The organism is Streptomyces sp. NPDC048479 (assembly GCF_040651435.1).
Taxonomy (GTDB): Bacteria; Actinomycetota; Actinomycetes; order Streptomycetales; family Streptomycetaceae; genus Streptomyces.
The window spans coordinates 1-57,671 of sequence record NZ_JBEZKA010000035.1; the positions used below are offsets into that span (position 1 = coordinate 1).

At 69.0% G+C, this 57,671-nt stretch carries 46 protein-coding genes and 2 pseudogenes (1 of these 48 running past the window's edge); 19 read left to right on the top strand and 29 right to left on the bottom strand.

Features of this window, described 5'->3' with window-relative positions; all coding sequences use genetic code 11:
- The 4 genes and pseudogenes from AB0D12_RS35045 to AB0D12_RS35060 all read left to right on the top strand — a co-directional run.
- Positions 1–162: pseudogene (locus AB0D12_RS35045) on the top strand (ectoine/hydroxyectoine ABC transporter ATP-binding protein EhuA); the annotation flags it as partial.
- A 274-nt stretch (positions 163–436) separates the two neighbouring features.
- On the top strand, positions 437–1,627 hold the full coding sequence (locus AB0D12_RS35050) for a beta-N-acetylglucosaminidase domain-containing protein (RefSeq protein ID WP_362692233.1): 1,191 nt from the start codon (positions 437–439) through the stop codon (positions 1,625–1,627).
- A gap of 197 nt (positions 1,628–1,824) precedes the next feature.
- A complete protein-coding gene (locus AB0D12_RS35055; RefSeq protein ID WP_362692236.1) occupies positions 1,825–5,127 on the top strand; it encodes a GH92 family glycosyl hydrolase in 3,303 nt (1,100 codons plus the stop codon).
- A gap of 120 nt (positions 5,128–5,247) precedes the next feature.
- Positions 5,248–6,441: a lactonase family protein gene (locus tag AB0D12_RS35060; protein WP_362692239.1), complete on the top strand. Its 1,194-nt coding sequence runs from the start codon at positions 5,248–5,250 to the stop codon at positions 6,439–6,441.
- Positions 6,442–6,458: 17 nt separating this feature from the next.
- Here the strand turns inward: AB0D12_RS35060 and AB0D12_RS35065 are convergent, their stop codons facing one another.
- From AB0D12_RS35065 to AB0D12_RS35090, 6 genes are all read right to left on the bottom strand, one after another.
- Entirely contained in the window at positions 6,459–9,488 is a 3,030-nt protein-coding gene (locus AB0D12_RS35065; RefSeq protein WP_362692242.1) for a glycoside hydrolase family 38 C-terminal domain-containing protein, read from the bottom strand.
- 30 nt (positions 9,489–9,518) lie between these two features.
- Entirely contained in the window at positions 9,519–11,540 is a 2,022-nt protein-coding gene (locus AB0D12_RS35070; protein WP_362692245.1) for an endo-beta-N-acetylglucosaminidase, read from the bottom strand.
- A 124-nt stretch (positions 11,541–11,664) separates the two neighbouring features.
- On the bottom strand, positions 11,665–12,921 hold the full coding sequence (locus AB0D12_RS35075) for a glycosyl hydrolase (protein ID WP_362692248.1): 1,257 nt from the start codon (positions 12,919–12,921) through the stop codon (positions 11,665–11,667).
- A gap of 54 nt (positions 12,922–12,975) precedes the next feature.
- Complete coding sequence (locus AB0D12_RS35080; protein WP_362692251.1) at positions 12,976–13,836, bottom strand: carbohydrate ABC transporter permease; 861 nt, start codon at positions 13,834–13,836, stop codon at positions 12,976–12,978.
- Entirely contained in the window at positions 13,833–14,804 is a 972-nt protein-coding gene (locus tag AB0D12_RS35085) for a sugar ABC transporter permease (RefSeq protein WP_362692254.1), read from the bottom strand. Before AB0D12_RS35085 ends, AB0D12_RS35080 begins: the two co-directional genes overlap by 4 nt.
- A 12-nt stretch (positions 14,805–14,816) precedes the next feature.
- A complete protein-coding gene (locus AB0D12_RS35090; RefSeq protein WP_362692257.1) occupies positions 14,817–16,103 on the bottom strand; it encodes an extracellular solute-binding protein in 1,287 nt (428 codons plus the stop codon).
- A 205-nt stretch (positions 16,104–16,308) separates the two neighbouring features.
- Between AB0D12_RS35090 and AB0D12_RS35095 the strand changes: the two genes are divergently transcribed.
- Positions 16,309–17,403, top strand: coding sequence for a LacI family DNA-binding transcriptional regulator (locus AB0D12_RS35095; protein ID WP_362692260.1), 1,095 nt, complete (start codon positions 16,309–16,311; stop codon positions 17,401–17,403).
- On the opposite strand, the gene AB0D12_RS35100 is transcribed toward AB0D12_RS35095, so the two are convergent.
- The 4 genes from AB0D12_RS35100 to AB0D12_RS35115 form a co-directional block, all read right to left on the bottom strand.
- On the bottom strand, positions 17,400–19,865 hold the full coding sequence (locus AB0D12_RS35100) for a SpoIIE family protein phosphatase (RefSeq protein ID WP_362692263.1): 2,466 nt from the start codon (positions 19,863–19,865) through the stop codon (positions 17,400–17,402). The genes AB0D12_RS35095 and AB0D12_RS35100 overlap by 4 nt on opposite strands.
- Complete coding sequence (locus AB0D12_RS35105; RefSeq protein ID WP_362692266.1) at positions 19,862–22,423, bottom strand: SpoIIE family protein phosphatase; 2,562 nt, start codon at positions 22,421–22,423, stop codon at positions 19,862–19,864. Before AB0D12_RS35105 ends, AB0D12_RS35100 begins: the two co-directional genes overlap by 4 nt.
- A gap of 78 nt (positions 22,424–22,501) precedes the next feature.
- Complete coding sequence (locus tag AB0D12_RS35110) at positions 22,502–22,999, bottom strand: SPW repeat protein (protein ID WP_362692269.1); 498 nt, start codon at positions 22,997–22,999, stop codon at positions 22,502–22,504.
- A 122-nt stretch (positions 23,000–23,121) separates the two neighbouring features.
- The gene (locus AB0D12_RS35115) at positions 23,122–24,501 is read right to left on the bottom strand and encodes an FAD-binding oxidoreductase (protein WP_362692272.1); all 1,380 of its coding nucleotides are present in this window, start codon (positions 24,499–24,501) and stop codon (positions 23,122–23,124) included.
- A gap of 394 nt (positions 24,502–24,895) precedes the next feature.
- Here AB0D12_RS35115 and AB0D12_RS35120 point away from each other — a divergent pair, with 394 nt between their 5' ends.
- Positions 24,896–26,014 carry a sulfite oxidase gene (locus AB0D12_RS35120; RefSeq protein WP_362692275.1) on the top strand — a complete coding sequence of 373 codons (1,119 nt, stop codon included), beginning with the start codon at positions 24,896–24,898 and terminating at the stop codon, positions 26,012–26,014.
- A 120-nt stretch (positions 26,015–26,134) separates the two neighbouring features.
- Here AB0D12_RS35120 and AB0D12_RS35125 read toward each other — a convergent pair whose 3' ends face one another.
- Genes AB0D12_RS35125 through AB0D12_RS35135 form a run of 3 tightly spaced genes read right to left on the bottom strand, consistent with a single transcriptional unit; the run spans position 26,135 to position 29,753 of the window.
- Positions 26,135–28,444 (bottom strand): FtsX-like permease family protein, encoded by a 2,310-nt coding sequence (locus AB0D12_RS35125; protein WP_362692278.1) that lies wholly within the window; start codon positions 28,442–28,444, stop codon positions 26,135–26,137.
- A gap of 2 nt (positions 28,445–28,446) precedes the next feature.
- Positions 28,447–29,250: an ABC transporter ATP-binding protein gene (locus AB0D12_RS35130; protein WP_362692281.1), complete on the bottom strand. Its 804-nt coding sequence runs from the start codon at positions 29,248–29,250 to the stop codon at positions 28,447–28,449.
- Positions 29,247–29,753, bottom strand: a complete 507-nt coding sequence (locus AB0D12_RS35135; protein WP_327321768.1) for a PadR family transcriptional regulator — start codon at positions 29,751–29,753, stop codon at positions 29,247–29,249. The genes AB0D12_RS35130 and AB0D12_RS35135 overlap by 4 nt, the downstream gene beginning before the upstream one ends.
- A 167-nt stretch (positions 29,754–29,920) precedes the next feature.
- On the opposite strand from AB0D12_RS35135, the gene AB0D12_RS35140 reads away from it, so the two are divergent.
- The 9 genes from AB0D12_RS35140 to AB0D12_RS35180 all read left to right on the top strand — a co-directional run bounded on the left by AB0D12_RS35140 (position 29,921) and on the right by AB0D12_RS35180 (position 41,738).
- Complete coding sequence (locus AB0D12_RS35140) at positions 29,921–31,192, top strand: ABC transporter substrate-binding protein (protein ID WP_362692284.1); 1,272 nt, start codon at positions 29,921–29,923, stop codon at positions 31,190–31,192.
- A 200-nt stretch (positions 31,193–31,392) separates the two neighbouring features.
- Positions 31,393–33,072: a glycoside hydrolase family 13 protein gene (locus AB0D12_RS35145; protein WP_362692288.1), complete on the top strand. Its 1,680-nt coding sequence runs from the start codon at positions 31,393–31,395 to the stop codon at positions 33,070–33,072.
- Positions 33,073–33,107: 35 nt separating this feature from the next.
- The gene (locus tag AB0D12_RS35150) at positions 33,108–34,436 is read left to right on the top strand and encodes an ABC transporter substrate-binding protein (RefSeq protein ID WP_362692291.1); all 1,329 of its coding nucleotides are present in this window, start codon (positions 33,108–33,110) and stop codon (positions 34,434–34,436) included.
- An 11-nt stretch (positions 34,437–34,447) separates the two neighbouring features.
- Positions 34,448–35,791, top strand: a complete 1,344-nt coding sequence (locus tag AB0D12_RS35155; RefSeq protein ID WP_362692294.1) for a sugar ABC transporter permease — start codon at positions 34,448–34,450, stop codon at positions 35,789–35,791.
- 95 nt (positions 35,792–35,886) lie between these two features.
- The gene (locus AB0D12_RS35160; protein WP_362692374.1) at positions 35,887–36,726 is read left to right on the top strand and encodes a carbohydrate ABC transporter permease; all 840 of its coding nucleotides are present in this window, start codon (positions 35,887–35,889) and stop codon (positions 36,724–36,726) included.
- 161 nt (positions 36,727–36,887) lie between these two features.
- Complete coding sequence (locus tag AB0D12_RS35165; protein ID WP_362692297.1) at positions 36,888–37,613, top strand: YoaK family protein; 726 nt, start codon at positions 36,888–36,890, stop codon at positions 37,611–37,613.
- Positions 37,614–37,775: 162 nt separating this feature from the next.
- Complete coding sequence (locus AB0D12_RS35170; RefSeq protein ID WP_362692300.1) at positions 37,776–38,699, top strand: MurR/RpiR family transcriptional regulator; 924 nt, start codon at positions 37,776–37,778, stop codon at positions 38,697–38,699.
- Positions 38,700–39,359: 660 nt separating this feature from the next.
- Positions 39,360–39,752 (top strand): hypothetical protein, encoded by a 393-nt coding sequence (locus AB0D12_RS35175; RefSeq protein WP_362692303.1) that lies wholly within the window; start codon positions 39,360–39,362, stop codon positions 39,750–39,752.
- A gap of 150 nt (positions 39,753–39,902) precedes the next feature.
- Positions 39,903–41,738 carry a glycoside hydrolase family 15 protein gene (locus AB0D12_RS35180; protein ID WP_362692306.1) on the top strand — a complete coding sequence of 612 codons (1,836 nt, stop codon included), beginning with the start codon at positions 39,903–39,905 and terminating at the stop codon, positions 41,736–41,738.
- 80 nt (positions 41,739–41,818) lie between these two features.
- Here AB0D12_RS35180 and AB0D12_RS35185 read toward each other — a convergent pair whose 3' ends face one another.
- The 12 genes from AB0D12_RS35185 to AB0D12_RS35240 form a co-directional block, all read right to left on the bottom strand.
- Positions 41,819–42,316: a hypothetical protein gene (locus AB0D12_RS35185; protein ID WP_362692308.1), complete on the bottom strand. Its 498-nt coding sequence runs from the start codon at positions 42,314–42,316 to the stop codon at positions 41,819–41,821.
- A complete protein-coding gene (locus AB0D12_RS35190) occupies positions 42,270–42,449 on the bottom strand; it encodes a hypothetical protein (protein WP_362692311.1) in 180 nt (59 codons plus the stop codon). The genes AB0D12_RS35185 and AB0D12_RS35190 overlap by 47 nt, the downstream gene beginning before the upstream one ends.
- 58 nt (positions 42,450–42,507) lie before the next feature.
- Complete coding sequence (locus AB0D12_RS35195) at positions 42,508–43,317, bottom strand: hypothetical protein (RefSeq protein WP_362692314.1); 810 nt, start codon at positions 43,315–43,317, stop codon at positions 42,508–42,510.
- Between the two features lie 253 nt (positions 43,318–43,570).
- A complete protein-coding gene (gene tgmB, locus AB0D12_RS35200; protein ID WP_362692317.1) occupies positions 43,571–44,500 on the bottom strand; it encodes an ATP-grasp ribosomal peptide maturase in 930 nt (309 codons plus the stop codon).
- A 16-nt stretch (positions 44,501–44,516) separates the two neighbouring features.
- Positions 44,517–44,708: a putative ATP-grasp-modified RiPP gene (gene tgmA / locus AB0D12_RS35205; protein WP_362692320.1), complete on the bottom strand. Its 192-nt coding sequence runs from the start codon at positions 44,706–44,708 to the stop codon at positions 44,517–44,519.
- 139 nt (positions 44,709–44,847) lie between these two features.
- A complete protein-coding gene (locus AB0D12_RS35210; RefSeq protein ID WP_362692323.1) occupies positions 44,848–45,474 on the bottom strand; it encodes a hypothetical protein in 627 nt (208 codons plus the stop codon).
- Positions 45,475–45,540: 66 nt separating this feature from the next.
- A complete protein-coding gene (locus AB0D12_RS35215; protein ID WP_362692326.1) occupies positions 45,541–46,638 on the bottom strand; it encodes a chemotaxis protein in 1,098 nt (365 codons plus the stop codon).
- 160 nt (positions 46,639–46,798) lie between these two features.
- Complete coding sequence (locus tag AB0D12_RS35220; RefSeq protein WP_362692329.1) at positions 46,799–47,722, bottom strand: winged helix-turn-helix domain-containing protein; 924 nt, start codon at positions 47,720–47,722, stop codon at positions 46,799–46,801.
- Positions 47,723–48,097: 375 nt separating this feature from the next.
- Positions 48,098–49,045 (bottom strand): amino acid ABC transporter permease, encoded by a 948-nt coding sequence (locus tag AB0D12_RS35225; protein WP_362692332.1) that lies wholly within the window; start codon positions 49,043–49,045, stop codon positions 48,098–48,100.
- Positions 49,042–49,707 (bottom strand): amino acid ABC transporter permease, encoded by a 666-nt coding sequence (locus AB0D12_RS35230; protein WP_362692335.1) that lies wholly within the window; start codon positions 49,705–49,707, stop codon positions 49,042–49,044. The genes AB0D12_RS35225 and AB0D12_RS35230 overlap by 4 nt, the downstream gene beginning before the upstream one ends.
- 94 nt (positions 49,708–49,801) lie before the next feature.
- Positions 49,802–50,641, bottom strand: a complete 840-nt coding sequence (locus tag AB0D12_RS35235) for a glutamate ABC transporter substrate-binding protein (RefSeq protein ID WP_362692338.1) — start codon at positions 50,639–50,641, stop codon at positions 49,802–49,804.
- A 48-nt stretch (positions 50,642–50,689) separates the two neighbouring features.
- Positions 50,690–51,481, bottom strand: a complete 792-nt coding sequence (locus AB0D12_RS35240; protein WP_362692341.1) for an amino acid ABC transporter ATP-binding protein — start codon at positions 51,479–51,481, stop codon at positions 50,690–50,692.
- A gap of 32 nt (positions 51,482–51,513) precedes the next feature.
- On the opposite strand from AB0D12_RS35240, the gene AB0D12_RS35245 reads away from it, so the two are divergent.
- The 4 genes from AB0D12_RS35245 to AB0D12_RS35260 all read left to right on the top strand — a co-directional run bounded on the left by AB0D12_RS35245 (position 51,514) and on the right by AB0D12_RS35260 (position 55,250).
- Positions 51,514–51,867 (top strand): hypothetical protein, encoded by a 354-nt coding sequence (locus tag AB0D12_RS35245; RefSeq protein ID WP_362692344.1) that lies wholly within the window; start codon positions 51,514–51,516, stop codon positions 51,865–51,867.
- A 28-nt stretch (positions 51,868–51,895) separates the two neighbouring features.
- On the top strand, positions 51,896–52,051 hold the full coding sequence (locus AB0D12_RS35250) for an endonuclease (RefSeq protein WP_362692347.1): 156 nt from the start codon (positions 51,896–51,898) through the stop codon (positions 52,049–52,051).
- A gap of 198 nt (positions 52,052–52,249) precedes the next feature.
- Positions 52,250–54,361 (top strand): SpoIIE family protein phosphatase, encoded by a 2,112-nt coding sequence (locus AB0D12_RS35255; RefSeq protein ID WP_362692350.1) that lies wholly within the window; start codon positions 52,250–52,252, stop codon positions 54,359–54,361.
- Positions 54,362–54,488: 127 nt separating this feature from the next.
- The gene (locus AB0D12_RS35260; RefSeq protein ID WP_362692377.1) at positions 54,489–55,250 is read left to right on the top strand and encodes a DeoR/GlpR family DNA-binding transcription regulator; all 762 of its coding nucleotides are present in this window, start codon (positions 54,489–54,491) and stop codon (positions 55,248–55,250) included.
- Between the two features lie 36 nt (positions 55,251–55,286).
- On the opposite strand, the pseudogene AB0D12_RS35265 reads toward AB0D12_RS35260, so the two are convergent.
- The 4 genes and pseudogenes from AB0D12_RS35265 to AB0D12_RS35280 form a co-directional block, all read right to left on the bottom strand.
- Positions 55,287–55,430, bottom strand: a pseudogene (locus tag AB0D12_RS35265) (hypothetical protein); the annotation flags it as partial.
- A gap of 14 nt (positions 55,431–55,444) precedes the next feature.
- Positions 55,445–56,569 carry an ABC transporter ATP-binding protein gene (locus AB0D12_RS35270; protein WP_362692353.1) on the bottom strand — a complete coding sequence of 375 codons (1,125 nt, stop codon included), beginning with the start codon at positions 56,567–56,569 and terminating at the stop codon, positions 55,445–55,447.
- Positions 56,570–56,574: 5 nt separating this feature from the next.
- Positions 56,575–57,411 carry an ABC transporter permease gene (locus AB0D12_RS35275; protein WP_326648051.1) on the bottom strand — a complete coding sequence of 279 codons (837 nt, stop codon included), beginning with the start codon at positions 57,409–57,411 and terminating at the stop codon, positions 56,575–56,577.
- On the bottom strand, positions 57,398–57,671 hold the 3' portion of the coding sequence (locus AB0D12_RS35280; RefSeq protein WP_362692356.1) for an ABC transporter permease. 620 nt of this gene lie beyond the right edge of the window; only the last 274 of its 894 coding nucleotides appear in the window; the start codon falls outside the window, past its right edge; the stop codon is at positions 57,398–57,400. The genes AB0D12_RS35275 and AB0D12_RS35280 overlap by 14 nt, the downstream gene beginning before the upstream one ends.

Genomic DNA, 57,671 nt, shown 5'->3' on the forward strand with positions numbered 1-57,671 from the left:
ACCATGATCGTCGTCACCCACGAGATGGGCTTCGCCCGCGAGGTCGGCGACGCCCTGGTCTTCATGGACGACGGCGTCGTGGTCGAATCCGGCCACCCCCGCGACGTACTGACCAACCCCCAGCACGACCGCACCAAGTCCTTCCTGTCCAAGGTGCTGTGACCGATCCAAGGCGCTGCGAGCGAGCGGTGCCACGTCCCTGAACAGGGCCGCCCGGCAATTGTTCTGCCGGGCGGCCGTTCGCGTTGTCGGTCCGGCCACCGCGAACCCGGTACGCAGTCACCAGGTATCTCTTGCGGACAACCTGCGCATCACACGGTCCGGCCCCCTCGAAGCACATGCATGCACAGCACCGTTGTCGGCCAATCTTGACAACGATGTCAGTCAGTGGTCCAGTCCTGCCTTACCGGGATATCGACGAGGAGGCGGCTCTGCGATGGCTATCGGATCAACACCCACGGCGCTCCGGCCCAGTTGGCGTACCCGCGGCGCTCATGTCGTCGCGCTGATGCTGAGCCTGCTGGCCCCGACCGACGTCCCCGCCGCGGACGCCGGAGAAGCCTCCGCCGCCAAGGCGAACGGCCCCCTGCTCGTGTACCCGAAGCCCCGGTCGGCGAAGAGCCGACCGGAAGAGGTGCGCATTCCACCGGCCGTGACACTCGTGAAAGGCCCGTCGACCGACGCCTCCGCACTCGCCGTGGTCCGGGAGGTGCTGCGCGACGCCGGAGTGCGCACCATCCATCAGGTCGACGACCACACTCCTGTACGCGGCGCCCGGCTCACCGTCCATGTGGGCGGGCACAAGGAGAACGCCGCCACCGCCGGCGCGCTGCGCGCACTGGGTGTGCAGGGCGCCGAGACCATGGCCGCCGAGGGGTACGTGCTCGCGGTCGGCGAGGGCAGGGACGGCCGCGACCGGATCGTGCTGAGCGGCGCGGACGGCGCCGGTACGTACTACGCCGCCCAGACGCTGCGTCAGCTGTTGTTCGGCTTACGACTGCAGGGCGTGGTGATCCGTGACTGGCCCTCGCTGCGGTGGCGCGGGGTGATGGAGGGTTTCTACGGACCGTCATCCTCGCATCAGCAACGCCTCGCCGATCTCGACTGGTTCGGCCGGCACAAGCTGAACTCCTATGTCTACGCGCCGAAGGACGACCCCTATCGGCGGACAGAATGGCGCAAGCCGTACCCGGTGGAGGAACTCGCCCGGATCGGTGAGCTGGTGCGGCGGGCCCGGGAGAACCATGTCTCGTTCGGCTACGTCCTCTCCCCCGGCCTGTCGGTCCGCTACTCGCAGCCGTCCGAGGCCGCGGCGCTGACCGCGAAGTTCGAGTCGCTGTGGGAGCTGGGCGTACGCAGCTTCGTCGTGGCCTTCGACGACATCGACGACCAGCGGTGGAACTGCGCCGAGGACCGGGCGGCTTTCGGCACAGGACCGGCGGCCGCCGCCGGCGCCCAGGCGCACCTGGCCAACGCCGTGCAGAAGGCGTTCATCGCGGTGCACCCCGGAGCCGAGCCGCTGCAGATGATGCCGACCCAGTACTGGGGAACGTCCAGGACCGACTACACGCGGCGCATCGCGCAGGATCTCGATCCCGGGATCGTCGTCCAGTGGACAGCAAGGTGACGCTGCGGCGGCCTGCGGCGCATGCCGCCGCGTACGCAGGGGCCGGGACGGGCGTGCTCTTTCGGCTGTTGGCGCTACGAATTCGAGGCCTGCAAGGTCGCCGAAAACAGCTCGTGACCGAGCCGTTGACAGGCTTTGCACGACCATGACATCTTTCCCGGGCCGATCAGACAACGTTGTCAAGAAGGGATACGCCCATGCGACGGTCAGCCGGCTGGATGCATACGAGAGCGGTCCGGATGGTGGTCGCCATCCTGCTGGCCGGCGGTCTGAGCGGACCGGCCACCGCGACCGCCGTCGCCGCGCCGACGCCCTCTCCAGCACCCGCGGCCGACCCGGCCGGCCTGGTCAACCCCTTCGTCGGCACACAGAACTTCGGCAACACCTTCCCCGGTGCGAGCGCCCCCTTCGGCATGGTCCAGGTGAGCCCGGACACCGGCGGCCAGGGCGGCTACGACTATCAGCAGGACAAGATCCACGGCTTCAGCCAGACGCATCTCTCCGGCGTCGGCTGCGGCGTCGCGGGCGAGCTGCCGATCATGCCGACCACCGGCGCGGTCGACCGGGTCAACCCCGACGACTACCGCTCGGTGTACTCGCACGACGACGAGAAGGCCGAGCCCGGCTACTACCGGGTCAACCTGAAGTCGTACGGCATCAATGCCGAGCTCACCGCGACGCGGCGCACCGGCTGGCAGCGCTACACCTTCCCGTCCACCGGCGCCGCCAACGTCCTGTTCAACACCGGCAAGGCCAACCAGAAGGTGTACGACTCCGAAGTGCACGTCGTCGGCGACCGCACGGTCGAGGGCCGGGTGCACGCGGGCAACTTCTGCGCAGGCAAGGACGATCACACCGTCTACTTCACCGCCAGCTTCGACCGGTCCTTCAAGGCCCAGGGCACCTGGCGCGGTTCGACCCCGGAACCGGGCAGCCGGGACGCCGCCGGCGAGGGCAGCAACGGCGCCTGGGTGACCTTCGACGCGAGCGCCGACAACGACGTCGTAATCAAGGTCGGCCTGTCCTACACCGGAGTCGAAGGCGCCCGGAAGAACCTGGCGGCGGAGACGAAGGACTCGTACGACTTCGACGCCACCCGTTCCGCCCTGCACCGCACTTGGGAGGAGCAGCTCGGCGCCATCGGCATCGGCGGCGGTTCGCGCGACCGGCAGAGCGCCTTCTACACCGCGCTCTACCACGCACAGCTGCACCCGAACCTGGCCGGCGATGTGGACGGCCGCTACAGCGGCTTCGACCGGAAGACCCATACGGCCGACGGCTTCACGCCGTACCAGAATCTCTCGTTGTGGGACACCTACCGGCCGCAGAACCAACTCCTGGAACTCCTGGAGCCCGGGGTCGCCCGCGATGTCGCGCTGTCCGTCGTCGCGATCGGCAAGGACGGCGGCTGGCTGCCGCGCTGGGCGCTGGCCAACAGCGAGACCAACATCATGACCGGTGACCCGGCGACTCCGTTCCTCGTCGAGGCCTGGTCGAAGGGCCTGCTGGCCGGCCACGAGGAAGAGGCGTACGCGCTGCTGAGGAAGAACGCCACCAGCACTCCGCCCGCCGATTCCCCGTACAACGGCCGCTCGGGCGTGGACTTCTACCGCGAGCGCGGCTATATCCCCTCGGGTCTAGGCCTCGGCAAGGACTGCGCCGACAAGGGCGGCGACAACGACTGCAACCACCCCGCATCGGCCACTCTCGAGTACGCGGCCGCGGATGCCTCGCTCGCCCTGATGGCCGGCGGGCTGGGTCACCGGGCCGATGCCGGGATGTTCGCGGCGCGCGGCCGGTGGTACCGCAACCTGTGGGACTCCTCCATCGGCCAGTTCCGTCCGCGTACGACACAGGGCACCTGGATGACGCCGTACGACCCGGTCGAGGCGGGCCACCAGTTCCACGAGGGCGGCGCCTACCAGTACCAGTGGCTGGTTCCCCAGGACCCGGCCGGTCTGGTGGAGTTGATGGGCGGCAGGAAGGCCGCAGAGAAGCGGCTCGACGCATTCTTCGTCCACGACAAGCTGCTCACCGACCCCGCGGGCACCGCACGCAAGGACTGGATCTCCCAGCCCTACGACTACTACGGCAAGCCCACCTACAACCCCAACAACGAGCCCGATCTGCACGCCCCGTACATGTATCTGTGGGCGGGCGCGCCCGCGAAGACCGCGACCGTCACACGGGCGGCGATGACGCTCTTCACCAACGGCCCGGACGGCATGACCGGCAACGACGATCTGGGCACGATGTCGGCCTGGTACGTCTTCTCGTCGCTCGGTCTGTACCCGACGATGAGCGGCGCCGACTTCCTGGCGCTCTCCAGCCCGCAGTTCGAGTCGGCGACCATCAGGATCGGACAGTACGGCCGCAAGCAGGGCGGCACTCTGACGCTCACGGCGCCCGGCGCGAGCGACGACCGGAGGTACGTCCAGAAGGTGGCCCTGAACGGCAAGGACATCCTCACCACCTGGCTGGGCTGGGACGCGATCGCGCACGGCGGGCGGCTGACCCACCGGCTGGGCACCGAACCGTCCGCGTGGGGCACGGGCCGGAACGCCCAACCCCCGTCGGTCGGCGGAGCGGCTGCGGCCGACGGGCGCCGGCACCTCGACGCTTCGCTGCGGCCCGCCTCGGACGCCGTACCGACGAGCGACACGGGGCAGACCGCGCATCTCTCGGTGGACGTACTGGCCCAGTCGCCGGGCGATGTACGCGTGTCCGTGGCGGCGAAGGCTCCCTCCGGCTGGGCGGTGAAGGCGCCCGCACAGGTGACGGTGAAGTCCCGCGGTCTGCCGGTGCAGACGACGGTCCCGCTCGCGATCACGGTGCCGGCCGCAACCGCGGTCGGCTCGTACCCGGTCCGGATCACGGTCGCCGCCAAGGGCATCCCGGCGGTCGCCCGTACGGCCATCGTGGATGTGCGGTCCGCGGTGAGCTGCGCGAGCGCCGGGAATGAGCAGTGTGCCGTGGACTTGACCGGCGCCATGAACCACGACGGGACGGCGACGAAGGACCGGTCGGGCGAGGGCAACTTCGACGGTCTCGGCTGGAGTTACGACGCCGGCCTGCTGCCCAAGGCCGGCCAGGTCAGCTGGAACGGGCTGCCGTACCAGGCCCCCGACCCGGCCGGGACCGCGCCGAACTTCGTCGAAGCCCGCGGCCAGGCTCTGCTGCTCCCCGCCGGCACGCGCTCCGCACTGCACCTGGTCGCCGCATCCCACAACGGTCCTGTGGCCACCACACTGACCGTTCGCTACACGGACGGCAGCACTGCGGACGTGCCGGTCACCATCGGCGACTGGGCCGGACCGACCCCGTCCGGCAGCACTGTCGTCCTCGACATGCCGCACCGCATCAAGGGCGGTCAGGGCGTCGACGGCCCGTCGGTACGGCTGTTCGGCGACACGGCACCGCTGGACAGCGCGAAGACACTGCGCTCGGTGACGCTGCCGGACGACTCACGGGTCGAGGTGTACGCGATCACGCTGACCTGACTGACCCCAACTCGCGTTGCATGTACTGCAATTGGAGTTGCACCTCTTGCGTGTGAGGACGATAGGCGCCACTGTGTCTGCCACATCCGAAGCCGCCGACCCCCACATGAGGTGCATCGCATGAGCAGCACGGCAGGACGGACCGGGACAGAGGCGGCCGGCGGCTCCAGTCGCCGCCGGTTCATCGGCGCCGTCGCGGCCGCAGCGGTGAGCGTCGCTGTGGGCCCTGCGGCCGGCCCTGCGCTGTCCGCGGCGGCGGACACGCGCCCCTGCCGTGGACCGCGACCCCTGTTCCTGGGCACCTACACCTCGGTCGCGGGCGGCGGCAGCGGTATCGGTCTCGCCGCGTACGACGACGAGACGGGTGGGATCACCGCCGCCGGAACCCTCTCCGGCGTCAGTGATCCCTCCTTCCTCGCCGTTCACCCCTCCGGTCGCACCCTGTACACCGTGAACGAGCAGCAGGAGGGCGGCGTGACCGCCGTCAGGCTGTCCCCCGACGGTCACCACCGTGTGCTGGGCACCCGCGGAACCGGTGGCGCGGGACCCTGCCATCTCTCCGTGCACCCGAGCGGGCGCTGGCTGCTCAGCGCCAACTACCTCTCCGGCAGCGTGGCCGTGCACCCGATCGACGCCTCCGGCGCGCTGGGCGCACGTACAGCCCTCGTCACTCACTCCACACCGCCGCCCGGCCCCGGCCAGGAAGGACCGCACGCCCACCAGATCGTCACCAGCCCGGACGGCGGTCACGTGCTCGCTGTCGACCTGGGCAACGACACGGTCTACAGCTACCGGCTGGACACCTCGCGAGGAGAGCTCGCCCGGGTCTCGTACGCGAGCCTGAGGCCGGGTGCGGGACCCCGGCATCTCGCCTTCCACCCCGCCGGCCGGTTCGCCTATCTGGCCAACGAGGTGGACAACACCGTCGTCGTCTGTGCCTACGACCCCGCCACCGGAAGGCTCACGCCGGGCAGGCCTCAGCCCACCGGCACGGGACCGGGCACGAGCTATCCGGCGCAGCTGGTCGTGACCGGCGAGGGGCGGTACGCCTTTCTCGCCAACCGCGGCCACAACAGCCTGACCCGCTACGCGATCGAGGCCGACGGGTCCCGGCTGCGGCTGCTGGGGACGGTACCGGTGGGCGGTGACTTCCCCCGGCACATCGCCCTCTCCCCCAGCGAAAACCTGCTCTTCGCGGCGAACCAGCGGTCCAGCTCGGTCAGCGTCTTCCAGGTCGATCACGACAGTGGTGAACTCCGGCCCGCGGGAAGCCCGTTCAGCTCCCCGGTCGCCGTCTGCGCAATGCCGCTCTAGTCCTCCGAGTCAGCCGGTCAGGTCCGGGAGCGAGCCAGGCGCAGGGTGACCAGCTGGAAGGGACGGAGGGTCAACTTCACCGCGCCGTCGGCCAGTTCCAGTCTCGGCGCGTCGGCCGACGGTCGCTCCAGCAGGTCGGTCGCGGCTGCCTCGACGGCGTCGAATCCGGCGGTGACGCCGACCCGGGCGCGGCCGCCCCGGGACTCGTAGAGGCGTACGACGACATCGCCGCTCGCATCGTCCGCCAGCTTCACCGCGGAGATCACAACCGCGTCGTTGTCCACCGTCACCAGCGGAGTCACCGCCGCGTCGCCCGCGACCCGTCGCTCCGGGAGGTTGATGCGGAAGCCCTCGCGAACCGCGTCGCCGATCGCCGCGCCGGGCACGAGGGCATGGCGGAATCGGTGCACGCCCTGGTCGGTCTCCGGGTCGGGAAAGCGCGGGGCCCGCAGCAGCGAGACGCGGAGCGTGGTCGTCGTGCCGGAGTCGGCTGCGCGGACGGTACGGGTGACGTCATGGCCGTACGTCGAGTCGTTGACGAGCGCGATGCCCCAGCCGGGCTCCTCCAGATGCACGAAGCGGTGGTTGCAGGCCTCGAACTTGGCCGCCTCCCAGCTGGTGTTGGTGTGCGTGGCCCGGTGGAAATGGCCGAACTGGGTCTCCGACGCATACCGCTCGGCGTGGATGTCCAGCGGGAAGGACATCTTGAGGAACTTCTCCGTCTCGTGCCAGTCGACCTCGGTGTCGATGTCGAGGCGTTTGGCGCCGGCGGGCAGGGTCAGCAACTGGGTGACCTTCGAGTCGCCGAAGCTGCGGACGACGCGCACCGCCGCCGATGTGCCGGCCACAACAGGGGTGAGCTCGTCGGCGTCCGTCAGGTCCGTGACGGTGTTGCGGTAGAACGCGTCGACGTCCCACGCGTCCCACATGTTCGGGAAGTCGGGGTGGATCTGCAGCAGGTTCGCCACCCGGCCGGGGGCCACCGTCTCGCGCTCCGCGCCGATGTCGTACGCGGACGTCACCAGGCCTCGTCCGTCGATCTCGACCTGAAGCAGGCCGTTGTCGAGGACGAAGCCGCCGTCCTCGCGCGGGGAGAGCTGGGCGCTGCCGCCGACGGCCGCCACCCCGGCACCGCCTGCCGCCACACCGTGCCGCTCATGCGGTGCGGAGTTGAAGACAAGGGTTCCGGATCCGTCGCCTGCGAGCGCGCGCTGCGCCCCGTCGATGATGCCGTTCAGCTCCTCGGCGACGGCCCGGTATGTCTTCTCGGCCTCCCGGTGCACCCAGGCGATGGACGAGCCGGGCAGGATGTCGTGGAACTGGTGCAGCAGCACCGTCTTCCAGATGCGGTCCAACTCCTCGTACGGGTAAGGGAATCCGGTCCGCACGGCGGCGGTGGCGGCCCACAGTTCGGCCTCGCGCAGCAGATGTTCGCTGCGGCGGTTGCCCTGCTTGGTCTTCGCCTGGCTGGTGAGCGTGGCGCGGTGCAGCTCCAGATAGAGCTCGCCCACCCAGACGGGCGCGTTCGGGTATTCGGCCTCCGCCTTGGTGAAGAACTCCGTGGGCGTCTCCCACCGGACGGTCGCCGAGCCGTCGAGGTCGCGCAGCCGGGCCGCCTTGGCGACCATCTCGCGGGTGGTGCCGCCACCTCCGTCGCCCCAGCCGGTCGGTGCGAGGGAGTGCTTTGCGACGCCCTTGTCCTTGAAGTTCTTCGCCGCGTGGGCGATTTCGCTGCCCCTCATCGAGCAGTTGTAGGTGTCGACGGGCGGGAAGTGCGTGAAGATCCGGGTGCCGTCGATGCCCTCCCACTGGAAGGTGTGGTGCGGGAACTTGTTCGTCTGCGACCACGAGATCTTCTGTGTCAGCAGCCACTTGCAGCCGGCCGCCTTGATGATCTGCGGGAGTCCGGCCGCGAAGCCGAAGGTGTCGGGCAGCCAGGCCTCGTCGTTCTCGATGCCGAACTCGTCCAGGAAGAACCGCTTGCCGTGGACGAACTGACGGGCCATCGCCTCCGAGCCCGGCATGTTCGTGTCGGACTCGACCCACATGCCGCCCGCAGGCACGAACCGCCCCTGCGCCACGGCCTTCTTGACCTTCGCATAGACCTCGGGCCGGTGTTCCTTGATCCAGGCGAACTGCTGCGCCTGCGACATGGTGAAGATGAACTCCGGCTCGTCCTCGAGGAGCGCCGTCATATTGGACGTCGTACGGGCGACCTTGCGTACCGTCTCGCGCAGCGGCCACAGCCAGGCGGAGTCGATATGGGCGTGGCCGATCGCGCTGATCCGGTGCGCCGAGGGACCGGCGGGGGTGGAGAGGACTCCCTCGAGGCAGGAACGGGCTGCGGCAGCACTGCCGTTCACATCCTGGAGGTCGATCGCGTCGAGGGCGTGGCCCACGGCCCGCAGGATGTCCCAGCGGCGGGCGCCCTCCACGGGCAGCTCCTGCATCAGTTCGCCCAGGACCTCCAGGTCGAGCACGAGCTGCCACACGGTCTCGTCGAAGACGGCGAGATCCATGCGGGTCAGGGTGTACTGCGGGTCGGTGCCCGCGGTCTCCTTGTCGCCGAGCTGCGTCGGCAGGAAGGGGTGGTAGTCGAGGATCACGGGGTTGGAGGCGGCCTCGATGTGGAGGCGCACTTCCTCGCCGCCTTCGACGGGCGCGCCGATGCGCACCCACTGGTTGCGCGGATTGAGTCCCTTCACCGGGGTGCCGTCGGGGCGGTGGACGAGGCCCTCGCACTGGAAGCCAGGCATGTTCTCGTCGAAGCCGAGGTCGAGAATCGCTTCCACGGTCTTGCCGGCCCACGCGGCCGGTACGGTCCCGGTGACCCGGAACCAGCTGGTCCCCCACGGAGCGCCCCACATGTCGCCGACCGCGATCGGCCCCGGCGAGGCGGCGAGCCCTTCGGCGACCGGGACGGGTTCGCCCGGCGCGTTCCAGACGGCCACCTCCAGCGGTACGGACTCGGGGTACACGGCGGGGCGGATGCGCTCGTCGAGGACGCGATTGAGGCGGGCTTCGACAAGGCTGCGGTCGTCATGCATGCGGGGCTGCTCCGAGGGTTCGGGTGGTGGTTACCAGGGGTGGGCTGCGGTCGATGGTGCCGATGTGGTGTAGAGCTCCCCGACCGCGCGCAGTTCGAACCGCGTCGACTGCTCCCCTTGTTCGGGCTTCAGACCGGGGACGAAGAATGCTCGCTGGCAGGTTGCCCCGAGGAAGCGCCGTTTCCCGTCGGGCAGGACGCGGTGCAGTGTGTAGTGACGAACCGCCCCCGGGGCGCCCAGCCATCCGAAGCGCAAGTCGCCGCCCGTGGTGGCGGTGATCCTCAGGTCGGCCGGGGCGGCGGGGCTCTGTGCGGCCTTGTCGCGCACAGCCAGGGCGCCGAGCCGCCATTTCACGGGTCCGCTGCTCGCGGTGAGTCGGACACCGAGCGCGCGCACGGTCCCGGTCGGGCTGTTCAGCCGCACGGTCGAGGTGGTCCAGCCGCTGCCCGGGCCCGCGGTGCCCACGGGGAGGTAGGTGTACGGAATGGGCGCGCCCGGCCCCGAGGGTTCGGCCACGGCCACCGCGAGCTCGACCCCGACCCGGCCCGCGTCGGCGCGGTGGGTGAGCTCGACGACCGTGTCCGCGGTGAGCGGGAGCCTGGTCACGTACAGGTCCACCGTGGTGGGCGCATTGAGCGAGCCGTCGACGAGGAGGCTGCTGCCTCCGTGCCAGGCATCGGCGAAGTCATAGGCAACCGCCGGGCGTTGGCCATTCGTGCGCACGACCCATTGGCGGGACGGGAGGCGGTCCTGAACGCCGAGATGGTTCCACTGCGCGTCCGACGCCACCTTGCCGCCCTCGTACCAGCGCAGTCCGTGGCCGGTGTTGAAGGCGGTCGCGAAAGGCACGGTGTCGACGGTCGAGCGGTCGGCGACGGCGCGCGCGGGAGCCCGCCAGGACTCGCCGGGGGTGGGCCGCGACGGGTCGAGCGACTGCCCGCTCCAGAACCGGTCGTCGGCGGCGTGGAACTGGGCCGGGGTGCGGTCCGCGGCCAGGTGGTTACGGGTCCACTCGGGCCGGTAGAAGCCCAGCGAGACGATGTCCGCCGTGTTCTCGGGGACGATGGCGTCCCAGTCGACGGACCTGTTCCAGCCGTTCGCCTCGACATCGACTCCCGCCCACAATTCGTAGCGGTTGCGCCCTAGTTGCTGAGCGACCTGACCGGAGGACGCCAGCGAGGACCGCGACCAGCGGAAGTCGATGAACATGGAATCGGCGGCGTGGAAGAACGCCTTGTTACGGTCGTTCAGCGCGCCCTGCCAGCTCACCGAACCGTTCACGGTCATCGAGTCGTACCAGCAGACGCGCAGCCCCTTCGGCGCGCCCAGACTCTTCAGCTCCTTCACGAAGCCGAGCATGTCGGCCGCGAGTGCGCTGTTGCCGCCTCCGGTCTCCGCGTTGATGAACCAGCCGTCGAAACCGTACGCCGTGGCGACCGCGACGAGCCGCTCGGCGAGCGGGAATCTGCCGAAGGAGTCCTTCTGGACGAGGTCCCGGGTCCAGCGCAGATCGCCGCCGTAGGCCACGGGCGGCAGGAAGACATTGCCGAGGACGGGCACACCGTGGCGGTGTGCGGCGTCCACGATCGGGGCGTTGGGCGCGAGGATCAGGCCCTCCCCCGACGAGCCGCCCCAGAAGACCAGCTCGTCCAGGTAGGACCAGTGGGTCAGGGCGTAGTAGTCGGCGGTGGCCGCGCCCTGGGAGGGGTTGCCGGCGGTGGGGCCGAAGGAGACGAGGGACTGGACGCGCGCCTGCCCGCTGCGGGCGGTGGCGTTGACCGGCGTGGGCGTGAACCGCCGGGCGAGCGGCACGGCCGACTTGTTGAACACCAGATCAGTGTCGTCCTCGGCGCGCCAGGCCTTGAGGCTGCGCCAGATGATGCCCTGGCCCGGGGTGCCGGAGGGGAACGAGTCGGGGTACCAATAGGAGGCGTACGGCGTGCCGGGCGTTGTCTTCGTCGCGGCGGACGCGATGCCGGGCACGAGGGCCGGGGTCAAGGCTGCCGCCGCCGATGCCAACAGGAGGGCGCGTCGGCTGAGGTGGGGGGTCATGGTGCGCTCCGTTTCACGGCCTGTCCCCAATCGCCGGAGGGGCTGATATTCAGCCCCGCCGGCGATTGAGGAGCGGGGTCTGGGGCGGAGCCCCAGTTACGGGAAGGGGCGGGGTGGGGAAAGGTCATGCGCCGACCTGCCCCGGGGTTACCACTTCGGTGATGCCTCGTGCAGCAAGGTGCTCCTTGTCCTCCGCGCAGCCCGCGAGGACGGCCGTGGGCCGGACGCCCTCCACCGTGAGCCGGGCGAAGGCCTCGAAGAAGGCGCCACCGGGTGCGCACGTGGAGCGCCGGGGCGCCGTCTCCTCGTCACCGGTGTCGACGACGAGCGCGGTGGTGCGCGGCGCGGGACTATGTTCCTTCCCCCGCCACTCCTCGACGATGCGCGCGATCGTGCGGCCGACCGGTTTGACCTGCCGGTCGTTGGTCAACAGACCGAGGCTGTACTCGAGTTCGGGGAAGTCCGCGAGCGAGCGGGACACATCGTGGGAGCACCACCAGGTGACTCCCCAGACGTCCTGGCAGTCCAGCGCGTTCGCCACGGTCGCCTCGGTGAAGTGGGCGGCGTGCTCGGCCGGGACGAGCGGCGCGGGTGCGCCGACCTCCTGCAGCCATACGGGCCGGCGCGGATCGAGAGCCCAGGCTTTGGAGAGCTCGATCAGGTAGGCGGCATGGTGCTCGGTCGCAACTCCCGTACGCCCGTGCCGCTGGGCGGTGCCGTTGAAGACCCAGGAGTGCACGGCGGTCGCTGCGCCGATGCGTGCCGAGTGGGCGGGGGTGAACGGGTGGTCGTCCTGGTACCAGGCCGCGTCGTACTCGGCGTGCAGATGGAGCCTGCCGGGCGCCCCGGCCTCACAGGCGTCGAGCAGCCGCCGCAGCCAACTCCCGGCCTGTTCGGCCGAGATGCGGTCAGGATCGGGGTGCGGGCCGCTGGAGAACTGGTTGATCTCGTTGCCGACGGTCATGCCGATGAAGTTCGGCCGGTCACCGAGCGCGGCCGCGAGCGTACGCAGGTACTCGGCCTGTCCCGATACGACATCGGGGTCGGTGAACATGTTCCGCCGGTGCCAGGTCCGGGTCCATGCGGGCAGGAAGTCGAAGCTCGACAAGTGCCCTTGCAGACCGTCGACGTTGACGTCCAGACCGCGTTCGGCCGCCGCGTCGGTGAGCTGTACGAGCTGTTCGACGGCGCGCGGGCGGATGAGGGTCCGGTTGGGCTGGAAGAGGGGCCAGAGCGGGAAGACCCGGATGTGGTCGAGGCCGAGGCCGGCGATCGAGTCCAGGTCGGCGCGAACGGCGTCGAGGTCGAAGTCCAGCCAGTGATGGAACCAGCCCTGGCTGGGCGTGTAGTTGGCGCCGAAGCGCGGCACGGAAGAGCTCATGGGGAAGGGGTGTCCTGGTTCTGTGGTGCGGCACTCGGATCGGAGCCGGGCAGGTCAGCCCTTGACGGCGCCCTCGCCGACACCGCGGAAGAAGAAGCGCTGCAGACAGGCGAAGAGAACGATCAACGGGAGTACGGCGATGACCGTGCCCGCGGCGACGAGGCGTTCATCGTTGGCGAAGGTGCCGTGCAGATAGTTCAGGCCGATGGTCAGGGTGAAGTTCTCCGGGTCGCTGAGCACGATCAGGGGCCACAAGAAGTCGTCCCAGGCGCCCATGAAGGCGAAGATGGCGACGACGGCGAGGGTGCCCTTGACCGAGGGCAGGGCAATGCGCAGGAACCGCTGCCATGCGGTGGCCCCGTCGACGAATGCCGCTTCCTCCACCTCGTGCGGGAGATTCCGGAAGGCATTGCGCATCAGCAGGACGTTCATTGCTCCGATGCAGCCGGGCAGCAGTACGGCGATCAGGGTGTTGTTCAGGCCGATGTCACGCATGGTGGTGAACTGGGCGATGATGATGCCCTCGACGGGGACGAGCATCGCGAGGATGAACACCAGGGTCGCGGCCCTGCGTCCGCGGTAGCGCATCCGGGCGAGGGCATAGCCTGCCAGTGCGGAACCGATGCAGTTGGTCAGCACATTGGCGGTGGCGACCTTCAGCGAGTTCAGCGCGTAGTCCCAGACCGGGATGGTCTGGGAGACGCGCGAGTAGTTGTCGAGCGTCGGCTCGCCCGGCAGGAATGTGGGCGGTGAGCTGAAGATGTCCTCGTGCGGGCCCTTGAGCGAGGTGGACAGCTGCCACAGGAAGGGCCCGACGGTCAGCGCCAGTACGGCGATCAGCAGGCCGTAGCGGAGTACGAGCTGCCGGCCGGGGATGCGCCTGCCGTCGGTGTCCGTGATCTTTATGAGGCTCATGCGTCCTCCTTGCGGTCGGCGCGGAGCACCAGCAGCATCAGGGCGACGGTGACGACGAAGACGACCACCGAGATGGCCGAGGCGTAGCCGACGCGGCCGGTCAGTCCGGTGCCGACGCGCTGGACGAGCATCACGAGCGTGGTGTCCTCGCCTGCCGGGCCGCCGCTGGGACCTGCCATCAGATAGACCTCGGAGAAGACCTTGAAGGAGGCGACGGAGGAGAGCGCGCCGACGAGGACCATGGTGGAGCGGACCGCGGGGACGGTGACGGTGCAGAAGCGGCGTACGGCCCCCGCTCCGTCGACGGCGGCGGCCTCGTGCAGCTCGCGCGGGACATTGGCCAGCGCCGCCAGATAAATGATCATGTAGTAGCCGAGGCCCTTCCAGACCGTGACCGCCATCGCGCTGCCGAGCAGCAGCCACTGGTCGCTGAGGAAGCCGACCTTGCCGACGCCGACCGCCTCGAGCACCGAGTTGATCAGCCCTCGGTCGTCGAGCATCCACACCCAGATCAGGCCGACCACGACGATGGAGGCGACGACCGGGGTGTAGAAGGCCGAGCGGAAGAAGGTGATGCCGGGGATGTGCCGCTGTACGAGCATCGCCAGCAGCAGCGGCAGGATCACCAGGGCGGGGACGACACCGAGGACGTACAGGGCGCTGTTGCGCAGCCCGATCCAGAACATCTCGTCGTCGAGCAGTTCCCGGAAGTTGGCGAGGCCCACGTACTGACCGGGGACCAGGGTGCGGCGGTCGGTGAAAGCGTTGACCAGTGTGCTGAGGAACGGATACAGGCTGAAGGTACCGACGACCAGGAGACCTGGCGCCGCGAACAGCCAGGGGCTGGACGGTAGTTGGCGCCTGATCCCGTGGGCGGGCCGGCGGCCGTCGGAGCCGGGGCTCCGGACGGCCGGGCCCGCCGTGGTGAGATCCGGCGAGATCGCCTCGGAGGCGGTGGGGGTCTTCATCGCGGACTCGGCTCAGCTCTGCCGCAGCAGCCGGTCACAGACCTTGACAGCGTTGTCAAGCGCTTCCTTGGGGCTCTCCTTGCCCTGCAGCGCCCGGGCCACCGCGTTGCGCAGCTCCGTCTTCATCTGCTCACTGAACAGCACCGGTGTGTAATTGACCGCGGTCCTCAGGGACTTGGCGGCCGCGATGCGCACCCGGGTCACATCGGTGCCGTCCTCCTTGGTGAAGTACGGGTCGTCGAGCGATCCTGCGGTGCTCGGGAAGATGGCGACCTTCTTGGCGAACTCCATCTGACGGGTCGCGTCGGTCACGAAGTGGGCAAAGGCGACGGCGGCGGGCTTCTGCTTGGCCCGGGAGTTCACCATGACGCCCATGACATACATATTGGCCTTGCCCGTGCTGCTGACCTGGTCGGTGATCCCGATGTTCCTGTAGAGGCTCGGGGCCTGCTTCTTGAAGTTCTCCAGGTCCAGCGCGCTGCCGGGGTTCATGGCGACGGACTCGGTCAGGAACTTGTGGCCCGACGACTCGGGGGTCGCCGTCAACGCCTGCGGGTCGAGCGCCTTGGCGTCGTACAACTCCTTGTAGCGGGTGAGGAGTTCGACGCCCTTGGCGTCGTTGAAGGCGAAGCCGGTGCCTTCCTTGTTCATCAGCGGGACGTCGTAGCGGCCGAAGTCCTCGATGGTGGGCACGTTCGCGAGGGTCGCGATCTTCCCCTTGCTCTTCCCGGCCATCCTCAGCCCGGCATCAAAGACCTCGCCATAGGTCTTCGGGGGCTTCTCGGCATCGAGTCCGGCATCCTTGAAGAGACGCTTGTTGTAGAAGAGCGGGCCGGTGTTGAGGTACCAGGGAAAGGCGTACGTGCCGTCCAGGCCCGGTATCCGGTGGCTCTGCCAGGCGCCCTGCAGATACTCCTTGCGGTACTTCGAGGCCGCCTTGTCGAGGTCGAGCGCGAGCCCGGCCTTGGCCAGCGGCGCCACCAGGTCCGGGGAGACATTGACGACGTCGGGCAGCGTGTTGCCTGCGGCATCAGCGCTGATCTTGTCGGCGTAGCCCTCCGCGGGCCGGTCGACCCACTTCACCTCGGTGCCCGGGTACTTCTTCTCGAAGGCCGCGATGACTCCGTTGAAGTAGTCCTTGAAGTTGGCCTGCAGGTTCCAGGTCTGGAAGGTGATCTTGCCTTCGACCTTGCCGGAGGCGTCGGACGAGCCGGCGCCGGATCCGCCGCCGCAGGCACTGAGCGGCAGAACGGTGGCGAGGACGGCGGCAGCAGCGAGTGCCCTGCGGGGAATGCGCACGGTGAACGGCTCCTTTGCTCGGACCAGACGTGCAGACCTTGCAAGTGAACCGTCGACGAAGTCAATACATTCGCTGGAACTAATGCATACTGACGAACATTAGTCCAGGTCAGACGCGTAGAATGAACGACTTGCAGTGATCGACTAATGCGCTTTAGAGTGCATGTGCTCAAGCGCATTAGTACACCGGGGGAAAGAGGCACGGATGGCAGCGAATACCCCGTCCGACAAGGACACCTCGCCGGCCAGGCGCGCTCCCGCGCGGCGTCCGACGATGAAGGACATCGCTCAGCGTGCCGGGGTCTCGGAGAGCGCCGTGTCCTTCGCGCTCAACGACCGGCCCGGCGTCTCGGAGATCACCCGTGACCGGATCCGGCGCGTCGCCGAACAGCTGGGCTGGCGGCCGAGCACGGCGGCCCGCGCACTGTCCGGCGAGGGCTCGGCGACGGTCGGCCTCGTGCTGGCACGGCCGGCCGCGACGCTGGGCGTGGACTCCTTCTTCCTGCAGCTGATCTCGGGTATCCAGGAAATCCTGGCGGAGCGTCAACTCGGTCTGCTCTTCCAGGTGGTGGAGGATGTACCGACCGAGTGCGCGGTCTACCGCCGCTGGTGGGCCGAGCACCGGGTCGACGGTGTCCTGGTGGTCGACCCGCGGACCGACGACCCGCGTCCGGAGCTCCTCGACGAGCTGGGCCTGCCCGGTGTCGTCATCGGCGGACTGCCGGACCAGCATCCCAATCTGTCGCAGGTACGCGCCGACGACACCGGGGCGATGGCTTCCGTCGTGGGCCGGCTGTACGAGCTGGGGCACCGGCGGATCGTGCATATCGCGGGCCTGCCGTCACTCGCCCACACCGACCGTCGCATCCGCTCGCTGCGCGCCGAGGCCGGCCGACGCGGGCTGACCGAGGTCCGGTCACTGGCCACGGACTACTCCGACGCCGAGGGCGCTGCGGTGACCCGCCGGGTGCTGGAAGGGAGCACACCGCCCACCGCACTCATCTACGACAACGACGTGATGGCAGCGGCCGGAGCGGCCGTCACGGCGGGCCTTGGCCTCTCCGTTCCCGGCGACGTGTCGATCGTCTCGTGGGAGGACTCCGTGCTGTGCCGCATGGTCCATCCCTGGCTGACGGCACTCTCCCGGGACACGGTCGCCTTCGGGCGGATCGCGGCACAGGAACTGACCGCTCTGCTCGACGGCGGCGCGGCCCGGTCGGTACCAGTGCCGCTCCCCCGGCTGATCGAGCGGGAGAGTACGGCGCCCACCGGAGACGACCTGGCCACGGGCGTCTCTTAGACCTGGCGCGGAGTGTCACCGGAGTGGTCGGGGTTTGCACGGAGGGCAGTCTGCTCGGCCCAGATCGTCTTGCCGGTCGATGTGTAGCGCGTTCCCCAATGCTGGGTCATCCGTGCGACGAGGAAGAGACCTCGGCCGCCTTCGTCCTCACTGCCGGCATGACGCAGATTGGGTGAGGTGTGTCCGGTGTCGGAGACCTCGCAGATGAGGGTCTGGTCGCGGATGAGCCGCAGTTGGAGCGGACCGGCGGCATACCGGATGGCGTTGGTGACGAGCTCGCTCACCACCAGTTCGGTGGTGAAGACGAGATCGTCCAGGCCCCAGGCGCCGACCTGCTCGGTGGCCACGGCCCGGGCGCGGCCGACCTCCTCCGGATCGGCGGCCAGTTCCCACTCGGCCACCTGGTGGCGGTCCAGCTTCTGTGTACGGACGAGCAGCAGCGCGGCGTCGTCGTCCACGGGGCCCCGCAGCAGCGCCGCGACTGCCTGGTCGCACAGCTCGTCCAGCGGGCGTCGATGCTCGGTGAGGACTGCGCCGAGCGTTTCGAGCTGGACGTCGACGTCCAGCTCGCGGCCCCGGACGAGGCCATCGGTGAACAGGGCGATGAGGCTTCCTTCCGGCAGTTTCATCTCCACGCTCTCGAAGGGCAGGGCGCCCAGGCCGAGGGGCGGCCCCGCGGGAAGGTCGGGGAAGGTGACGGTGCCGGAACCGGAGTCGACGACCGCGGGAGGCGGATGCCCGGCCCGCGCCATGCGGCACACTCCGGACACCGGGTCGTACACGGCGTACAGGCACGTCACCCCGAGCGCTTCGTCGTGGGGCACCTGCTCGCCCTCGTCAAGGACGGCCGCCTGCTCGTTGGCGCCCTCCCCGACGAGGTCGTCGAGGCGCGCGAGAAGCTCCTCCGGCGCGAGGTCCAGCCGGGCCAGCACCCGTACGCTCGTACGCAGACGGCCCATGGTGGCCGCAGCGCGCAGCCCGTGACCGACCACGTCTCCCACGACCAGGCCCACCCGCGCGCCCGACAGAGCGATGACGTCGAACCAGTCGCCGCCCACCCCGGCCCTGCTGTCCGCCGGCAGATAGCGGTACGCCAGCTCAACTGCCGTCAGCTGCGCCAGATTCTGCGGCAGCAGACTGCGCTGGAGCATGAGGGACGCGGTGTGCTCACGGGTGAAACGGCGGGCGTTGTCGATGCATACGGCGGTCCGCGAGACAAGCTCGTCGGCCACGGCCCGCTCTCCGTCGTCGAACGGGGCGGGGTGGCGGTTCCGCGAGAAGGTGACCAGCCCCAAGGTGGCTCCTTCGGCACGCAGCGGAACGACCAGCCGCGAGCGCGGCGGCAGTTGCCCATTACCGCGCTCCGTATCCGCCGGGCCATCCAGCACCGGACGGCCGGAGGACAGGCTGCGTACCTGGGGCGAATCCGGCGGGTAGTCGACTCGCTCCCGTCCCGCCGGCCGCGCCCCTCCCGGGCCCGCCCGCTTGGATTCCGGCTCCTCCCACACTCGGACCATGTCCCGCGCGTGCGCGGATCCCTGCGTGGGCTGATCACCTGCCAGCACGACCTCCAGGAGGTCGACCGTGACCGCGTCGGCGAACTGCGGGACGGTGACCACGCAGAGTTCCTGCGCCGTACGGACCATGTCCAGGGTCGTACCCACCTGTCCGCCGGCCCGCACCAGGAGATCCAGCCGCTGCTGTGCGAGGTGGGCGTCGGTGATGTCCACGGTCTCCTCGCACACGCCCAGCGAGACACCCCCGGCGTCCTGCAGCCGGTAGTACGAACAGGACCAGACGTGGTCGTGCTCCGGGTCCACGGGCGGGTGGCCGCTGTAGTGCAGCCCGATGACAGGCTCTCCGATGGCGAGGACCTGCCGCATCATCTCCTCCAGAGTCGGCGGATACCCCGGGGACAGGACCTTGCCATGGGTCACCATCTCGTCCGGGCCCACGCCGACGTACTGCGAAGTACCCATCTCCTGACGCAGGGCGGAGTTTGTCCACACCACCCGCAGATCCGTGTCGTAGACGGCCAGACCGACGGGTGACTCGGTGGCCAGTCCCCGGAGCATCGACTGCAGGGACTCCCACTCCTCCGTTTCCTCCGCATCGGCCACCGCCAGGAGCCAGGCGGGCCCGGCGCCCTCGTGGGTCAGCGCATGCGTTGCCGTCACAACGCGGACGATATGGCCGTCCCGGTGACGCATATGGAGCACCTGACGGCCGCCATGTGCCGCGCCCGCCAGGTCTGCCGCCGGGTGGATGTCGTCGACGGGCTCCACCACCAGAGCACCGATCGGGCGCTGAAGCACCTCCTGGGGCGGGTATCCCAGCAGCCCCTGCGCCTTCGGACTCCATCCGACGACCCTGCCCTCGGCCTCCAGCACAGCGGTGGCTGCCCTGGTGACATCCAGGGGGCCACGGAAGCCGGCATCCTCGGCTGCGTTCACTACGCTCATGGCGCCTGCCGTGGGACGTCGGCCCAGCGGGCGGCGAGCAGCAGCGCGATGTCGTCGGGCCTGTCAGTGGCCTGTCTGGCCTCGAGGATCAGTCGGTCCGCCGCGTCGGCGAGAGGGTCCGAGCCGACTTCGGCGAGTGCGCTGCGCAGCCGCTCGATGCCGAGGTCGATGTCGATTCCCGGCTGCTCCACCAGTCCGTCGGTGTAGAGAGCCAGGACGGCGCCCGGCTCGAGCCACATTTCGGTGACGGGGTACGACGCCTCCACGTCGACGCCGAGCACGACGCCACCGGGGATGTCCAGGACCTCGGTCCTGCCGTCGGGATGGCGCAGCAGAGGCTGGGGGTGCCCGGCCCGTACGGCCTGCGTGGAGCCGGATTCCCGGTCGAGGACGATATAGCAGCAGCTGGCGAACTGGCCCGGATCGAGGTCGATGAGCAGCCGGTTGGTGCCACTCATCACCTCCTGCGGGTCATGCCCGCTGAGTGCGAAGGCACGTACGGCGCTGCGCAGTTGACCCATGGTGGCGGCGGCGGAGACACCGTGTCCCTGCACATCGCCGATGACCAGGGCCAGCTCCCCGCAGCCGGTCTCTACGACGTCGTACCAGTCGCCCCCGACTTCCATGCCCTGGGTGCCGGGGAGGTACCGCCCGACAGTGTCGACAAACTGGAGTACGGGCAGCCGGTGCGGCAGCAGGGCATCCTGCAGACCACGGGCGAGTGCGGCTTCGGAGTCGTAACGCTGGGCTCGTTGGAGGGCCTGCGCGATGAGTCCGGCGAGTGCGGTGAGGACCGTGCGCTCTTCCGGGCTGAAGCCTCGCGGATGGTCGAAGCCGAGGATGCAGGAGCCGACGGGGCGTCCGGAGGCGATCAGTGGCAGGAAGGCCCGGGCGCCGACGTCCGCGTCGATGGGGATGCCGGGGTATGCGGCGGCCAGGCGCTCCATGGACTCGAAGAAGATGGGGCGGCCGGAGGTGAGCGTCTCGACGCCGGGCAGCCGGGCGTCGAGCGCGACGCCGTCGAAGCGGTCGAGGAAACCCTTCGGGAAACCGGTCTCCCAGGCCAGATAGAGATGTCTTTCGTTCAGCAGGTAGATCGCCAGTTGACGACCGCCGAAGGCGGGCAGCAGTTCCTCCGTGACCACGGCGGACACCTGGCGGGCCGTAACGGCCTCCGTCAGCGCGATGGCAAGGGCGACCGGGCGGTACAGCGACGACGCGCGGTCGGTCGGGGAGCCGAACCCGGGGCCCGGCCTGACGATGGACCCTGACGCGTAGGCCGGTTCTTCTGCCGGGGTCAGTGTGGCGGTCAGGCCGTCGTGGCCGGGGTAGAGGGAGACCGTCAGCCATTCCTTGGGCCCGCGGCGGGCCATGAAGTGGACGGGGTCGTACCCGAACAGGGCCGCCCGGTAGTGGTCCTCGTAGGCGGGGTGCCCGAACCACGGCAGGACCTCCCACAGGACGCGTCCGGCCAGCTCGGACCGTGCGTGACCGAGCAGAGTCTCCGCATTGCGGTTGATGTGGGTGATCCGCCCGAGCCGGTCGAGCGAGAGGATGCCGCGCGGGAGCCGGTCGGTCGCCTCGGCGACGGCCGGCCCGGTGCCGAGGTCGACCAGGTAACCGGTCAGGCGGCTGCCCGGACCGTCGCCGGGCGGCTGTGTGCGGCGGCCCGAGAGTTCGAGCAGATGCAACCGTCCGTCCGGTCCCCGTAGCCACATCCTGCGCGACACCGGCCCGCCCGACCTGGCCGCCTGGGCGGCGACAGCCCACAGTCCGTACGCGTCCTCCGGCGCCAGATGCTCCGCCAGAGAGTCGATGGTGCCGGCGAAGCCCGCCGGGTCGGTGCCGAGGATCGCGCACAGCTCGTCGTCGGCGGTTACGGCGCCGCTGTCGAGGTCCCAGTCGAAGTAACAGATCCGCACCGGTGGGGCGGAGGCGGTGGGCAACTGGACGGGCGTCGGTTCACCGTCCCACTCGACGAGCCCTCCGTCCGCGCCCAGCTCCGCCAGAGCGGTTCCGAGGCGCCTTGCGGCAGTTTGCATCCGGCGGCGGTCGGAGTGGTCGACCGGGTGTCCGGGCGTGGCGGGCCGCAGCACCACCAGCACGCCGAACTTCTCGTCGCCGCCGACGACAGGCGCGTACAGCGAGCCGAAAGGGTACGGCAGGCCCGCCATGAGCTGCGGGAACCGGCGCATGGCCTCCTCGGCGTCGCCGAGGAGGACAGCCTGACCGGAGCGGTACGCCTCGGCCACCGGGAACGGGCGGTTCACGTGCATGCGCCACCAGGGGCGGAACAGCCGGCCGGGCAGCCCGGCGAGCACGGCCAACCGCAGCAGCCCCTGCGTGCGGGAGCGCAAATAGACGCCGCCGGCGTACCCGCCGACAGCTTCGGTCGCGCCCACCGCGGCTTGTGCGAGCACCAGGGACAGCTCGTCCGGAACTCGGCCGCTGCCGTTCAGTCGCCCGGGCATTGCCCCGCTCTGGCTCTGCGGGGTGTACCCGGCCGCGCCGTACCAGGTCACACAGCCAGCATGCTCCCCGGCAGCCGTGCCGCGCATCTCAGTGCACCTGATCTGCCTGACCACAGCGAGGCCCCGCCGCCGGGGCGGCGGGGCCCGTTCGGGCGCTGAGGGCCGTCAGCGCATCGGGTCGATGTTCGGGCCACCGGTGCCGGGGGCGGAACGGGCGCGAGTGCGCAGGCGACTGGGAGCGAGACCGGTTCGACGGTCGTCCATGGCAGCCATGGCCAGGCCGAGCAGCAGGGCCACGAGGCCGACGATGATGTTGTTGACCACGCTGCGCACCGTATCGACGTTGCCGGAAACGACCCACGGAGAAATGATCGTCCATGCTCCGATGGCTATGGCGCACCAGGCCATGGCGTGGGTCCGCTCGTATGCCGAGCCGAACCCGCCCATGCATACGGCGTAGGCAACGCCGGTGATCAGATTGCAGACGGCCAGTGTGGTGAGGCCGTTGAACCCGACTATCCACGGCGAGGCGGCCAGGTACAGGCCCGTGAGCAGGGCGAGGGTCTCGATCGCCTGGGCACGGGGAGTGGTGGTCGCCCGTTCGAACCGAGATCGCATCTCGGCCAGGTCGGGGTGTTGCTCAATGCTCGGATGGGTGGTCATGCGGGCCGCCTCCTATAGAAGCCTTTATCTGCCCTTTAACTCCATGAAACGCTTACCTGGCATGCCGGTCAACAGGCGACACAGAAGCACCTTTGGCCAATGCTCTGCCTGCGGGTTCAGCGCTACTTGGCGGGCTCGATGTTCTGGTTGGCGTGGAACAGATTGTGCGGATCGTAGATCCGTTTGATCTCCGCGAGCCGGTCGTAATGGCCGCGGTAGGTGGCCTTGACCCGGTCCTGGCCCTCGCCCGCGCCGAGGAAGTTCACGTACGAGCCGCCCATGGAATACGGCTGCAGCTCTTCCCAGTAGTCGACGGCCCACTGCTTGATCGTCTGCGCGTTGGCCGGGTCGGGGTCGATACCGGCGATGACACCGGACCAGACGGCGTCCCGGTAGGCCCACGCGGTGTCGTCCGCGCCGACCTTGTGGGCCGCCCCGTCGACCGGGTAGAGATGCATGGTCGACAGGTCGGTGGGGAGGTTCTCGCCGTACTTGAGGTGTACATCGATGGCTTCGTCCGTGATCCGGTCGAAGAAGGACCCCCGCCAGTACCACTGCAGGTCGGCGGGGATCAGTTCGTCGAACATGGTCTGCAGCACGGGGTACGGCATCGGTGCCGTGAAGTGGAAGGCCGGCCGGCCGGGCTCGGTCACGGGCGCGAGAGTCTCCTCGAGGCGGGCCGGGTCTCCTGTCCAGCACCACACAACGCCGCACATCTTGTGCCCCTGGATCTCTTCCGGGAACGGCGGACCCGGCGGAACTGTGAGCAGCGCGAAGAAGCCGTAGAGGTCCTCGGGTGCCTGCGGCAGGAAGTCGCGGTACCACCGCAGCACCTCGCGGGTGCTGTCGACCGGCCAGACGGTGATGGCGACACCCACGGTGTGCACCGGGTTCAGCCGAAAGTCGAACGAGGTGACGATGCCGAAGTTCCCGCCACCGCCGCGCAGCGCCCAGAACAGGTCCGGGTTCTCGGTCTCGCTCGCGGTGACGAAGCTGCCGTCGGCGAGCACGACGTCCGCGGACAGCAGATTGTCCACCGTCAGACCGTACTTGCGGGTCAGGTAGCCGTGACCGCCGCCGAGGGTGAGGCCTCCGACGCCCGTTGTCGACATGATGCCGGCGGGGGTCGCGAGACCGAAGGCGTGTGTGGCGTGGTCGAGATCGCCGAGAACACTGCCGCCTCCCACCCTGGCGGTCTTCGCGGCGGCATCGACGCGCACCCAGCGCATCGGCGACAGGTCGATGGTGACGCCGTCGTCCACCAGACACAGGCCCGGGCCGCTGTGTCCGCCGCCCCGTACGGCGAGTTCGAGACCGTGGTCGCGGATGAAATCGACCGCATCCATCACATCCCCCACGTCCGTGCACCGCACCATGGCAGCCGGCTCACGGTCGATCATTGCGTTGTAGATCTTGCGGGCCTGGTGGTACTCCGGGTCCTTGGGGCCGATGACCGGACCGCGCAGGGCAGTCCGCATTCCTTCCAGAGTGGTGCCGTCCATCGTGATCTCCTCGACGAGGTGCAGACCGCAACCCGCCAGGCCTTTCGGCCATTCCGGCCGCAGCATCCTGGCCTCGCCGCCGCCGTGGTAGTCGCCGGCGGCGGGCCCCGGCCCGGGGCGTCTGGAAGCCCGGGCTCTCTCAGACAGCCGGCCAACTCGCTCGGCGGCTGAGCGGAACAGCGGCTGAGCGGAACAGGGGCAGGGACGGATGTCGCCTCTCCTGCTGGGCTGTTGCTGAGCAACAGTGCGTGCCAGCGCTCCGGCACCGTCATGGGCCGCAAGCGCACCCGGACGCCGCAGAGCTGACATGACCAGCGTCCCGCCGGTGGGCGAGCGGCGCAATCCCGCGGCACCGCCAGGTGCCCGGGCCCGGCTCGGAGAGCACCATGGGGCCATGGACGGAAGCATCGGTGACATCAGCGCACCAGGGCGCATCGCCGAACCCGACGAAGGCATCAGCATCGAGGAACTGGCGCTCGCGGCCCGCAACCACGGGCTGCCGCTGGAGGCTTTGCGCTACGACCTCACCCCGGCCGGACTGCACTACGTACTGGTCCACTACGACATCCCCGCCGCCGATGCCGACGCGTGGAAGATCACCGTCGGCGGCCGGGTGCGCACCCCGCTGACCCTGGACATGCGCACACTGCTGTCCTTTCCGGCCGTCACTCAGCGCGTGACGATGGAGTGCGCGGGCAACGGCCGGGCCCGGCTCTCACCACGGCCGGTGAGCCAGCCATGGCTGGTCGAGGCCGTGGGAACAGCCGAGTGGACCGGGGTGCCGCTGCGCACGCTGCTCGCCGAGGCGGGGGTGGCGGCGGATGCCGTCGAGGCCGTGTTCACCGGAGCCGATCATGGCGTGGAGCGCGGCATCGAGCAGGACTATCAGCGCAGTCTCCCGTTGTCCTTGGCCATGGGCCGCGATCCCGAGGTGCTGGTGGCGTACGAGATGAACGGCCGGCCCTTGCCTCCGCAACACGGCCATCCACTGCGGCTGATCGTCCCCGGGTGGTACGGCATGGCGCACGTGAAGTGGCTGCGCGACATCGCCCTCACCGACGTCCCGTTCACCGGATTCCAGCAGGCGGTGGCCTACCGCTACTGTCAGTCGCCCGAAGATCCCGGCGAGCCGGTCACGCGGATTGCTCCGCGTGCCCTCATGATCCCGCCCGGGTTCCCGGACTTCATGTCCCGCACCCGTGTCGTACGTCCCGGCCGGGTGCGACTGGAGGGCCGCGCGTGGTCCGGCCGTGCCCCGGTGACAACGGTCGAGGTGAGTACCGACGACGGGCGCTCCTGGAGCAATGCCGAGCTCGCCCCGCCGGACGGACATGGCTGGGCCTGGCGCCACTGGCAGGCGTCCTGGACCGCCACGCCGGGCAGCCATGTGCTCAGTGTGCGGGCCACTGACGACGAGGGCCACAGCCAGCCGCTCAGCCAGCCGTGGAACCGCGGCGGGTTCGCCAACAACCTCGTCCAGCGGATTTCCGTGCTGTGCACACCCGGGGCGTAGCACCGAAGAAGGTGAAGCCTCGAAGAGGCAGCTCCGGCGACCTCCGCCTTCGGATGGTCAGAGCCTCTCGGACTCAGAACGTCTCGGCCTGAGAGCGTCTCGGCCTGAGAGCGTCTCGGCCTAGAGCGTCTCGGACAGCGAATCCGCCAGCCGCCGACGCGCGGTCCGGGCGGCCGGTACCGCCGCGGCCGCGACCGCGCCCAGAACTGCTCCGGCCACCACCGACACCAGCAGGACGGCAGGCGGGACATGGGCGATCCCGGCTCCCATACCGCTGGAACGACCCTGGGTGTCCACCAGCCAGCTGCCGGACAGCACCCCCAGCCCGGTGCCCAGCGCGGCGGCCACCAGTGCCGTGAAGCCGGCGGCCGCCACGATCGCCGAGCTGATCTGCCGCGGTGTCAGACCGATCGCCTTGAGCGCGAGCAGATCGCGGCCGCGGTCACGGACCCCGGTACTGATCAGTGTCAGCAGCTCGAGGAACCCGATCAGGGCCAGCACCCCGACCAGCGCCGCGATCACGCCCCGCGCCGGTTCCAGCCGGTCCGCCGGATTGGCCGTCTCGCGGATCTCCAGCGCGCCTCCGGCCCTCTCGGCGAGAGCGCTGCTCACCGCCCGGGGATCCGCGCCGGGCCGCAGGACGAGCAGGTGGAAGTCCGGTCGCAGTGCGGGATCGCGTTCCTGGAGCGTGTCGACCGTCGTGGAGATCACCCGGCCGCCGGCTTCCGGTTCGATGCTGCGGCCGACGATGTGCAGAATCTGCGGCCGTCCTTCCACCGTCATCCGCACCCAGTCGCCGACCCGTACATCCAGCAGATCGAGCAGCCCTTGACCGGCGACCGCCTCGTCGAGGCCATCGGCAGTGCGCCCCTCGACGACGGTGAACGGATAGGGGGCGCGGGCGGTGCCGAGCCCGCGCAGGGTGATGGTGCCGGTCTGGCCGGGTACCAGGGCAGCGACCTCCACGCCGGGGTGGACCGCGGCGACGTCCGGCGGCGCGGTCAGCGCGCGGTCCAGCTCCTGACCGGTCAGACTGCCGGGCTGCTCGGCCCGTACGGTCAGCGCCGCGGGCACGCCCATCTCCGCGGGGCGGCCGCGGAACATGTCCAGAGTGGACCAGGCGACCAGCGCAACCGTGATCATGAGCAGCGGCAGCGCAAGGCGGGCCACGGTGATCAGGGTGCGAGTCCGCCGGGGGAAGGCCGCCCGCCAGCCGAGCACCAGCGCCGGCGGCACCCGCATTCCGAGTGCCCGGCGCCCCAGCCCGGTCATCGGTGCGGCCGAGGGCAGGGCCGCCCGGGCGACGGGTACCGGGGGTACTCGTCCGGCCCGCCAGGCGGCCAGTCCTGTGGCGGTCGCGATCAGCAGCACCGCGCCGCTCGGGACGCCGAGCATCACGGCGGTGTGCCCGGGCAGGTCCTGCCACACCCCGGCCGCGTCCCCGATCCGGCCGGGTATCCGGGCACCCAGAAGGGCGAGCGCCGCCGTGCCCAGCGTGACGCCGAGCAGCGCGAAGGCGAGGTGCTGGACGAGGAAGCCGCGTACCACCTGGCCCGGGGTGAACCCGATCGCTTTGAGGATCGAGATATCCCTCAGCTGTCCGCGGATACGGGCGCTGATCGCCCCGGATGCGGCGAGCGCGGCGGCCAGCAGCGCGCCCAGCCCGAACACGGCGAACAGCTGCCCGAGGAGCCGGTCGTCGCTCCCGGCCTCGGCGCGCGCCTGCTGCCACTTGGTCACCTGGGCGACCCGGTCGGCGCCGAGCAGGGTGACGGCCTGCTGGACGGTGAAGTCGATGTCGGCCGGATCGTCCAGCCGCAGCCCGACGCTCTGCCCGGTGCTGTGTGGCGCCACGGCGTCGAGCGTGCCCGGCAGCACCCAGCCGATGCCGGGCTCGCCGCCCGGCCGGTAGCGGGGTTCCGCGGCCTCGGCGACACCGGCCACCCGGAGGGTGCGGGCCGTGCCGTCCGATCCCGCGACGGTGAGGGTGTCGCCCGGCTCCGCCCACAGCACACGCGCGACCGAGCTCTCCAGCACGACGCCCGCTGTCTGTGTATCGAGCCAGTGGCCCGCGGTGACGAGCGGCCTGGCGATCTGCGGCGGCTCGGTGCCGGCCGCGCGCAAGGACACGCTCGCCCTGGCGCCACGGGACTCCAGGGTCGCCCGACCGGTGCGGTACGGCCCCGAGACACCGGCGACACCGTCCAGCCCGGACAGCGCGTCCGTGTCCGCGGCGACGCGGGTGTGCAGCCAGACGTGGGCGCCCTTGGACTGGGTGAAGATCCGCTGCCAGGGGTTGGCGGCGTAGCTGAACAGGGCCACGGCGAGCAGCAGGGAGGCGATGATCCCGGCGCTGGCCAGGACGACGAAGAGCGACTGTCCGCGGTGTGCCCTCAGATCGGCGTGCGCCCAGCGCAGAGTGGCCCGCACGGTCACTCCTTCAGTTCGAGTACGCCGGAGACGCCGCCGCCCGGGCCGCGGCTCCCCGCCCCGAGCGCGGCATCGTCGGCTATGCGTCCGTCGAAGAAGCTGATGACCCGGTCGGCAGCGCTTGCCATCCGGGCGTCATGGGTGACCAGCAGGATGGTCTGCCCGCGCTGGTGGAACCGGGAGAGCAGCCGGAGCACTTCCCGGGTGCCCTTGCTGTCCAGACTGCCGGCCGGTTCGTCGGCGAGCAGCAGCGCGGGATGGTTCACCAGCGCCCTGGCCAGGGCAACGCGCTGCTGCTCGCCGCCGGAGAGCTCGCCCGGCATGGACCGCTCCCTGCCTTCGAGGCCGAGTTCGGCGAGCAGTTCGGCACGGCTGTCCCGGGCTGCCCTGGGTGAGGCGCCGGCGAGCAGCGCGGGCAGTTCGACGTTGTCGGCGACGGTGAGATCGGAGACCAGGTTGAAGAACTGGAACACGATGCCGATGCTCCGGCGGCGCAGCACCGCCCAGCGGGCCTCGCGATACTCGTCCACCCGGCGGCCGTCGAGCCAGAGACGGCCGCTGTCGGGCCGCTGGAGTCCGCCGATCAGATGCAGCAGTGTGGACTTGCCGGCGCCGGAGGGCCCGGTGACGGCGACGAATTCCCCGGGCTGGACGGTGAGATCCACTCCGCGTACGGCTTCCACGGGTGAGCCTTCGCCGCGATGGGTCTTGGTCAGGCCCTCGGCGCGCACGATCGGCACCGTGTCTCCCCGACCGCTTACGGGTCCGGACTCGCCCAGCACGGCAGGAGCGGCGTCGTCGCTCATTCCAGCTCCTCCTGACAGCGTTCCAGCCAGTCGAGGTCGGCCTGCAGATGCAGCATCGCGCCCTCGATCAGTAGCTGGGAGACCCTGTTGTTCCGGTCCTCGGATGCGGCCAGCTTCGACAGATCACGCATGGTGTTCAGATACTGCCGCCGCTGTTTGTTGATCAGGGTGACCGGGTCGGCCAGCCCGGACTCCGGGGCGAGGGCGATCTTCATGAAGAACTCGTCCCTCACCCGCGGCTCGTCCGTGGTCTCGTCGAACCAGGCGAGCACGGCCTCACGCCCGGCATCGGTGAGCCGGTACGTACGCTTGTTGGGCCTGCCCGACTGCTCGACGTCCTCGCCGGCGATCAGACCGACCTTTTCCAGCCGCCCGAGGGTGACGTAGATCTGGCCGACGTTCGGCTGAGGGTACGCGGCGCCCAGGAGCTTCTCAAGGTCCTGCTTGAGCTCGTAACCGTGCGCCGGGCCACGGGAGAGGAGTGCCAGGAGCGGCAGCCGCACGCGCTCCCCTCCCTCCCGCTCCGTAGTTTCTTGTTGGCTCGGATACGGGCTGTGGTTCGCGCCACCCGCCTTCTCCGCCTGGGCATCTAGTATCGCCCATGCCTAACGGGTATACATAGGCCACATGGGACGGCGGCGCAGCCGGATCGGTGCACTGGGAGGAACCTATGCGGTGGATGCACGCCGCGGGTAGGGGGCTTCTGGTTGTCGTGGTGCTGCTCGCGGGTTACGCGGGCTTCGCCACCCAGCCCGGTGCCGGCGATCCCAAGGGCCGCGGCCCCATGACGCTGGTGACCGCGGGCGATCTCACCGACTATCTCGGTCCGCTGCTGGACGACTGGAATCGCGGCCGTCCTAAGGAGAAAGTCACGCTCGTCGAGCTGCCCGACTCCGCGGACGAGACCCGGGCCCAGATGATCAGCGAACTGCGGTCCGGCAGCGACCGGTTCGATGTACTGAACATCGATGTGGCCTGGACCTCCGAGTTCGCGGCGGCCGGCATGATCTCGCCGCTGCGGCCGGGCCGGTTCCCGCTGAACACCTTTCTGGCGCCCGTGGTGGACACCGCAACCTTCGACGGCCGCCTGTATGCGGTTCCGTATGTCACCAACGCCGGCTTGCTGTACTACCGCAAGGACATCCTGGAGCGGGCAGGCGAACGGCCGCCGCGCACCTGGGCGGAGCTGGCCCGGCTTGCCCGGACGATCGCTCCCAAGTACGGCATGGACGGCTACGCCGGTCAGTTCCTGCCGTACGAAGGACTGACGGTCAACGCCACCGAAGCCGTGCACTCGGCGGGCGGCTCGATCCTGCGGGACGACGGCGCGCTGGTGACGGTGGACTCGGCCGCGGCCCGTGCCGGACTCGACTTCCTGGCGGGCGGAGTGCGGGAGGGCTGGATCTCCCCCAAGGCCCGCGGGTACAAGGAGGAGGAGTCCCGGCAGGCGTTCCAGGACGGCCGGCTGCTCTTCCTGCGGAACTGGCCCTATGTGTATGCGATGGCCAACGCCAAGGGGTCGAAGGTGGCCGGCAAATTCGGCGCCGTGCCGCTGCCGGGACCGTCCGGGCCGGGCACCAGCGTGCTGGGCGGCTCCAATCTCGCGGTCAGCAGCCACTCCCGGCATCCGGAGTCGGCCGCCGATCTGATCGCCTATCTCACCAGCGAGCGCGTCCAGCGACAGGTGCTCACCAAGGGCTCGCTGCCGCCGGTGCGCGCCTCGTTGTACGAGGACCCGGCTCTGATCCGGGCCTACCCGTATCTGCCGACGCTTCGGCAGAGCGTGCTGGCGGCCGAGCCGCGCCCCAAGAGCCCCCGGTACGACCAGGTGAGTCTCGCCGTGCAGGCCGTCGTACAGGACGTCATGGCGCTGCGGCAGACGCCGCAGCAGGCCGTGGCCCGGCTGTCCCGCGAGCTGGGATCGATCTCCCGCAAGGGCTGAATCTGCGCACTCCTCCACACCGGTCACTACTTACATGTTAAGTACTGACCGGCCTTTGCATACCCCCAAATTCTCGGGTATATCGGGCAGATTTTCACCGCATCGTTGACACCTTCCCGTCACCGCTACTTAACATGCATGCATAACAGCGCACCCGCTCTGGGGCGCTCTCGCATCCAGCAGGAACAGGTCAACGCGAGATGCTCACAGCTCTTCCGGCCGCCCTCGGCCAGCCCTCCCGCACCGCCACCGCCCCCGCCTGGTGGCGCGATGCGGTGATCTACCAGGTCTACGTCCGCAGCTTCCTCGACAGCACCGGGGACGGCATCGGTGACCTGGCCGGCGTACGGGCCGGGCTTCCGTACTTGAGGAAGCTCGGTGTCGACGGCATCTGGCTCAGCCCGTTCTATCCATCGCCCCAGCACGACCACGGCTATGACGTCGCCGACTACCGCGATGTCGACCCCGTCTACGGCGACCTGGCCGAGTTCGACCTGCTGATGGCCGACGCCCGCCGACTCGGGCTCAAGCTGCTGCTCGACATCGTCCCCAACCACTGCTCCAGCGAGCACCCGTGGTTCGGTGAGGCGCTCGCCGCCGGTCCCGGCAGCGCCGCCCGCACCCGGTTCCACTTCGCCGACGGCCGCGGCCCGGACGGCGCGGAGCCGCCCAACAACTGGCGGGCGATGTTCGGCGGCCCCGCCTGGAGCCGGATCACCGAAGCCGACGGCACCCCCGGGCAGTGGTATCTGCACCTGTTCACTCCGCAGCAGCCCGACCTGAACTGGCGCAACCCTGAGGTGGGCGACTCCTTCGAGCAGGTGCTCCGCTTCTGGCTGGACCGGGGCGTGGACGGCTTCCGTATCGATGTCGCCGCCGGCCTCTTCAAGCACCCGGAGCTGCCCGACTCGGCCGACCCCGCCGCCGACGAGCGCTCCCGGGACTCGGTGAACCCGCTTGCCTGGAACCAGCCCGAGGTCCACGAGGTGTGGCGGCGCTGGCGCTCGGTCTGCGAGGAGTACACGGCACGGGACGGCAACGAGCGGCTACTGGTCGGAGAGGTCTCCGTACCGACCGCGCGCGAACACGCGGAGTATGTACGTCCCGACGAGCTGCACCAGGCCTTTTTCTTCGATCTGCTCAGCGCCCCCTGGGATGCCGACGCTTTCCGGACCACCATCACGGCGGCGATACGCGACATCGCGGGAACCGGCTCCACCGTCACCTGGGTGCTCAACAACCACGACCAGGTCCGCACGGTCACCCGTTACGCGGGTGAGCCCGGCGTGGAGGCCAGTGGGCTGGGTGCGGCACGGGCCCGCGCCGCCGCACTGCTGATGCTGGCGCTGCCCGGCGCCGCGTACGTCTATCAGGGCGAGGAGCTCGGCCTCCCGGAGGTCCTGGACCTGCCGGACGATGTGCTCACCGACCCGATCTTCCACCGCACGGGCAGCCGCAAGCGCATCAGGGACGGCTGCCGGGTGCCGCTGCCGTGGTCAGGTCACGCCTCCCCGTTCGGCTTCAGCCAGGGCGCGGCCGGAGCCAGGCCCTGGCTGCCACAGCCCGAGTGGTTCGCCGAACACGCCACCGACCGGGCGCTGGCCGACACCCGCTCCTTCTGGCACCTCTACCGCGAAGGGCTCCAGCTCCGCCGCAGTCTTCCCCAGCTGGGCGAGGGCAGCCTGCGCTGGCTGGAGTCGCCGCCGCAGGTCCTCGCCATGGTCCGGGGTGACGGCCTGATCTGCGCGGTCAACTTCGGCACCGAACCCGTCGCCGCGCCGGTCGCCGGTACTCCTCTCCTCTCCAGCGGCCCCTGCCCGGACGGTGTGCTCCCCGGAGCGACCGCCGCGTGGTGGACGGGCGACTGCCCCACCCCCTGAACTCCCCGATCCCCCCTCTTGGAAGGACTGTCACCATGCGACGACTCTCAACAAACCGGCGGACAGCTGCGGCCGCCTCCACGGCACTCGCCCTCGCCCTCGGTGCGACGGCCTGCGGCGGCTCGACCGGCCCGGCGAGCGGCAAGGAGCTCAGCGGCCAGACCGTGACCGTGGCCGGTGTCTGGACCGGCAGCGAGCAGAAGAACTTCCGCAAGGTGCTGGACGCGTTCACCGAACAGACCGGCGCCAAGACGGTCTTCGTGCCCACCGGTGACAATGTCTCCACCTTCGTCGGCAGCAAGATCGAGGGCGGCAACGCCCCGGACGTGGCGATGGTGCCTCAGGTCGGCGTGCTCCAGCAGTTCGCCAAGGAGGGCTGGCTCGCACCCCTGTCGCAGAAGACCGCGACGACCGCCGGCGCCAACCTCGCCGAGGTGTGGAAGAACTACGGCACCGTCAACAAGACCTACTACGGCCTCTACTTCAAGGCGGCCCACAAGTCGACCGTCTGGTACAGCCCGAGCGCGTTCGAGCAGGCCGGAGTCACGGAGCCCAAGAGCTACCCGGACATGCTCAAGGCGGGCCGTACGCTCGCCGACTCGGGACTCCCGGGATTCTCCGTCGCCGGTGAGGACGGCTGGACCCTCACCGACTGGTTCGAGAACATCTACCTCTCGCAGGCGGGTCCTGCGAAGTACGACCAGCTGGCCGCCCACACTCTGCCGTGGACCGACGCAAGCGTGGTCAAGGCACTCACCACGCTCGGCGAGGTCTTCAAGGACAAGCAGCTCGTCGCGGGCGGCTCCGCAGGAGCGCTGCGCACCGACTTCCCGGGCTCGATCGAGCAGGTCTTCGGACCCGAGCCCAAGGCCGGCATGGTCTACGAGGGCGACTTCGTCGGCGGTATGGCCAAGGACAACTTCGGCCGCAAGCTCGGCGAGGACGCCAAGTTCTTCCCGTTCCCCGGGGTCGACAGCGGCAAGGCACCGGTGGTGAGCGGCGGCGACGCGGCCGTGGTGCTCAAGGACGGCAAGAACCAGAAGGGGGCGCAGCGGCTGCTGGAGTTCCTGGCCACTCCGGAAGCGGCTGCGGTCTGGGCCGGCGCGGGCGGCTTCGTCTCCCCCAACAAGGATGTGAAGCCCGCCTCGTACGCGGACGACACCACCCGTGCCACGGCCAAGTCACTGGTCGAGGCAGGTGACTCGGTCCGCTTCGACATGTCCGACCAGGCCCCGGCCGCGTTCGGCGGAACCAAGGGTGTGGGCGAGTGGAAGCTCCTCCAGGACTTCCTGCGCGACCCCTCGGACCCGAAGGCCACCGCGGCCAAGCTCGAAGCCGCGGCCGCCAAGGCGTACCGGAACTGAGGTCGCACTCCATGGCTGCCACTGTCACCAAATCCGGGCACGCCGCCACCCCGCGGCGGCGTGCCCAGCGCAGGAATCGGAACATCGCGGTGGTGTTCGTCCTGCCCGCCCTGCTGCTGCTCGGCGCGCTGGTCGTCTACCCGGTGCTGTTCTCCGCCGGCCGCAGCCTCTTCGACGCGAGCGGTGATCGCTTCGTCGGCGGCGACAACTACGCCGAGATATTCAGCGACCCCGCGACGCTCAAAGCGATCCGCAACAGCACCATCTGGGTGGTCGTGGCTCCGGTTCTGCTGACCGGTCTCGGCCTGGTACTCGCCGTGCTCACCGAGAAGGTGCGCTGGGCCACCGCCTTCAAGCTGGTGCTCTTCCTGCCCATGGCCGTGTCGTTCCTCGCCGCCGGCATCATCTTCCGGCTCGTCTACGAGGAGGACCCGGACCGGGGCGTGCTCAACGCCGTGGCCGTCGGCGTACACGACGCCTTCGACGACCGCTCCGCCTACCCCACCGCCAGGGCCCGCGAGAACCAGGGCCTGACCAGGGACACGGGCGGAACGTACCGGACGGCCGACGCGGTCAGTCCCGGGAAGTCGATCAGTCTCGGCTTCGTCGGAGTGGCACCGGACAAGATGCCGGCAGAGGCCCGGCCCGCACATGCCGCGTCCTCCGCCGCGCCCGCCGCGGACGAGGTCAGGGGCGTCGTCTACCTCGACTTCACCCCCGGCGGCGGCGGTACGCCGGGCAAGGTCGACCCGGCCGAGAAGGGCCTGCCGGGGATGTCGGTGGAGGCGGTACGGGACGGAAAGGTGGCGGCCACGGCCACCACCGCTGCGGACGGCTCGTTCAACTTCCACGGCCTGGAAGCCGGTTCGTACACCGTCCGGCTTCCGGCGGAGAACTTCGCGGCACCCTACCAAGGCATCTCCTGGCTCGGCCCGGCGCTGGTGACCCCGGCCATCATCGGTGCCTATCTGTGGATCTGGACCGGATTCTCGATGGTGCTGATCGCAGCAGGGCTCGCTGCTCTCCCCCGGGACTCGCTGGAGGCGGCCCGGATGGACGGCGCCAACGAGTGGCAGATTTTCCGGAAGATCACGGTGCCGCTGCTCACTCCGGTACTGACGGTGGTCTTCGTGACCCTGGTGATCAATGTGATGAAGGTCTTCGACCTCGTCTACATCATCGCGCCGGGACCGGTCCAGGAAGAGGCCAATGTGCTGGCGACCCGGATGTGGCTGGTGTCCTTCGGCGGCGGCAACAACCAGGGACTCGGCAGCGCCTTGAGCATACTGCTGCTGCTTCTGGTCGTGCCCGCCATGATCTTCAATGTCCGGCGCTTCCGAAGGAGCGGAAAATGAGTGGCCACAGCACCATCGAGCGCAATTCGTCCCCGCGAACGGCCGCGACCTCCGCCCACCTCGCCACTCTGCCGCGGCGCCCGCGCCCGCGTCCGCTGAGCCGACTGCGCACCTGGTTCGGCAACGGACTGGTCCAGGCCGTCCTGATCGTGGTCGCACTTGTCTGGATCACCCCGCTGGCCGGGCTGTTCCTCTCCTCGATGCGCTCCGAGCAGGACAACGCGACCGAGGGCTGGTGGACGGCGCTGACCGACCCCGGGCAGCTGTCCCTCGACAACTACACCGCTCTGTTCGAGAACTCCGGTATCACGCAGGCCTTCTGGAACACCGTGCTGATCTCGGTGCCGGCCACCGCCCTGGTCGTCGGAATCGCGGCACTGGCCGGATACGCCTTCGCCTGGCTGGAGTTCCCGGGCCGCGATGCGATCTTCCTGGTGGTGGTGGGCCTCCTCGTGGTGCCCGTCCAGATCGGGCTGCTGCCGGTGGCCAAACTGTTCGGCGCCGTCGGGCTGTTCGGCACGATTCCGGGTGTGATCCTCTTCCATGTCGCGTACGGACTGCCCTTCGCGATCTTCCTGCTCCGTAACTACTTCGCCGAGATCCCGCGCGAAATGCTGGAGGCCGCGCGGATGGACGGCGGCAGCGAGTGGCGGATCTTCTCCCGGCTGATCCTTCCTCTCGGACGGCCGGCGCTGGCCAGCCTGGCCATCTTCCAGTTCCTCTGGGTCTGGAACGACATGCTGGTCGCACTGCTCTTCGCGGACAGCGAGTCCCAGCCGCTCACGGTCGCCCTCCAGTCCGAGATGCGGCAGTTCGGCAGCAATATCGAGGTTCTGGCGCCGGGCGCCTTCCTCTCGCTGGTGGTGCCGCTGGTCGTCTTCTTCGCCTTCCAGCGCCACTTCGTCCAGGGAGTGATGGCGGGCTCCGTCAAATAGCCGGCGTACAAGTGGCCGACGTGCGAATAGCCGACGTGAAAGCCGGGTCCTGAACCCGGCTTCACTGCCGGGGTTCGGCCCACGGTTGGCGCAATGGTGCGGGCGGTGCCCGGCGGGTACGCACACTTGCCGGACACCGCCGCCGCAGCCGAGGAGCCGGCTTGGAGACGAAGCCCGGGCCCGACCTCACGTACACAACCCTCACATCGCTCATGGAGGCGCTGACGCTGACAACGGGCATGGTCGAAGCCGTGAGCCTGCTCGCTCTGGGGTCCGTGTTCACCGCCATGCAGACCGGCAATGTGCTCTTCTTCGGATTCGCGCTCGTGGGCGAGGGCAGCGCGTCCGCAGTGACGACGTCCGTGTCGCTCGGGTCGTTCGCCGCCGGAGCCCTCCTCGGCGCCCGGCTGGAGTCGGCGATGGAAGCCCGCAAGCGCCGGTGGCTCGTTCTCGCGCTGATCATGGAGTCGGGGCTGCTCGCTGTGGCGGCGTTCACGGCTTGGGGGCTCGTACGGGCGGACGGTGCGCCGTCCGCCCGCCACATCGCGGTGGTGGCCTTGGTGGCGCTCGCCATGGGCATGCGCAATGTGACCGCGATGCGCGCTCATGTGCCGGACCTGCCCACCACCCTGGTCACGCGGACCATCGCCGCACTGGTCAGCGGTTCGCCTCTCGGGCACGACACGGCGCTGGGCTACGGCAGCGGCGCCTCGGCCCGCAGGGGCGTCGCCGTCCTCGCGATGTTCACGGGCGGCATCCTCGGCGCATGGCTGCTCCACCTGCACTGGTCACCGACGGGAGTACTGCTCCTGGTGGCCGCCGTCGTCCTCGCCGTCGCGGCCGCGGTCGCCATCACCTCCCGGCACCGTCCTCCGACGACGATGTGACCCCTGCTTCACGCTCTCCACGGACGCGGTACGCGATCGGACGATCCCGCGCGCGAGCCGCCACGCTCCGCCTCGTTCCGCCTTGTTCCACGCAACAGTTCCACCGTGCGGCCACGGTGCGTGAGCTATGTTGCACGAGTGGGACGACAAGGAGGCACACCGGTGCCATCAGGGCAGCAGGCACGCGCACAGGCGTCTGCGATCACGCCGGGAAAGCAGTCTCCGGACGTGGAAGCAGCTCCCACGGACAGGGTTCTCGCACTGTTCGGCGGCCACCGGCTGTCTCCCGCGCAGCGACGCATCGCCCAGTACATGGTCGACCACCTCACCGAGGCCGCGTTCCTGTCGATCACGGATCTCGCGGAACGCGTGGGTGTGAGCCAGCCGTCGGTGACCCGCTTCGCCTCCTCCTTGGGTTTCAGCGGATTTCCCGCGCTCCGAGAGGCCCTCCAGCCGATCGCGCTCAGCGCGGGCACCCAGTCCCCCGACACGCGGGAAGAGATCCGCCGCAATGAACTACAGGCAGCCGTCGACGCCGAGATCGAGAACCTGGAGAGTTTGCGCCGTGTTCTGGCCGACCCCAACCAGGTGCTCGAGATCGGCCGCGACCTCGCCCATTCGACGCCCCTGACCGTTCTGGGCCTGCGGATCTCCGTGTCGCTGGCGGAATACTTCGCCTATGCCGCCAGACGGATCCATCCCGACGTGCGCCTGGTGACCCGCGGCGGCAGCGTCGCCTACGACGCGCTGCTCCAGTCGCGAGAGGCAGGCGGGACCTGGATGCTGGCGTTCGCGATGCCCAGGCACGCCAACGAGACCCTGGCAGCGATGCGGGCCGCCCGTAGGACGGGGCTGCATGTCGCACTGATCACCGACCTGACACTCGGGCCGCTCGTGGACGAAGCCGATGTGGTACTCACCGCCGGCACCGGATCACGTCTCGTCTTCGACTCCTACGCGGCGCCGGTGGTCATGTCCGCCGCCGTCCTCCAAGCCATGGCCGATGCCGATCCCGAGCGCACGCAGGTGCGGCTGGAGGGCTACGAGCATGCCGCGGAACAGCACGACTTCTTCCTCGAGGACTGACGCGGGTTCCTCCTCCACGGACCGACGTGAGCCGGCACCCGCTTACGTCGACCTCGGCGACGGGCCGCCCTGCCTGCCGGTTCGCGTCCCACCGAAGGCTTGATCATGGATCAGTCATCACATTTTGTGCATGAATTTTTTCATACTCTTGCTTACTCGACGGTATATATATTTACTGCATCTGCGACCCCCGGGTGCCCCGAAGTCGCGAGCCAGACCTCAGCCCTCACCGAAGGAAAGCCGGCGGTCCGCACCATGCACCTCACGCCTCGCCCCGCCGCACGCGGCGCAGCCCGCAGGAAGCAGCTGGGGCCGGTACGACGGTCGGGTCTCGGGTCTCCCGCGAACGTAAGCGGACGCGGACGCGGACTCGGCATCGTCTGCCGACCCGCGCAGTCGGTGGACAGCACCACGACAGTGAATGCCACTCAGGTACGCGCGGTGTACCGCATCGAGCCCCTACGGGCCACGTGACCGAACACCCAGGGACGACGCCCCTCCTCCTCGCGTCGGCCCATGGTGTTCAACCCGGGCGCTGCGCCTTTTTCGCGCGGATGCCCTTGGCGGCCCCGGTCAACCCCTGGGCCGGGGCCGCCACCAACCTCCGCGACCACCCCCCGCGATCAGAGCCCATCCGCCTCACATCCGGAAGCGACGACGATGTCCCAGACCTTCTCACCGATCGACTCCGACTGGCCTTGTCAGGTCAAGGCCCCCGGTAGCCACGATTGGGAGCGCACGGCGGCCCGGTGGCTGCGAGACCTCCTGCCGGCCCGCTATGCGGGCTATTCGACGCTCACCCGCCACCACATCCTGCTCGCCCGCCATGCGCACCTCCAGGTGCAGCACGAGATACGAGCCGTGCGGGTCGCACTGCAGACCTGCCGGGCGGAACTGCCCACCCTGGGAGTGTCCGAGGTCATCATCGAGAGCACCATCAGGCTGTACGCCATCGAGCTGGAGCAGCTGAACCGCCTGGCCCGCGGCGTCCGGCTGATCACCGAGGCACTCCTCGCGGGCACCGATGCGCACCGCAGGCGGTCGCACGTCTAGGAGCGGGGCGTCCCGGCCGGCCAACCGGTCGAGCGGACACCGGAGCGCGAACGCCTGACGTGCGGGCCCGGCCTGGGCATCGCACGATGGAGTTCGCCACCGGCGGGTCCACCGACGGGGGTCACCGGCTCCTGACGAGGGGACCCCTGGATGCGCGAGTACCCGCCCATCGCCGACCACGGGATGATCGGTGACCTGCAGACCGCTGCTCTGGTGGCGTCCGACGGAGCGATCGACTGGTTCTGCACGCCGCGATTCGACTCGCCCAGCATCTTCGCCGCTCTGCTCGACCAGGACCGTGGTGGCAGTTTCCGGATCGCAGCCGACCACCCGGATGCCAGGATCACCCAGCTCTACCTCCCCGACTCCGCAGTCCTGGTCACCCGTTACCTCACCACCGACGGGGTGGGCGAGGTCCTGGACTTCATGCCGGTGGACACCCCGGAAACACCCACGGACCGGCACCGGATCTTCCGAGCGATGCGCGTCGTGCGCGGCAGCATGACGTTCACCGTGGAGTGCAGACCTCGCTTCGACTACGGCCGTGCTACGCACACACTGAGCCTGAACGAGGCGGGCGACGCCGCTGTCTTCACCGGCCCCGGCATCGACGTACACCTCCAGAGCACCGCACGGCTGAGCGCCGACAACGACCGCGACGTCCAGGGCGTCGTCACACTGCAGGCCGGTGAACTCGCCGTTGTCGTCCTGACCACCTGCGCCGGCGGCGACGCGCCGCCGGAGCCCCTCAACGCCGACATGGCATGGGCCACTTGGCGGGCGACCGTACAGTACTGGCACACGTGGCTCCGGACGTCCCAGTACCGCGGCCGCTGGCGGCAGACCGTGAACCGGTCGGCCATCACCCTCAAGCTGCTCACGTACGCGCCCACGGGCGCCCCGATCGCCGCCGCGACCGCGGGACTGCCCGAGCAGGTGGGCGGCGAGCGCAACTGGGACTACCGATACACCTGGATCCGGGACGCCTCACTGTCCGTACGATCGCTGATCGACCTGGGTTTCACCGAGGAGGCGGACGCCTTCCGCCGATGGCTCGGCCAGCGGGTGGCCGCGGGCGCGACCGTCTCCGGCGAGCCGCTGCAGATCATGTACCGGGTGGACGGCGACCCGCACCTGAGCGAGGAGCTGCTCGACCACCTGGAGGGCTATCTCGGATCGTTTCCGGTGCGTATCGGGAACGGAGCGGCCGACCAGCTCCAGTTGGACATCTACGGCGAGGCTGCATTCGCCATGCTGGAGTTGGGAGCCATCGCGGAGACCGCCGGCTACCGGGGCTGGCTGGCTCTCGCGGGTGTCCTGGACTGGCTCGCCGACAACTGGGACCGGCCCGACGAGGGTATCTGGGAGACCCGCGGCGGCCGCCACGACTTCACCTACAGTCGGCTGATGTCCTGGGTGGCCTTCGACCGCGGCATCCGTATCGCGCGGGACAACGCCCGACCCGCCGACCTGGAGCGCTGGACCGCCACCCGCGACGCGATCTTTATGCAGGTGATGGAGCGCGGCTGGAGCGAGCAGCGCCAGGCCTTCGTCCAGCACTACGACACCGACGTCCTGGACGCCTCACTGCTGCTCATGCCGCTCGTCGGGTTCATCGCGCCCAAGGACCCGCGCTGGCTCGCCACTCTCGACGCGATGGAGCGCGAGCTGGTCTCCGACAGCCTCGTCTACCGCTACAACCCGTCCGCCTCTCCGGACGGACTCAGGGGCTCCGAGGGCACATTCACGCTGTGCACCTTCCACTATGTGCAGGCGCTCGCCCGCGCGGGGCGGGTAGAAGAGGCACGCTATGCCTTCGAGAAGATGCTCACCTACGCCAACCATGTCGGCCTTTTCGCCGAGGAGATCGGCCCGACGGGAGAGCAACTGGGCAACTTTCCGCAGGCGTTCACCCATCTGTCCCTCATCACAGCGGCCATGGCACTGGACGTGGAACTCGACAGGGCCGAAAGTCTGGGGCCATAGCCGACACGCTGGACGCCCGTCGCACGGTCCGGACGCGCATCGCAAGGTGACGCATGCTCCCGGACGCCGGCTGAGCGCCGCTACCGGAAGATCGCCATCGCCTGGGCCTCCAGGACCGCGTCGTCGGCGTTCCAGTCCTGGACCTTGCCGAGACAGCGTGCCGAGAAGGTGCCCTGCGGGACCTCGTTGCGCAGTCCCTCCGTCGCACAGGTGACACGGACGCGAGGACCCTGCGCGGGATCGTCCGGGTCCCCGTAGGGCGCCAGAAAGACCGTGGACTCCGCCGTTTCGCTGATCTTCCGGAATCGGCCTCTGATCAGCACGAAGTCCTCGATGTCACGCAGACGTACGGACTGCTGCGAGATCCCGGAACCGTGCAGGGTCACCAGCCCCTTGGCCAGTGCCGTATTCCGTCTGACGGTCTGGTTGACGAGGTCGACGTGCACGATGACGTCCTTCTCCTCGAGAACATCCATGATGATGCCGATGACCGAAATGGGCTCGGCCACCTCGAGGAACTTGGCGACAATCTCACGGTTGTCGCGCCTGCCCGCGCCGTTGCCGCAATTCGGGGTCACGGGTGATGAGTTCACCGAGCCGGTCGCCGTCCCGGTTGAGTGCGATGAACTGGGGCTGGGTCACGAACTGGCTGGCCGGGTAGAGAAGCACCCGCTCGGAGTCCAGTTTCTTCGACTCGGCCCGGTACTGCACCTGTTGACTTCCGCTCCCCTCCCTAAAGGGCAAGGCCATGAAGGGCGGTGCACTACGATTAGTCCCCGTAGCTGAGGTACTGGTACGCCACCACCACGGGGGCTATTCCTTTTCCTTCCGGGGAGATGTACGTCCGGAACACGTCGGCGGCCGGCAGGCCCTGCTCCAGGAGGGGTTTGATCTCCCGGGCGCGGTCGTCCGCCTCCTGATCGGAGTCGGGTACTTCGTCGCCCTTGCCGTGCCTGGTGAAGGCCACCAACGCCAGGTAGGTTCCGGCGGAGTTGGACCCACAGACGTCGGGACTCTGGGCGACGATCCTGTTCGCATTGGTGATCCCGTGGTTCTGGATCCCGATCTCTTCCCACCGGGTCTCCTGGTGGATGCTCTCCAGGAATTTCCCCATGTCCAGCACGTAGTAGAGCGGCTGGTTCTGCACGGAGGAGCGTTGCGCGGTGGCGATTCCCTCGTCCCGCAGAGTCTCGGCGTACTCGCGATAGGTGGCGAGCACGATCGGGCTGACGAACGGCCGGTGCACCTTGACGTACTGGTTCTTCGCCGCACGCTGACTGGTGATCAGGTCCCCGGCGGGCTGCCCCGAAGGACAGACGAAGTCGTACGAGGAGATGTCCCCGATGGCCACGTCACGGGATCCCGAACTGGTGATGTGGACGCGTATGTGATGCTTCATCAGAAGCCGCTGAACCTCTTCGTCCTCGAAGAAGTCCCGCTTGGAGGCCATTTTGCCCTCCAGCGTGACGACTCGCTCGAAGGGCAGCAGGATGTTTCCCGAGACGGCCAGCACGGTCACACCTGTGAGAACGGCGGCCAGTACGGGCAGGAAGGCACCAGGAAGCTGCGCCGTGACCATAAAGAGGACGACTGACGCCGTATGGCCAGGCGTGGCTCCTCGACGACAGGTCTCTCCCCGATGACCACGGACGCCTCCCCCGATGTCCCGCGTCTCAGCTCAGGGAACAGCTTTCCCCAATCGGGTGCCCGTTAGGGCCGTCTTCGGCGAATCCAGGGTGAACAACACGGCAGGGTGAGCTGCCGCCGGTCATGGGCGTGAGCGCCCTTGGGTACCTGAGCGAGCCTGTGCGCACATCCCCTCCCCCCTCCGCCTACGTGGCTGTGTACGCCAGCCACGACGCAACGGCCTCGGCGATGGGCTGCCCCGTCTCCAGCTCGACGAAGCCGAACTGGCCGCCCTGGTTGCACTCCAGGAACCACCAGACGCCCTCGGCGTCCTCGGCGAAATCGAAAGCCCCGTAGGCGAGACCGGCAAGGCCTGTGAAGTCATGGACGGCCCTGGCGATGCGGTCGGGCACCTCGGCGGGCTCCCAGGACTGACCAGTGGTGCCGTAGCGCCCGTCCACCTGGCCGGACGCCGAGATCTTCCGGGCAGCGAACAGCCGCCCACCGACGCAGGTCAGCCGGATGTCGGCCCGTTTGGGAATGTACTTCTGAAGCAGGGTGGGGGCGGCCGCGACGCCGGAGAAATCCGTCCCCGGCCCGACGCGGGTGGTGGGCAGTGTGACCGGTGGATCGCTGCGCGGCGGACCCGAGGTGGACTTCACCACGATCTCCCTGTACTGCGCCGCGAACTGGCGGGCCACGCGCGGAAAGGTGGTGATGAGCGTGGGCGGCACGGCGAAACCGCTGCGATGGGCGACGCGCAACTGCCATGGTTTGCAGCGGGCTTGCGCGGCCACGCAGGGATGGTTCATCCAGCGTGCCGTGGTGGAGTTGAGCATCCCGTACAGCGCCTGCCCGGACTCGGCGGTGAGCCACTCCGACGGCTCGGAGGCGTGTGCCGCGGGCTCCCCCGGCCTGCGCACCCATATGGAGCGCAGGCCGCTCATGCTCACCAGGCGCCCGTCGTACGACAGATAGCCCCGAAAGTCGCCGCTGACGAACTCCGCCGACAGCGCGGCCTCGCCGGGGAGATCAGCGGGATCGAATCGCACCAGCGGAATCCCCCGTTCGTGCAGACCGGCCACCACCATGTCCGTCGTCACATCCTGCTGACAGGTCAGAATCAGCACAGTCATCGATGCGCCGGTCCGGTCAGTCGTCGAAGTGCGTCTGCGAACCGGCTGTGGAGGTCGTCGTACCGGCCGCCAGGAGCACCGCCCGGTCCGCGATGGCGGGGCGTCCGTCGGACAGGACGTTCAACTGCAGGGCGGAGTCGTACGTGTAGGGATCGATGACTGCTGAATTCTCGGCCGGCCGCGCGTAGTTCAACACAAACGGTCTCATGAGTCTCCTCGAGTTCCCCTGGCGTGGTCCTGCGCCACACGTAACAGTACGTACCGAAGACGCAGCGGTCTCACTACGTACCGTCACATCCGGCCCAAAGTGGCGTGAAGGACGTCACATCGCCGAGGGCCCCCAACCGTCAGTACCGCTGGGCCTTGGCGATCCTGGGGGTCAGGTTCAGGTCGGCGGGCTTACGGCTGATGGCGATGGACTGCTCCTTCTCGCCCGGATCGAGGTCCTCCGCGCCGACGATTCTGCTCTCCACCACCTTGCCGGAGGGGTTGGTGAAGTCGACCTGCACGGCGTACGACGCCTTCTGGTCGGTGCGGTTGGTGATGCTGACCACGGCTGCGACCAGACCACCGGTCTGGGCCCGCGGCTTCCCCGTCAGTGACACGTCGGACGTCGCGTTGCCGCTGCCCTGCACCTTCTTGAGCTCGGCAGCGGCTGCTGCGTTCGCGCGGGCCACCTCGGCCGAGACGGAGGACTCGAAGGCGGAGGCGGCAGCAGACGCGGACGCCGCCGCGGCGGACGCTCTGGCGCGGGCCGAGGCGGCCGCTGAAGCCAGGGCGGAGGGCGGCGTACCTGAGAACGCAGACATGTTGGGAGGCGTCGGGCGGGGGCTGAACGGCGAACTGCTGCCGGTGTCGCCGTTGCCGGTGCTGCACGAAACGAGGACGGCCGCGCCCGAGGCCGCAGTGATCAGCGTCAACGCAACAGCGGCCAAAGGCCTCGTGCTCGCCCGGCCTTTCACGCATGGCGTCATCGGGGTTCCCTTTCACTGTCGGTGACTGAGGGTCACCCCCCTCGGTTGCCCATCCGTGTCGTGCTCTCAGTAGCGCAGGGCGCTCGCGATTCCGCCCATGTCGGCAAGCGTGCCGTCAGGCACGAAGCGCACCTCCGCGCCCGTGTCCAGGGACCGCTCGACGATCTCGTCGACGATGTCGTCAAGGGCACCCAGATCACCGGGTTCCGCCGGCATCAGGTGGCCGCCGGACTCGCGGACGGTTTCCCGGTAGTTCTCCTCCACGGCCAGCAGCGCGACCCGGCCGGATGTCACGTTCTGCCGGATCTCGTCGACCCCGGCGGCGAACGCCCGTCGTCCACGGGCCTTGTCCAGTTCCTCAAGGACGTGGGCGACTTCCTTCTCGGCCCGGGCCTCGACGAACGGCCGTACGGCCTGCCACACGGCGTCGGCGGGTCCCGTTGCCAGCCCTCCCTGTGGGATGTGGGTGGCAGTCCCCTTGGCCACTGTTCCGACACCGTCGAGAAGAGCGAGCGCCACCGCTTCACCGGCCACATACAGGGGCCGCGGATCGGACTTGAGTACGGCACCCATCGCAGCGTCCGCCTCCCGCAGGAACTGGCGGGTCTGCTCGTCGCTGAAGGTGCTGGGCACATCCCCGATCCGCTCCTGGCGCTCGGCATCGGGGTCCTCAAGGCTCCGGGTCAGTGGGAACGCCCCCCTTGCCTCCTCGACGACGCGCTCCGCTCCGCCGCTCCACAGAGAGACGCGGTCGGAGGAGACGGCCAGCACCCAGAAGGGGTGCTCGGCGGCCTGCGCCGAAACGAGATTGCGGGTCAGGAAGGTGTCCGAGAGCACAACGCGCTCGGGCACCGTACGGCCCAGCGACCACACCTGGTGCTCTCCCGGCGCGGCAAAGACCGCCAGCCCGTCCTCGGCATGTACCAGATCGATCTCCGCCAGCGCCCTGTCCAACTGCTCGGTGACATCGATCCGCCTGTCCCGGGTGACGGCCGGATCGGCCTGAAGCTGGCCCTTGGCCTCGGCCATCAGATTGCGCAGACGGACAGGGTCCTGCGCGTTGTCCGGTTCGCGGCGATGAGTGGGCATCAGAACCGTCACTGCCGGATAGGAACGCTGCTGTCGCAGCTGGGAGAGGGCAGCAGAGCTGAGAGCCGGGTGCATCGGAACCCTTTCAGAACGCGCAGGCGTCGTTGGCGACGGGAGGGGTCGTCGCAGCCGATGGCGACGAGTCCGGACAGCCGTGCCCGCGTGGCCACCAAATCGACACTATGAACCATATGTCCACTTCGTCGATGGGGCAGAAGATGCGCGGGGAGCCGGCTCAGCGCCGCACGATCTCCTGATCACGGCCCAGGCCGGCGGGGGCGAGCATCGAGCGGGCCGCGTCGGCGTTCCCGGCTCCAGAAGCGACACCGCCGCCCAGCGACTCCGCCGGGACCGGCATGCCGGCGCCGAGCAGCTGGAGCCCCAACGGGGTCACCGCATGCAGGACGTACTTGCCTTCGCGGCGGCTGGTCACGAGCCCCCCGTCGCGCAGGACGCTGATCTGATAGCTCACGCTGGGCAGTGAGACCCCCACGGCCTCGGCCACCTCGGAAGTGGTCCGGGTGCTTCTGTCGGCCACCTCGGTGAGCACCGCAGCCCGGGTGCGGCCCAGCAGCCGCTCCAGTCCGTCCTCCGCCCCCCGCGCGACGTCGAGCGGCGCTTTCGCCACCGGATAGACGAGCACCGGGGCCAGGGCCGGATCCGCGAGGGCGGTCGGCCGACGCCAGCAGAAGTACGAGGGGACGAGAAGCAGTCCGCGCCCCTCCAGATACAGGTCGCGATCGACGGGGTAATCCACCTCAAGCACCGGGGAGTTCCACCGCGCCAGCGGGTGCAATCCGTCCAGCAACGTCTGTGTGCCGCCTTCCAGCAGGGTGCGCGCTCGCTGGCTGACATCGTTGCCGACAGCGGTACGGATGCGGGACCAGTACGGCCGCAGAAGTGCCCCGTGATACGTCGCCAGTGCGCCTGTCAGCGAGGCAAGCGCATCGCGACCAGGACCGCCGAGCGAGGTCCAGCTCGGGATCGGGCGGGACTCTGCCAGCCTCGACATCTCGCGGACCAGCTGTCTGTGCGGGGTGAGGCGCACCTGCTCGAGGCCCGCGGGCAGATCGGCGCCGGGGACCGGCGGGGTGAGGAAGTCCGGGATGTAGCCGGAAGCGGGAATCACTGTCCGCAGCAGGTGCAGGGCACGATTCACCAGCGGATCCGTGCGGAGCCTGTGGTGGGCCGAGTTACGCCAATCGCCGAACTCGAGCAGTCCCTGTCCGGTCTGTAATCGGCACACACTGCAGACCAGTTCCCACAATGGGTCGGGCTGCGGAGCGATTCGGATGTTCTGCAGGTCGTGGGGGGTGAAGTGAATGCGGAGCACGCCGCCTCCTTCGCTCACAGGCCCTGTGTGGGCCACGGCCGCCCCGGCATCGGCGCGACCATAGGTGGGGACGAGTTGCATCCCCCTCATGGTTGCCCTCCCATCGCCCCGTCCTCGCCCGGAAGAGGGTTTGGCTTCTTCGCATCGGTCGCCCTGAGGAGAGAGGCCGCAGCGTCACTCACCTGTCGTCAGTTCGCCCTGTCACTTCGTCCGATCGGCCGGCCCGCCCCCGGCCCGTCCCCCTCCGCCGCCCAGCTCTCCCGGGCCGACGTGCTCGCCAGGCGTCGAGAGTTCCTCGACCGCGTCGACGCCGACCACCGCGCCGGTGGACCTCTTGCCACGGCGCAGCCGGCCTTCCAGCCGGCTCGCAAAGGTGGTGAGCGCGAAGTTGAGCACGACGAAGATCACGGCGACGACGGTGAAGCTGGCGATGGTGTTCGCCCCGTAGTTCGCGCTCATCGGGCGGACCGATGCCAGCAGTTCGGAGAAGCCGAGCAACGCGCCGCCGAGCGCGGTGTCCTTCACGATGACCACCAGCTGGCTGACGATGGCGGGGAGCATCGCGGTGACCGACTGCGGCAGCAGCACGTACAGCATGGTCTGGCTCTTGCGCATACCGATCGCCTTGGCCGCATCGGACTGCCCCTGCGGAAGGGAGAGAATGCCCGCCCGTACGATCTCGGCGAGCACCGAGGCGTTGTAGAGCACCAGGCCCGTGACCACGGCGTACAGCGGCCGGATGTCGGGACTGATGTCGGTGTACTCGGCGTACGCCGCGTTGGCGAAGAGCATCAGGATCAGCACCGGGATGGCACGGAAGAACTCCACGACGGCGCCGGCCGCGCCCCGTACCCACCAGTGGTCGGAGAGCCGCGCGATACCGAAGAGCGCTCCGAGCGGCAGCGCGATGACCATGGCCAGGGCGGCGCCTTTGAGCGTGTTCTTGAGCCCCGGCACGAGGTACGTCGACCAGGCACGGGAATCGGTGAAGAACGGCTTCCACTTGGCCCATTCGAGCTGGTTCTTGTCGACGAGGCTCTGGACCACCCACCAGATCAGCGCTGCCAGCGCGATCACGAACACCACCGTGAACAGGACATTGCGCCGCTTGGCGCGCGGCCCCGGGGCGTCGTACAGGACAGAGGTCACCGCTTCACCGCCACCTTCTTGCTCACCCATCCGAGGAACAGTCCGGTCGGGAGGGTGAGGCAGATGAATCCGAACGCGAAGATGCCGGAGATGAGAATGAGCTGAGCCTCGTTCTCGATCATTTGCCGCATCAGCGCCGCGGCCTCGGCGACACCGATCGCGGCGGCCACCGTGGTGTTCTTGACGAGGGCGATCAGCACGTTCGCCAGCGGGCCCACCACAGAGCGGAATGCCTGCGGAAGGACGATCAGCCGCAGGACCTGGGTGAAGCTCAGGCCGATGGCACGCGCTGCCTCCGTCTGGCCGATGGGCACGGTGTTGATGCCGGACCGCAGCGCCTCACACACGAAGGCGGACGTGTAGGCGGTCAGGCCGAGCACGGCGAGCCTGAAATTGATGGTGTTGAAGTCGTCCGCGCCGAGATTGACGCCGAGTGTCTGGAAGAGGCCCAGCGAGGTGAAGACGATGATCACCGTCAACGGGATGTTCCGCACCACGTTGACGTAGGAGGTGCCGAAGCCGCGCATCAGGGGCACCGGGCTGACCCGCATGGCCGCCAGGAGCGTTCCCCAGATCAGGGAGCCGACTGCGGAATAGAAGGCGAGCTGCACCGTCACCCAGAAGGCCCCCAGCACGTCGTAACCCTCAAGAAAGTCGAACACGATCTCCCGGCCTTCCGCGTGTGTGAAGCCTTCCGCGTGTGTGAAGGGCGAGGCGCGCCGGAGCGATGGGCGGCGCGCCGGTCAGGCACCCGCTTCAGCTGACGATGACGCCGATCTTCGGTGCAGGCTCGTTCTTGTAGCCGGCCGGTCCCAGGTTCTTGTTGACGTACGCCTGCCAGGAACCGTCGCTGACCATCTTCTCCAGGGCGGTGTTGATCTTGGCCTTGAGTTCGCTGCCCTTCTGGACACCGATGCCGTAGTTCTCGTTGCTCAGCTTGAAGCCGCCCAGCTTGAACTTGCCCTTGAACTCGGGCTGCGCGGCGTAGCCGGCGAGGATCGCGTCATCGGTGGTCAGGGCGTCGATGACCTTGTTCTCCAGACCGGTGAGGCACTCGGAGTAGCCGCCGTACTCCTGCAGCTGAGCCTTCGGCGCGATCTTTGTCTTGACGTTCTGCGCGGAGGTGGACCCGGTGACCGAGCAGAGCTTCTTGTTGTTCAGGTCCTCGGGCTTCTTGATGGAGTTGTCGTCCGCCCGGATCAGGACGTCCTGGTGCGCCAGCAGGTAGGGGCCGGCGAAGTCGACCTTCTTCTGACGCTCCGGCGTGATCGAGTAGGAGGCCACGATGTAGTCGACATCGCCGCGCTGGAGCAGCGTCTCGCGGTCGGCGCTCTTGGCTTCCTTCCACTCGATGTCGGTGGGCTTGTAGCCGAGCTGCTTGGCCACGTACGCCGCCACGTCGACGTCGAGACCCGTGTACTTGCCGTCCGGGGTCTTCAGTCCGATGCCTGGCTGGTCGAATTTGATGCCGACGGTGATCTTTTTGTCACCGCTGCCGGCACTGCTCTTGTTGCCGTCGCCGGATCCGCAGGCTGTGGCGGTCAGGGACAGCGCGAGCGCAGCGGCTGCTGCGGCAGAGACCATACGAAGCTTCATGGTGATCATCCCTAGTGCTCAAGGATCCGGAGTGCTCAAAGGGCCGGCTCAGTGGTGAAGAATCTTCGAAAGAAAGTCCTTGGCGCGTTCGCTGCGCGGGTTGCTGAAGAACTGATCGGGTGTCGTCTCTTCCACGATCCGGCCGTCCGCCATGAAGACCACGCGGTTGGCGGCCGAACGGGCGAACCCCATCTCATGGGTGACGACGACCATCGTCATGCCGTCCCGGGCGAGCTGCTGCATGACCTCCAGCACCTCATTGATCATCTCCGGGTCGAGCGCGGATGTCGGCTCGTCGAAGAGCATGATCTTCGGGTCCATGGCCAGCGCTCTGGCGATCGCCACCCGCTGCTGCTGGCCACCGGAGAGCTGCGCGGGGTACTTGTCCGCCTGGGAGGCGACACCCACCCGGTCGAGCAGCCGGCGCGCCCGCTCCTCGGCGGCCTTCTTGTCCTTCTTGCGGACCTTGATCTGGCCGAGCGTCACGTTCTGCAGCACGGTCTTGTGCGCGAAGAGGTTGAAGGACTGGAAGACCATGCCCACATCGGCCCGCAGCGCGGCCAGCTCGCGGCCCTCGGCGGGCAGGGGCTTGCCGTCGATGGCGATCTCGCCGGAGTCGATGGTCTCCAGGCGGTTGATGGCGCGGCACAGTGTGGACTTCCCGCCCCCGGACGGCCCAATGACGACGACAACCTCGCCCTGGGCGATGGTCAGGTCGATCTCCTGGAGAACATGGAGCGCGCCGAAGTGCTTATTGACGTCGCGCAGCACGACCAGCGCGTCGCCCGTGCCGCGGGTGGCAGTTTCCTGGGTCACTGTTACTCCGCTCTTCGGCTTCATAGTCCGACTTCCTCGAGCCGGTCGCACGCTGAATGCCGGGCGCCGATGCGGCCGGGGCAGCCGGGCCGGCGCTGGTCACGAACGGCGTGTTTGTGGCCGGCCAGGAATGCGGGCGACAACGTCGCATCCGTCGCTCTGCCACCGCCGCCGGGTCCGCCGGCCCGGCCGAACTCGAAGCGGAGTTCGACGCCCTGGAGGCGTCGATGCCCTTCTACTGCGAGCACGTCGTCCCGCAGTCGTGGTTCACCAAGCAGGAGCCCATGCGGGGTGACCTGCACCATCTGTTCGCGTGCGAGGCGGTGGGATTCCAGCCCGAGGAGGGCAAGGGCACGGTCGCCAGGGCCCCCCTGTACTTCCTGCTGCGCCACCCGGGGGCTGGTCGGTGACACGGAGAGGGAGTTTCCCAAGGAGCGGTTGCCCGATCTCCTGTCCTGGCACGAGAACGAGCCGGTGAGCGAGTACGAGCTGCACCGCAATGCCGCCATCGCGGAGATCCAGGGCAACCGGAATCCTCCGATAGACCACCCGGAGTGGGCTCGGGCGATCGACTTCTCCGGTGTCTGGCCCTGAGCGGGGCGTCGGCGCAGAGAGAGACCGCACGTTCCCCTCGTCCCCGCGCGGGCCCGCGGGAGGGTTTGGAGCTCGCGCACGGGTGCAAGATCAGCCGGGGGAGAGAGACGATAGGAGGCACCGGACCATGCGCACGGCGACGCTGCGGGCCGGAGTCGGCACCGGATCGAGTGGCGGCGGGCGGAAGGAGATCCTGGGATGTGTGCAGCCGATGCCTTCCCTGCCGAACCCGCCCGGCCGAAAGGCGGCACATCCGAGCCCGGGGGGCTGTTTGATCTGCTGAGCGTGGCCGCCGTGGTACTGGACTCGTACGGCCGGATAGCGCTGTGGAGCCCGCAGGCCGAGGAGTTGTTCGGGTACACCGCCGAGCAGGCGCTCGGCCGCTTCGCAGATCGGTTGCTGGTCCATGAGCAGCACGTGGAATTGGTGCGCCAGCTGTTCGCCGAGGTGATGGTGGGCGACGGGAACTGGGCGGGTGCCTTCCCCGTACGGCGCAAGGACGGCAGCACGCTGCTGGTGGAGTTCCGCAATATGCGGCTGGAGGACCACCGGAAGGAGCTCTACGCACTGGGCCTCGCCACCGACCAGGCGACGTTGCTGCGGGTGGAGCGGGACCTGGCCCTGTCCACCCGGTTGGTCTCTCAGTCCCCGATCGGGCTGGCGGTGGTGGACACTGATCTGCGGTACGTCAGCGTCAACCCGGCACTCGAGCGCATCAATGGCCTGCCGGCCGCCGAGCATGTTGGACGTCACGTCCGGGATGCCGTGCCTTTTTTGGACACCGAGGCCATCGAGTCCGCGATGCGCGAGGTTCTCGCCACGGGCGTTCCGCTGCTCGACCAGGAGTCGGTCGGGCGCACCCCGGCCGATCCGGACCGCGAGCACGCCTGGTCGGTCTCGTTCTACCGGCTGGAGTCCTCCAACGGGGAAGTGCTCGGGGTGGCCACCTCAGTCGTGGACGTCACCGAGCGGTATCGCGCCACCGCCGAGGTCGTCCAGGCCCGGAAACGCCTCGCGCTCGTTGCTGACGCCACCATACGCATCGGCACCACACTCGACCTCGACCAGACCGCCCGTGAACTCGCCGCAGTGTCCGTACCGGAGCTGGCCGACGTGGCCGCCGTGGACGTGCTCGACAGTGTGCTGAACGCCCGCGGGGCCATCGCCATCCACGAAGGCCCCGCGGTGTTCCGGGCTCTCGCCGTGGCCGCCGCGCACCCCACCGATGCCGTACGCGCCGCTGATCCGCCCGGTGAGGTCGCCAGGTACGAGACCGACCGGCTGGTCACCCAGTGCGTGATCACCGGCCGCCCGGTCCGGGTACCCCACGTGGAGAGCGACGACCTGCTGCGTATCGCCCGCAGTCCCGAAGCCGCAAGACTGCTGGCCGCGGCGGGGGTGCACTCCTACCTCGCCGTGCCGCTGATCGCTCGCGGCGAAGTCCTCGGCGCCCTCGACCTCAAGCGCACCCGCAACCCTGAACCGTTCAACACCGACGATGAGATCCTGGCCGGCGAGCTGGCCGCGCGAGCGGCCGTGTGCATCGACAACGCCCGCTGGTACCAGCAGGTGCGCAATACCGCACTCACTCTCCAGCGCAGCCTTCTGCCTCAGCAGCCACCGGACCAACCCGGTCTGGAGATTGCGTACCGCTATGAGCCGGCCCAGGCCGCCAGCGAGGTCGGCGGCGACTGGTTCGACGTCATCCCGCTGACGGGCGACAAGACCGCCCTCGTCGTCGGCGACGTCATGGGCAGCGGCATCAGCGCCGCCGCCACGATGGGCCAGCTCCGCACCGCCACCCGCACGCTGGCCGAACTCGACCTCGACCCCGCCCAGGTGCTGCGCCACCTCGACCGCATCGCCGACCGCATGGGGCAGACCATCACCACATGCATCTACGCCGTCTACGATCCCCACCAGTCCCAGTGCCTCATCTCCAACGCCGGGCACCTGCCGCCGGCCCTGGTACGCCCTGGCCTGCCCCCCGAACTGCTCGAGGTGCCCACTGGCGCCCCGCTCGGCGTGGGCGACGTCAACTTCCAGACCACTGCGCTCGATCTGCGCCCCCACGATGATCTGGTCCTCTACACCGATGGCCTGGTCGAAACGCGCGACCAGGCCATCGATGAACGTCTGCAGACCCTCCTGGCCCTCCTCGCCGCCCCTCCCCGGTCTCTGGAAGAGACCTGTGACGTGCTTCTGCACTCTCTGCGCCACCCCGGAGACCACGACGACGTGGCCCTGCTCATCGCCAGGGTCGGCCCTGGCCCGCGACCGGGGCGACGCCGACGGCCTGAGGCCGGCTGAGCAGTGCTGCTCACTAAACTCATGCCCAGTACAGCCATCCTGGTCAATGCCGATGGATCTTGTGGAGAATTCATGGAGGCTCACAGGGGAGACCAGGGCCCTTCGACACACAGAAGAGGAGATGACCCTGGACGGCGACAAACGTCGGCGTGCCATTCTCACGGTCGCGCGACGTGATGGATCAGTGGAAGTCGCCTCCCTCTCGGGGGAGTTGGCCGTGTCCCTGGAGACCGTGCGGCGGGATCTGCGGGTGCTGGAGGAGAGCGGCCTGGTCCGCCGTACGCACGGAGGGGCCTACCCCGTCGAGAGTGCCGGATTCGAGACGACGCTCGCTGCCCGCACCACCCGGCACGTGCCGCAGAAGGCCCGGATCGCCGCGGCGGCAGTCGAGTTGCTCGGGGAGGCGGAGACCGTGTTCATCGACGAGGGCTTCACCCCGCAGCTGATCGCCGAGGCGCTGCCCCAGGAGCGGCCGCTGACCATCATCACGGCGTCGCTCACCACCGCGGGCTCGCTCGCCGGGCGGGGGAACACGCAGGTACTGCTGCTGGGCGGTCGGCTGCGGGGCAACACGATGGCCACCGTGGATCACTGGGTGACCGACATGCTGGCCGGCCTGGTGATCGACCTGGCGTATGTCGGAGCCAACGGCATCTCCCGTGAGTACGGGCTGACCACCCCCGATCCGGCAGTCGGCCATGTCAAGGCGCAGGCCATGAAGTCGGCCCGGCGCCGGATCTTCTCGGGGATCCACACCAAGTTCGGCGCAGTGAGTTTCTGCCGGTTCGCCGAGGTACCGGAGTTCGAGGCCATCATCACCGACACCTCGCTCACCGCTGTGGAGGCCCAGCGCTATGCGCTGCTGGGCCCCCAGGTCATCCGGGTGTGAGCAGACCGCTGAGCCCGCGGTGCCCACCGGGTGCGTTGGCAGGTCTTCCGGCAGCAGGGTCCGCAGGTCGTCCACGCTCGGGGCGCGCAGCGTGCCGAGCCGCCGGGCCTGCTGGGTGATCATCGTCTCCAGGAGTCGGCGGGCCAGCCGGGCGTTGCCGAAGGAACGGCCCCCGGGCAGGGTGGCGTGTCCGGTCAGGCGTCGAGGACGAGCAACTGGGCGTGGTCCTGGTCCCAGCCGACGCACACATCCGCGTCGAGTTCGGCGGCCGTGCGCGAGCTCGGGGACATTTCCCGCAGCAACAGCTCCTGCTCCCCCACAAGCAGCCGGTGGCGGATGGTGGCGCCGAGGTTGGTGGAGGACACCACTCGGCCCATCGCGCTGTTCTCGTCCCGTTCGGCGGGAATGAACGCCAGATGTTCCGGCCGGATGGACACCGCGTACCGATCACCCTTGGCCCCGCGATCCTGTACCCGGCAGATCCCGAGCCGGCCGAGGTCGACGACTGCCGTGTCGCCCGAGCGTTCCACAATGCTGCACGGCAGGAGATTGGTGTCGCCGAGGAAGTTGGCCACCCAGTCGGTCGCGGGATGCGCGTACACGTCCTCGGGAGCGCCCTGCTGCACGATCCTGCCGTCGCGCATCACGACGATTCTGTCCGACATGGACATGGCTTCTTCCTGGTCGTGGGTGACGAACAGTACGGAGATCCCCAGCGACCGTTGGATGGTCTTGATCTCTTCCTGCATCTGCTCGCGCAGTCGTTTGTCCAGCGCTGCCATCGGCTCGTCCAGGAGCAGTGCCGACGGATTGAAGACCAGGGCGCGGGCCAGCGCGACCCGCTGCTGCTGCCCTCCGGACAGCTGGCGCGGGCGGCGGTCTCCCAGCTTGGCCAGACCGACGCGTTCGAGGGCCTCCTCGGCCCGTTGGCGCCGCTCCGCCGGCCGGATCTTGCGCATGCGCAGGGCGAACTCGACGTTCTCCCGGGCGCTCATGTGGGGGAACAGCGCGTAACTCTGGAACACCACACCGAGATTGCGATCCTTCGGCGGCAGCTTGTCGACCGGTTCGCCGTTGATCAGCACCGTGCCGGAGGTGAGTTCCTCGAAGCCGGCAACCATCATCATGGTGGTGGTCTTGCCCGAACCGCTGGGGCCGAGCAGGGTGACGAACTCACCGGGTTGCACGGTCAGATCGAGGTCGTCGACCGCAGCGACGTCGCCGTAGGTCTTACGCACCCGGCGCAGTTCGATGGAACCGTTTTCCTGAGACCCGACGACCGGCGAGGCAGCGGTCGGGAGTGTAGCGGAGGTTGTCATGGAGCTCACCCTGTCTGGTCGGCGGCCACCGTCGTCAACGGCAGCATCCGGGCGATGGAACGGCGGCGGAGCATGAAGAGGACCTGCACGAGCAGTCCGAGAGTGGCGACGGTGACCAACATGGCCGAGGAGACAGCGATCTTCGGCGTCAGGTTGTACTGAATGTCGGTGAACATCTTCACCGGCAGCGTGGTCGCACTCGGCGACTGCAGGAACAGCGCGATCACCGTCTCGTCGATGGAGACGGAAAAGGCGAACAGCGCGCCCGCGACGAGACCGGGCCGGATGACCGGGAGATACACGAACCGTGCCACGGAAGGTGTGCCGGCCCCCAGACTCTGCGCGGAGCGCACCAGGGCCGGATTCAGGCCGGAGAGGCTGGCGCGCACGGTGAGGAACGCGTACGGCGTGGCGATCACGGCGTGGGCGAGGCCGATCGGAAGAATCGTGCCGACGAGTCCGACGGAGTTGAAGAACTGGTAGAACGCCAGCGCCAGCACCACGGCGGGGACGATCATCGGAGCGAGGATCACCCCGGTCACCGCGGACCGCCCCGGGAACTGCCGCCCGTGCAGGGCCACCGCCGCAGCTCCGCCCAGCAGCACCGCGAGTACCACGGCGATACCCGCGGCCTGCAGGCTCGCCAGAACGGCCGAGATCCAGGCCGTGTCGCCGAAGAATCCGGTGACCGCGTCGGTGGAGAACCGATCCGGCGGGAAGGTGATGTACCGGCTGTGGTTGAACGCCATCGGCACCACGATCGCGGTGGGTACGACGAGGAACACAAAGACCGGGACGGCGGCGAGCAACGCCGGGGAGAACCGAGAACTAGCCGACCTCATGGGCACCTCCCGCGCGGAGGATCCGCTGGTAGACCGCCACGAGCACGCTCACGATGGCGGTCAGCACAAGCGCGAGTGCGGAAGCGCCGACGAAGTCGGTCAACTCCATGGCGTAGAAGTCGATTTGATTGGCAATCATCTGATCTCCCGGGCCACCGAGCACGACCGGTGTGATGAAGAAGCCGGTGCTGATGATGAACACCAGCAGCCCGGCGGCCGAGACGCCCGGCACAGTGAGCCGAAGGATGACCCGGCGGAAG

Bases quoted from the DNA above. Each gene is read 5' to 3' on its own strand.
- AB0D12_RS35050 (WP_362692233.1), top strand. From the start codon at position 437: ATGGCTATCGGATCAACACCCACGGCGCTCCGGCCCAGTTGGCGTACC.
- AB0D12_RS35055 (WP_362692236.1), top strand. From the start codon at position 1,825: ATGCGACGGTCAGCCGGCTGGATGCATACGAGAGCGGTCCGGATGGTG.
- AB0D12_RS35060 (WP_362692239.1), top strand. From the start codon at position 5,248: ATGAGCAGCACGGCAGGACGGACCGGGACAGAGGCGGCCGGCGGCTCC.
- AB0D12_RS35065 (WP_362692242.1), bottom strand. From the start codon at position 9,488: ATGCATGACGACCGCAGCCTTGTCGAAGCCCGCCTCAATCGCGTCCTC.
- AB0D12_RS35070 (WP_362692245.1), bottom strand. From the start codon at position 11,540: ATGACCCCCCACCTCAGCCGACGCGCCCTCCTGTTGGCATCGGCGGCG.
- AB0D12_RS35075 (WP_362692248.1), bottom strand. From the start codon at position 12,921: ATGAGCTCTTCCGTGCCGCGCTTCGGCGCCAACTACACGCCCAGCCAG.
- AB0D12_RS35080 (WP_362692251.1), bottom strand. From the start codon at position 13,836: ATGAGCCTCATAAAGATCACGGACACCGACGGCAGGCGCATCCCCGGC.
- AB0D12_RS35085 (WP_362692254.1), bottom strand. From the start codon at position 14,804: ATGAAGACCCCCACCGCCTCCGAGGCGATCTCGCCGGATCTCACCACG.
- AB0D12_RS35095 (WP_362692260.1), top strand. From the start codon at position 16,309: ATGGCAGCGAATACCCCGTCCGACAAGGACACCTCGCCGGCCAGGCGC.
- AB0D12_RS35100 (WP_362692263.1), bottom strand. From the start codon at position 19,865: ATGAGCGTAGTGAACGCAGCCGAGGATGCCGGCTTCCGTGGCCCCCTG.
- AB0D12_RS35105 (WP_362692266.1), bottom strand. From the start codon at position 22,423: ATGCGCGGCACGGCTGCCGGGGAGCATGCTGGCTGTGTGACCTGGTAC.
- AB0D12_RS35110 (WP_362692269.1), bottom strand. From the start codon at position 22,999: ATGACCACCCATCCGAGCATTGAGCAACACCCCGACCTGGCCGAGATG.
- AB0D12_RS35115 (WP_362692272.1), bottom strand. From the start codon at position 24,501: ATGGACGGCACCACTCTGGAAGGAATGCGGACTGCCCTGCGCGGTCCG.
- AB0D12_RS35120 (WP_362692275.1), top strand. From the start codon at position 24,896: ATGGACGGAAGCATCGGTGACATCAGCGCACCAGGGCGCATCGCCGAA.
- AB0D12_RS35130 (WP_362692281.1), bottom strand. From the start codon at position 29,250: ATGAGCGACGACGCCGCTCCTGCCGTGCTGGGCGAGTCCGGACCCGTA.
- AB0D12_RS35140 (WP_362692284.1), top strand. From the start codon at position 29,921: ATGCGGTGGATGCACGCCGCGGGTAGGGGGCTTCTGGTTGTCGTGGTG.
- AB0D12_RS35145 (WP_362692288.1), top strand. From the start codon at position 31,393: ATGCTCACAGCTCTTCCGGCCGCCCTCGGCCAGCCCTCCCGCACCGCC.
- AB0D12_RS35150 (WP_362692291.1), top strand. From the start codon at position 33,108: ATGCGACGACTCTCAACAAACCGGCGGACAGCTGCGGCCGCCTCCACG.
- AB0D12_RS35155 (WP_362692294.1), top strand. From the start codon at position 34,448: ATGGCTGCCACTGTCACCAAATCCGGGCACGCCGCCACCCCGCGGCGG.
- AB0D12_RS35175 (WP_362692303.1), top strand. From the start codon at position 39,360: ATGTCCCAGACCTTCTCACCGATCGACTCCGACTGGCCTTGTCAGGTC.
- AB0D12_RS35180 (WP_362692306.1), top strand. From the start codon at position 39,903: ATGCGCGAGTACCCGCCCATCGCCGACCACGGGATGATCGGTGACCTG.
- AB0D12_RS35195 (WP_362692314.1), bottom strand. From the start codon at position 43,317: ATGGTCACGGCGCAGCTTCCTGGTGCCTTCCTGCCCGTACTGGCCGCC.
- tgmB (WP_362692317.1), bottom strand. From the start codon at position 44,500: ATGACTGTGCTGATTCTGACCTGTCAGCAGGATGTGACGACGGACATG.
- tgmA (WP_362692320.1), bottom strand. From the start codon at position 44,708: ATGAGACCGTTTGTGTTGAACTACGCGCGGCCGGCCGAGAATTCAGCA.
- AB0D12_RS35210 (WP_362692323.1), bottom strand. From the start codon at position 45,474: ATGACGCCATGCGTGAAAGGCCGGGCGAGCACGAGGCCTTTGGCCGCT.
- AB0D12_RS35215 (WP_362692326.1), bottom strand. From the start codon at position 46,638: ATGCACCCGGCTCTCAGCTCTGCTGCCCTCTCCCAGCTGCGACAGCAG.
- AB0D12_RS35235 (WP_362692338.1), bottom strand. From the start codon at position 50,641: ATGAAGCTTCGTATGGTCTCTGCCGCAGCAGCCGCTGCGCTCGCGCTG.
- AB0D12_RS35240 (WP_362692341.1), bottom strand. From the start codon at position 51,481: ATGAAGCCGAAGAGCGGAGTAACAGTGACCCAGGAAACTGCCACCCGC.
- AB0D12_RS35245 (WP_362692344.1), top strand. From the start codon at position 51,514: ATGCCGGGCGCCGATGCGGCCGGGGCAGCCGGGCCGGCGCTGGTCACG.
- AB0D12_RS35255 (WP_362692350.1), top strand. From the start codon at position 52,250: ATGTGTGCAGCCGATGCCTTCCCTGCCGAACCCGCCCGGCCGAAAGGC.
- AB0D12_RS35270 (WP_362692353.1), bottom strand. From the start codon at position 56,569: ATGACAACCTCCGCTACACTCCCGACCGCTGCCTCGCCGGTCGTCGGG.
- AB0D12_RS35275 (WP_326648051.1), bottom strand. From the start codon at position 57,411: ATGAGGTCGGCTAGTTCTCGGTTCTCCCCGGCGTTGCTCGCCGCCGTC.